The 55,477-nt window shown below is 71.6% G+C and carries 52 protein-coding genes, 1 tRNA gene and 1 pseudogene (2 of these 54 running past the window's edge); 23 read left to right on the top strand and 31 right to left on the bottom strand.

Annotated features, from left to right (window positions below; translation table 11 throughout):
• Positions 1–579, top strand: the 3' portion of a protein-coding gene (locus tag MOTC310_RS12335) for a DsbE family thiol:disulfide interchange protein (protein WP_331301969.1). The gene continues 36 nt to the left of window position 1, outside the view; the window shows 579 of its 615 coding nt (coding positions 37–615); the start codon falls outside the window, past its left edge; it ends in the stop codon at positions 577–579.
• 24 nt (positions 580–603) lie between these two features.
• On the opposite strand, the gene MOTC310_RS12330 is transcribed toward MOTC310_RS12335, so the two are convergent.
• Entirely contained in the window at positions 604–1,218 is a 615-nt protein-coding gene (locus MOTC310_RS12330) for a septation protein A (protein ID WP_331294124.1), read from the bottom strand.
• 131 nt (positions 1,219–1,349) lie between these two features.
• The gene (gene ftsY / locus MOTC310_RS12325) at positions 1,350–2,714 is read right to left on the bottom strand and encodes a signal recognition particle-docking protein FtsY (RefSeq protein WP_331301968.1); all 1,365 of its coding nucleotides are present in this window, start codon (positions 2,712–2,714) and stop codon (positions 1,350–1,352) included.
• Between the two features lie 56 nt (positions 2,715–2,770).
• Between ftsY and MOTC310_RS12320 the strand changes: the two genes are divergently transcribed.
• Complete coding sequence (locus MOTC310_RS12320) at positions 2,771–3,445, top strand: RluA family pseudouridine synthase (RefSeq protein ID WP_331301967.1); 675 nt, start codon at positions 2,771–2,773, stop codon at positions 3,443–3,445.
• A 188-nt stretch (positions 3,446–3,633) separates the two neighbouring features.
• On the opposite strand, the pseudogene mtaB reads toward MOTC310_RS12320, so the two are convergent.
• Positions 3,634–4,826 (bottom strand): annotated as a pseudogene (gene mtaB, locus MOTC310_RS12315) (tRNA (N(6)-L-threonylcarbamoyladenosine(37)-C(2))-methylthiotransferase MtaB).
• Positions 4,826–5,713: a diaminopimelate epimerase gene (dapF, locus tag MOTC310_RS12310; RefSeq protein ID WP_331294127.1), complete on the bottom strand. Its 888-nt coding sequence runs from the start codon at positions 5,711–5,713 to the stop codon at positions 4,826–4,828. The pseudogene mtaB and the gene dapF overlap by 1 nt, the downstream one beginning before the upstream one ends.
• 196 nt (positions 5,714–5,909) lie before the next feature.
• Between dapF and MOTC310_RS12305 the strand changes: the two genes are divergently transcribed.
• From MOTC310_RS12305 to tam, 5 genes are all read left to right on the top strand, one after another.
• On the top strand, positions 5,910–6,665 hold the full coding sequence (locus MOTC310_RS12305) for a GyrI-like domain-containing protein (protein ID WP_331301966.1): 756 nt from the start codon (positions 5,910–5,912) through the stop codon (positions 6,663–6,665).
• Between the two features lie 209 nt (positions 6,666–6,874).
• On the top strand, positions 6,875–7,636 hold the full coding sequence (locus MOTC310_RS12300; RefSeq protein ID WP_331301965.1) for an endonuclease III domain-containing protein: 762 nt from the start codon (positions 6,875–6,877) through the stop codon (positions 7,634–7,636).
• A gap of 93 nt (positions 7,637–7,729) precedes the next feature.
• The gene (trpS, locus tag MOTC310_RS12295; protein ID WP_331301964.1) at positions 7,730–8,794 is read left to right on the top strand and encodes a tryptophan--tRNA ligase; all 1,065 of its coding nucleotides are present in this window, start codon (positions 7,730–7,732) and stop codon (positions 8,792–8,794) included.
• Entirely contained in the window at positions 8,791–9,492 is a 702-nt protein-coding gene (locus MOTC310_RS12290; protein ID WP_331301963.1) for a haloacid dehalogenase type II, read from the top strand. Before trpS ends, MOTC310_RS12290 begins: the two co-directional genes overlap by 4 nt.
• A gap of 21 nt (positions 9,493–9,513) precedes the next feature.
• On the top strand, positions 9,514–10,296 hold the full coding sequence (gene tam / locus MOTC310_RS12285) for a trans-aconitate 2-methyltransferase (RefSeq protein WP_331301962.1): 783 nt from the start codon (positions 9,514–9,516) through the stop codon (positions 10,294–10,296).
• Between the two features lie 23 nt (positions 10,297–10,319).
• Here the strand turns inward: tam and MOTC310_RS12280 are convergent, their stop codons facing one another.
• The 11 genes from MOTC310_RS12280 to aroQ form a co-directional block, all read right to left on the bottom strand.
• Positions 10,320–12,395 (bottom strand): methyl-accepting chemotaxis protein, encoded by a 2,076-nt coding sequence (locus tag MOTC310_RS12280; RefSeq protein ID WP_331301961.1) that lies wholly within the window; start codon positions 12,393–12,395, stop codon positions 10,320–10,322.
• A gap of 232 nt (positions 12,396–12,627) precedes the next feature.
• On the bottom strand, positions 12,628–13,281 hold the full coding sequence (locus tag MOTC310_RS12275; protein WP_331301960.1) for a pyridoxamine 5'-phosphate oxidase family protein: 654 nt from the start codon (positions 13,279–13,281) through the stop codon (positions 12,628–12,630).
• A 166-nt stretch (positions 13,282–13,447) separates the two neighbouring features.
• Entirely contained in the window at positions 13,448–14,467 is a 1,020-nt protein-coding gene (ilvC, locus tag MOTC310_RS12270) for a ketol-acid reductoisomerase (RefSeq protein WP_091679273.1), read from the bottom strand.
• Between the two features lie 12 nt (positions 14,468–14,479).
• Positions 14,480–15,133: a TetR/AcrR family transcriptional regulator C-terminal domain-containing protein gene (locus tag MOTC310_RS12265; RefSeq protein ID WP_331294134.1), complete on the bottom strand. Its 654-nt coding sequence runs from the start codon at positions 15,131–15,133 to the stop codon at positions 14,480–14,482.
• Between the two features lie 87 nt (positions 15,134–15,220).
• Positions 15,221–15,865, bottom strand: coding sequence for a glutathione S-transferase family protein (locus tag MOTC310_RS12260; protein ID WP_331301959.1), 645 nt, complete (start codon positions 15,863–15,865; stop codon positions 15,221–15,223).
• Positions 15,866–15,985: 120 nt separating this feature from the next.
• A complete protein-coding gene (gene ilvN / locus MOTC310_RS12255) occupies positions 15,986–16,528 on the bottom strand; it encodes an acetolactate synthase small subunit (RefSeq protein ID WP_020090724.1) in 543 nt (180 codons plus the stop codon).
• Positions 16,529–16,609: 81 nt separating this feature from the next.
• A complete protein-coding gene (locus MOTC310_RS12250; protein WP_331301958.1) occupies positions 16,610–18,385 on the bottom strand; it encodes an acetolactate synthase 3 large subunit in 1,776 nt (591 codons plus the stop codon).
• 436 nt (positions 18,386–18,821) lie between these two features.
• Positions 18,822–20,267 carry an amidase gene (locus tag MOTC310_RS12245; RefSeq protein WP_331301957.1) on the bottom strand — a complete coding sequence of 482 codons (1,446 nt, stop codon included), beginning with the start codon at positions 20,265–20,267 and terminating at the stop codon, positions 18,822–18,824.
• A gap of 204 nt (positions 20,268–20,471) precedes the next feature.
• A complete protein-coding gene (gene pyrC / locus MOTC310_RS12240; RefSeq protein ID WP_331301956.1) occupies positions 20,472–21,551 on the bottom strand; it encodes a dihydroorotase in 1,080 nt (359 codons plus the stop codon).
• A gap of 13 nt (positions 21,552–21,564) precedes the next feature.
• The gene (locus MOTC310_RS12235; protein WP_331294141.1) at positions 21,565–22,266 is read right to left on the bottom strand and encodes an orotate phosphoribosyltransferase; all 702 of its coding nucleotides are present in this window, start codon (positions 22,264–22,266) and stop codon (positions 21,565–21,567) included.
• A gap of 143 nt (positions 22,267–22,409) precedes the next feature.
• Positions 22,410–22,859, bottom strand: coding sequence for a type II 3-dehydroquinate dehydratase (gene aroQ / locus MOTC310_RS12230; protein ID WP_091977797.1), 450 nt, complete (start codon positions 22,857–22,859; stop codon positions 22,410–22,412).
• A gap of 175 nt (positions 22,860–23,034) precedes the next feature.
• Between aroQ and MOTC310_RS12225 the strand changes: the two genes are divergently transcribed.
• Positions 23,035–23,877 (top strand): 3-oxoadipate:acetyl-CoA acetyltransferase, encoded by an 843-nt coding sequence (locus tag MOTC310_RS12225; RefSeq protein ID WP_331301955.1) that lies wholly within the window; start codon positions 23,035–23,037, stop codon positions 23,875–23,877.
• A 45-nt stretch (positions 23,878–23,922) separates the two neighbouring features.
• Positions 23,923–23,996, top strand: a tRNA-Gly gene (locus MOTC310_RS12220).
• Positions 23,997–24,051: 55 nt separating this feature from the next.
• Here the strand turns inward: MOTC310_RS12220 and MOTC310_RS12215 are convergent.
• The 3 genes from MOTC310_RS12215 to MOTC310_RS12205 form a co-directional block, all read right to left on the bottom strand.
• Positions 24,052–24,804 (bottom strand): helix-turn-helix domain-containing protein, encoded by a 753-nt coding sequence (locus MOTC310_RS12215; protein WP_331301954.1) that lies wholly within the window; start codon positions 24,802–24,804, stop codon positions 24,052–24,054.
• Positions 24,805–24,896: 92 nt separating this feature from the next.
• A complete protein-coding gene (locus MOTC310_RS12210) occupies positions 24,897–25,487 on the bottom strand; it encodes a class GN sortase (RefSeq protein ID WP_331301953.1) in 591 nt (196 codons plus the stop codon).
• On the bottom strand, positions 25,484–27,673 hold the full coding sequence (locus MOTC310_RS12205) for a marine proteobacterial sortase target protein (RefSeq protein WP_331301952.1): 2,190 nt from the start codon (positions 27,671–27,673) through the stop codon (positions 25,484–25,486). Before MOTC310_RS12205 ends, MOTC310_RS12210 begins: the two co-directional genes overlap by 4 nt.
• 249 nt (positions 27,674–27,922) lie before the next feature.
• Here MOTC310_RS12205 and MOTC310_RS12200 point away from each other — a divergent pair, with 249 nt between their 5' ends.
• From MOTC310_RS12200 to MOTC310_RS12170, 7 genes are all read left to right on the top strand, one after another.
• Positions 27,923–28,654 carry an NUDIX hydrolase gene (locus MOTC310_RS12200; protein WP_331301951.1) on the top strand — a complete coding sequence of 244 codons (732 nt, stop codon included), beginning with the start codon at positions 27,923–27,925 and terminating at the stop codon, positions 28,652–28,654.
• A 73-nt stretch (positions 28,655–28,727) separates the two neighbouring features.
• Entirely contained in the window at positions 28,728–29,714 is a 987-nt protein-coding gene (locus MOTC310_RS12195; RefSeq protein ID WP_331301950.1) for an SPFH domain-containing protein, read from the top strand.
• An 11-nt stretch (positions 29,715–29,725) separates the two neighbouring features.
• Positions 29,726–30,619 carry an NAD(+)/NADH kinase gene (locus MOTC310_RS12190; protein WP_331301949.1) on the top strand — a complete coding sequence of 298 codons (894 nt, stop codon included), beginning with the start codon at positions 29,726–29,728 and terminating at the stop codon, positions 30,617–30,619.
• 568 nt (positions 30,620–31,187) lie between these two features.
• Positions 31,188–32,240, top strand: a complete 1,053-nt coding sequence (locus tag MOTC310_RS12185) for an ABC transporter substrate-binding protein (RefSeq protein ID WP_331301948.1) — start codon at positions 31,188–31,190, stop codon at positions 32,238–32,240.
• Between the two features lie 4 nt (positions 32,241–32,244).
• The gene (locus MOTC310_RS12180; protein WP_331301947.1) at positions 32,245–33,174 is read left to right on the top strand and encodes an ABC transporter permease; all 930 of its coding nucleotides are present in this window, start codon (positions 32,245–32,247) and stop codon (positions 33,172–33,174) included.
• The gene (locus MOTC310_RS12175) at positions 33,164–33,970 is read left to right on the top strand and encodes an ABC transporter ATP-binding protein (RefSeq protein ID WP_331301946.1); all 807 of its coding nucleotides are present in this window, start codon (positions 33,164–33,166) and stop codon (positions 33,968–33,970) included. Before MOTC310_RS12180 ends, MOTC310_RS12175 begins: the two co-directional genes overlap by 11 nt.
• A gap of 27 nt (positions 33,971–33,997) precedes the next feature.
• Complete coding sequence (locus MOTC310_RS12170; protein WP_331301945.1) at positions 33,998–35,539, top strand: amidohydrolase family protein; 1,542 nt, start codon at positions 33,998–34,000, stop codon at positions 35,537–35,539.
• 22 nt (positions 35,540–35,561) lie between these two features.
• On the opposite strand, the gene gudD is transcribed toward MOTC310_RS12170, so the two are convergent.
• From gudD to kdgD, 3 genes are all read right to left on the bottom strand, one after another.
• Positions 35,562–36,911 carry a glucarate dehydratase gene (gene gudD / locus MOTC310_RS12165; protein ID WP_331301944.1) on the bottom strand — a complete coding sequence of 450 codons (1,350 nt, stop codon included), beginning with the start codon at positions 36,909–36,911 and terminating at the stop codon, positions 35,562–35,564.
• 94 nt (positions 36,912–37,005) lie between these two features.
• Entirely contained in the window at positions 37,006–38,361 is a 1,356-nt protein-coding gene (locus MOTC310_RS12160; RefSeq protein ID WP_331301943.1) for an MFS transporter, read from the bottom strand.
• Positions 38,362–38,459: 98 nt separating this feature from the next.
• On the bottom strand, positions 38,460–39,374 hold the full coding sequence (gene kdgD, locus MOTC310_RS12155) for a 5-dehydro-4-deoxyglucarate dehydratase (protein ID WP_331301942.1): 915 nt from the start codon (positions 39,372–39,374) through the stop codon (positions 38,460–38,462).
• 107 nt (positions 39,375–39,481) lie between these two features.
• Here kdgD and MOTC310_RS12150 point away from each other — a divergent pair, with 107 nt between their 5' ends.
• Positions 39,482–40,384, top strand: coding sequence for a LysR family transcriptional regulator (locus MOTC310_RS12150; protein ID WP_331301941.1), 903 nt, complete (start codon positions 39,482–39,484; stop codon positions 40,382–40,384).
• A 110-nt stretch (positions 40,385–40,494) separates the two neighbouring features.
• On the top strand, positions 40,495–40,782 hold the full coding sequence (locus MOTC310_RS12145; protein ID WP_331301940.1) for an MTH1187 family thiamine-binding protein: 288 nt from the start codon (positions 40,495–40,497) through the stop codon (positions 40,780–40,782).
• Positions 40,783–40,935: 153 nt separating this feature from the next.
• On the opposite strand, the gene MOTC310_RS12140 is transcribed toward MOTC310_RS12145, so the two are convergent.
• Positions 40,936–41,109, bottom strand: coding sequence for a metallothionein (locus MOTC310_RS12140; protein WP_012322048.1), 174 nt, complete (start codon positions 41,107–41,109; stop codon positions 40,936–40,938).
• Between the two features lie 156 nt (positions 41,110–41,265).
• Here MOTC310_RS12140 and MOTC310_RS12135 point away from each other — a divergent pair, with 156 nt between their 5' ends.
• Together MOTC310_RS12135 and MOTC310_RS12130 are read left to right on the top strand one after the other, a co-directional pair.
• On the top strand, positions 41,266–43,584 hold the full coding sequence (locus MOTC310_RS12135; RefSeq protein WP_331301939.1) for an FdhF/YdeP family oxidoreductase: 2,319 nt from the start codon (positions 41,266–41,268) through the stop codon (positions 43,582–43,584).
• 45 nt (positions 43,585–43,629) lie between these two features.
• Positions 43,630–45,000: a pentapeptide repeat-containing protein gene (locus MOTC310_RS12130; protein WP_331301938.1), complete on the top strand. Its 1,371-nt coding sequence runs from the start codon at positions 43,630–43,632 to the stop codon at positions 44,998–45,000.
• Positions 45,001–45,041: 41 nt separating this feature from the next.
• Here MOTC310_RS12130 and MOTC310_RS12125 read toward each other — a convergent pair whose 3' ends face one another.
• Both MOTC310_RS12125 and selA read right to left on the bottom strand, forming a co-directional pair.
• On the bottom strand, positions 45,042–45,512 hold the full coding sequence (locus tag MOTC310_RS12125; RefSeq protein WP_331294157.1) for a MarR family winged helix-turn-helix transcriptional regulator: 471 nt from the start codon (positions 45,510–45,512) through the stop codon (positions 45,042–45,044).
• 114 nt (positions 45,513–45,626) lie between these two features.
• Positions 45,627–47,078, bottom strand: coding sequence for an L-seryl-tRNA(Sec) selenium transferase (gene selA, locus MOTC310_RS12120; RefSeq protein WP_331302225.1), 1,452 nt, complete (start codon positions 47,076–47,078; stop codon positions 45,627–45,629).
• Between the two features lie 190 nt (positions 47,079–47,268).
• Here selA and MOTC310_RS12115 point away from each other — a divergent pair, with 190 nt between their 5' ends.
• The 3 genes from MOTC310_RS12115 (at position 47,269) to MOTC310_RS12105 (ending at position 50,753) form a co-directional block, all read left to right on the top strand.
• Positions 47,269–48,699: a mannose-1-phosphate guanylyltransferase/mannose-6-phosphate isomerase gene (locus tag MOTC310_RS12115; RefSeq protein WP_331293274.1), complete on the top strand. Its 1,431-nt coding sequence runs from the start codon at positions 47,269–47,271 to the stop codon at positions 48,697–48,699.
• Between the two features lie 128 nt (positions 48,700–48,827).
• Complete coding sequence (locus tag MOTC310_RS12110; protein WP_331293273.1) at positions 48,828–49,841, top strand: SDR family oxidoreductase; 1,014 nt, start codon at positions 48,828–48,830, stop codon at positions 49,839–49,841.
• Complete coding sequence (locus MOTC310_RS12105) at positions 49,842–50,753, top strand: alpha/beta fold hydrolase (RefSeq protein ID WP_331301937.1); 912 nt, start codon at positions 49,842–49,844, stop codon at positions 50,751–50,753.
• A gap of 292 nt (positions 50,754–51,045) precedes the next feature.
• On the opposite strand, the gene MOTC310_RS12100 is transcribed toward MOTC310_RS12105, so the two are convergent.
• From MOTC310_RS12100 to MOTC310_RS12070, 7 genes are all read right to left on the bottom strand, one after another.
• Entirely contained in the window at positions 51,046–52,254 is a 1,209-nt protein-coding gene (locus MOTC310_RS12100) for a site-specific integrase (RefSeq protein ID WP_331301936.1), read from the bottom strand.
• 217 nt (positions 52,255–52,471) lie between these two features.
• The gene (locus MOTC310_RS12095; protein ID WP_331301935.1) at positions 52,472–52,858 is read right to left on the bottom strand and encodes a DUF4031 domain-containing protein; all 387 of its coding nucleotides are present in this window, start codon (positions 52,856–52,858) and stop codon (positions 52,472–52,474) included.
• Positions 52,855–53,622, bottom strand: a complete 768-nt coding sequence (locus tag MOTC310_RS12090) for a hypothetical protein (RefSeq protein ID WP_331301934.1) — start codon at positions 53,620–53,622, stop codon at positions 52,855–52,857. Before MOTC310_RS12090 ends, MOTC310_RS12095 begins: the two co-directional genes overlap by 4 nt.
• The gene (locus MOTC310_RS12085; protein ID WP_331301933.1) at positions 53,615–53,953 is read right to left on the bottom strand and encodes a hypothetical protein; all 339 of its coding nucleotides are present in this window, start codon (positions 53,951–53,953) and stop codon (positions 53,615–53,617) included. The genes MOTC310_RS12090 and MOTC310_RS12085 overlap by 8 nt, the downstream gene beginning before the upstream one ends.
• Positions 53,946–54,536, bottom strand: a complete 591-nt coding sequence (locus MOTC310_RS12080; protein WP_331301932.1) for a hypothetical protein — start codon at positions 54,534–54,536, stop codon at positions 53,946–53,948. The genes MOTC310_RS12085 and MOTC310_RS12080 overlap by 8 nt, the downstream gene beginning before the upstream one ends.
• Positions 54,529–54,960 (bottom strand): SPFH domain-containing protein, encoded by a 432-nt coding sequence (locus MOTC310_RS12075; RefSeq protein ID WP_331301931.1) that lies wholly within the window; start codon positions 54,958–54,960, stop codon positions 54,529–54,531. Before MOTC310_RS12075 ends, MOTC310_RS12080 begins: the two co-directional genes overlap by 8 nt.
• Before the next feature lie 4 nt (positions 54,961–54,964).
• Positions 54,965–55,477: the 3' portion of a hypothetical protein gene (locus MOTC310_RS12070; protein ID WP_331301930.1), read on the bottom strand. The gene runs 168 nt beyond the window's last position; only the last 513 of its 681 coding nucleotides appear in the window; the start codon falls outside the window, past its right edge — the gene reads right to left on this strand; it ends in the stop codon at positions 54,965–54,967.

Genomic DNA, 55,477 nt, shown 5'->3' with positions numbered 1-55,477 from the left:
CCGCCGGTCCGCCGCTCGCTGCTGCTGATCCTCCCGGCGCTCGCCTTCGCGGTTCTCGCCGCCGCGCTGTTCCTGCGTCTGCGCTCCGGCGTCGATCCGGCGGCCCTGCCGTCCGCGATGATCGGCAAGCCGGTCCCGAGCTTCGACCTGCCCGCCGTGCCGGGGCTGACCGCCGACGGCGCGCCGGTGCCCGGCCTGTCGAGCGCGGACCTCAAGGGCCAGATCACGGTGCTCAACGTCTTCGCGTCGTGGTGCGCGCCCTGCCAGGTCGAGCACCCGATGCTGATGCGGCTGGCGAAGGAGCCCGGAATCCGGCTCGTCGGCATCGACTACAAGGAGCCGAGCCCCGAGGCCGGCCAGCGCTTCCTGACCCGGCACGGCGTGCCGTTCAGCGCCGTGGGGGCCGATGCCGGCGGCCGGGCGGCGATCGATTTCGGCGTCTACGGCGTGCCCGAGACCTTCATCATCGGGCCCGACGGCGTGATCCGCGACAAGCTGGTCGGCATCCTCACGCCGGAGAATTTCGCGAGCGTGCTCGCCCGCATCCGCGCCGCCGGCAAGGTCGCGGCGGCGCAGTAGCCGCCACGCCTCCGGCCGCGGCGGCTACGCCTCCGGCTGCGGGCTCTTGCGCTCGTAGCGGGTCAGCAGCGGCGTCTGCGCGAGGGCGAACAGGACGGTGATCGGCATGATACCGAACACCTTGAAGTTCACCCAGAAATCCTCCGTCTGGGTCCGCCACACAATCTCGTTCAGGGCCGCCAGCACGAAGAAGAACACGCCCCAGCGGAAGGTGAGCTTGCGCCAGCCCTCCTCGGTGAGGCTGAACATCGAGTCGAGCACCACCGACAGCAGCGAGCGTCCGAAGAGGAGGCCGCCGAGCAGCACGGTGCCGAACAGGGCGTTCACGATGGTCGGCTTGACCATGATGAAGGTCTTGTCCTGCAGCGCCAGGGTCAGGCCGCCGAAAACCACCACCACCACGCCGGACACGAGCGGCATGATCGGCAGGCGCCGCACCATCACGTAGTGGACCGCCAGGGCCGCCACGGTCGCCGCGATGAACAGGCCCGTGGCCACGAACAGCTTCTGGTCCGGCGCGACCCCGAATTTCTCCGAATACGCGTTGCCGAGGAAGAACAGCACCAGCGGCCCGAGTTCCAGCGCCAGCTTGACGAGCGGCGGCAGGTGGCGGTGCGGGGGGACGGATTCGATCTGCATACGCTCGGTCGGCTCGGCTGCGGCGCTCACGGTCGGGTGGAAGCGTCGGACGGGATTCGCCGGGGTGTGTGGAACGCCGAGCGCGCGATGTCCATGACATCGCGCACCGAGGATCGGCGGGCGCCCGCGTCCTAATCCTTCTCCAGCCCGGCGATCGCCCGGGCGAAGTCGCGGGCCGCGAAGGGCTCCAGATCCTCCACGCCCTCGCCGACGCCGATGAAGTGGACCGGCAGGCCGAACTTCGCCGCCAGCGCAACCAGGATGCCGCCCCGGGCGGTGCCGTCGAGCTTGGTCATCACCAGCCCCGAGACCGGCGCGGCCTGCGAGAACAGCTCCACTTGGCTGAGCGCGTTCTGGCCCACGGTGGCGTCGAGGACGAGGAGCGTGGCGTGCGGCGCCTCCGGATCCTGCTTGCGCAGCACGCGGACGATCTTCTCCAGCTCGGCCATCAGGCCGGCCTTGTTCTGGAGACGGCCGGCGGTGTCGATCAGCAGCACGTCGGTGCCGGCGGCGGCCGCCTGCTTGAGGGCGTCGAAGGCGAGGCCCGCCGCGTCCGCCCCCTGCGCGCCGCTCACCACCGGCGTGCCGGTGCGCGCCCCCCAGACCTTGAGCTGGTCGATCGCCGCCGCCCGGAAGGTGTCGCCGGCCGCCAGCATCACGGTGCGGCCCTCCGCGCGCAGCTTCGAGGCGAGCTTGCCGAGCGTCGTGGTCTTGCCGGCGCCGTTCACCCCGACGGTGAGGATCACGTACGGCTTCCTGGCGGCATCGATCGTCAGCGGCACCGCCACGGGCTCCAGCGCCCGCTCGACCTCCGCGGCCAGGATCGCCCGAACCTCGTCGGGCGAGATGCCCTTCTCGTAGCGGCCCTTGCCGACGGCTTCCGAGACCCGCACCGCGGTCTCCAGGCCGAAATCGGCCTGGATCAGCGCGTCCTCGAGGTCCTCCAGGGTGGTGGCGTCGAGCTTGCGCTTGGTGAACAGGCCGGTGACGCGGTCGGACAGGGCCGACGAGGTCCGCTTCATCCCGGAGGTCAGGCGGCTCCACCAGCCCTTGGCCTCCGGCTCGCGATCGGGCCCGGCGCCCGCGTCGTGGGCGAGGGCCGCGGCGCTGTCGAGGGGCTGGATGTCGGGCATCGGCTCGACAACCGGCTCGCGGTTCGCGTCACCCGTATCGACCGGGTCGGCGCCGTGCGCGGGATCGTCGCCGGCGGTGCCGGAAGGCGGACGCTCCGGCTCGCCCTCCACGGGCAGCAGATCAGCCCCCTCGACCACGTCCGGGACCGGCTCGCCGGTCTCCTCCGGCGGCAGCGGGACGTGCGCCACGTCCTCCGCGGCGGTGGCGAAGTCGGGCTCCCCCTCGGAGGGCGAGGCCGCCTCCGGCGGCAGTTCGGCCTCGGGCTTGTCCTCGGGCTGATCCTCGACTCTGTCCTCGGGCGCGGGCTGGCCTTTGCGCCCGAACAGGCGTCCGAACCAGCCGGGCTTCTCCTCGCTCGCCATGAAATCGCGTCCTCGCCCACCTTGCCCCGCCGACACCGACCCTCTAGCCGATCCGGATGTCCAACGCCTTCGACATAGGCGCGCGCCTCCTCTACCGCGATGCCCTGCTGCTCGTCATCGACAAGCCGGCCGGTTTGCCGGTCCATCCGGGGCCCCGCGGCGGCGAGACGCTCACCGACCACCTCGACGCCCTGCGGTTCGGCCTGCCCCGCCGCCCCGAGGCCGCGCACCGGCTCGACCGCGACACCTCCGGCTGCCTCGCGCTCGGTCGCCACGCCAAGGCGCTGGTGCGTCTCGGCAAGCTGTTCTCCGGCAGCGCCGTCGACAAGACCTACTGGGCCATCGTGGCGGGCGGACCCGCCGAGGAGGACGGCCGCATCGACCTGCCGCTGGCCCGCCGCTCGGACGACCCGCGCTCCTGGTGGATGAAGGCCGACCCAGCGGGCGACCCGTCGCTCACGCACTGGCGAGTGCTGGGCCGCGCCGGGGGCCGGACCTGGCTGGAGCTGAAGCCGGTCACCGGCCGGACCCACCAGCTCCGGGTCCACTGCGCCGCCTCCGGCTGGCCGATCCTGGGCGACGCGGTCTACGGTGGGGCGCCCCGCGGGAGCGCCCTGCACCTCCACGCCCGGACCTTGTCGATCCCGCTCTACCCGAAGCGGGAGGCGATCACCGTGACGGCACCGCCGCCGCCGCACATCGCCGAGGCCGTCGCCGCGATGCCAGCGTGAGCCGCGGCGCCATCCAGCGCGGAGCGACGGCGCCCGCCTCGATGCCGCGGACAGGCGACGAGGTTCGCACACGTCCGGTGGAGAAGACCGGCAGCGGCAGAGCGCGCCGCGCCCCCGCTCCCGTGCGGGAGCGGGGACCCGCGTCACGGTCGGCCACGCGGGCTCTGTCTCGACGGGATCCGGTAGCGCTAAACCCCGATCAGCCGCGCACCGTCGTGGCCCGCGATGGCGACGTCGTGGAACGTCCCCGCCTCGGCCGCGCCCGGCAGGCGCACCGCGGTGAAATCCGCGCTCCGCCCGACGCCGCCGCGCTCCGCCAGCACCGTGAGCCGGCGCCCGACCTGGGCGTCGAGATGCCGGCGCAGGGCGTCGGGATCGCCTCGGGCGCCACCGGCGGCATGCGCGCGGCGGGCGTCCCGGGGCGCGGCGAATAGGGGAAGACGTGGAGATGCGTCAGGCCGCACGCCGCCACGAGATCGAGGGAGCGGGCGAACTGCGCCTCCGTCTCCGTCGGGAAGCCCGCGATCAGGTCGGCGCCGAACACGATGTCGGGCCGCAGCCGCCGCACGGTCTCGCAGAAGCGGATCGCGTCCGCGCGCAGGTGCCGCCGCTTCATGCGCTTGAGGATCAGGTCGTCGCCGGCTTGCAGCGACAGGTGCAGGTGCGGCATGAGCCGCGCCTCCTCGGCGATCGCCGCGAGCAGGGCGTCGTCGGCCTCGACGGAGTCGATGGAGGACAGGCGCAGGCGCGCGAGGTCGGGCACCGCCCGGAGGATCGCCCGCGCGAGGCCGCCCAGGGACAGGGATGGTCCCGCGAGATCCCGGCCATACGCCGTGAGGTCGACACCGGTGAGGACCACCTCGCGCCCGCCATGCGCCACGATGGTCTCGATCTGCGCGATCACGTCGGAGGGCGGCACCGAGCGCGAGACGCCCCGCCCGAACGGGATCACGCAGAAGGTGCAGCGGTGGTCGCAGCCGTTCTGCACGGGCACGAAGGCGCGGGTGTGCCCGGCGACCGCCTCGACCCGCGTCGGCTCGGCCGCGCGCGCCGCCATGACGGCGCCCGGCCCCGTCGCGGCCGCCGACCAGCCCTCCGGCCGCAGCTTCTCGGCGTTGCCGACGAGGCGCGCGACCTCCGGCATGGCCGCGTAGGCCTCGGTCTCGACCTCGGCGCCGCAGCCGGTGACGACGATCTCGGCGCCGGGCCGCTCGCGGGCGATGCGCCGGATCGCCTTGCGGGCCTGCCGCCCGGCCTCGGCGGTCACCGCGCAGGTGTTCACCACCACCCGGTCGCGCCCGTCCGCCGCCGCGTGGGCCCGCAGCGCCTCGGACTCGACGGTGTTGAGGCGGCAGCCGAAGGTGAGGGTCTCGACCGCCATCAGGCCGCGCTGTCGAACAGCTCCGGCGCCAGCGTCCCCTCGGCGACGAGCGCGACCGGGCCGGTCATCAGAACGTGGTCGTCGGCGCGCCACTCGACGAACAGTTCCCCGCCGGGCAGCGCGACGCTGGCCTGCCGGCCGATCATCCGCAGGCGCGAGGCGGCCACCACGGTGGCGCAGGCCGCGGTGCCGCAGGCGAGCGTCAGCCCGGCCCCCCGCTCCCAGACGCGGAGCTTGATCGTCTCGCGGCCCGTCACCTGCGCCACCGAGATGTTGGCGCGCTCCGGGAAGAGCGGGTGGTTCTCCAGCATCGGGCCGATCCGGGCGAGGTCGAAGCCGTCGGGATCCTGCTCCACGAAGAACACCGCGTGCGGGTTGCCCATGTTCACGGCGCCCGGCGAGTGCAGGATCGGATCGTCGATCGGGCCGATCTGCAGCTCGATCCGGCGGGTGTCGGGGAACGGCTCCGAAAGGGGAATCTCGTCCCAGGCGAGCCGGGGCCGGCCCATATCGACCGTGAAGGCGCGCTCGGAGACGCGGCGCACGCCGAGAAGACCGGCCGCCGTCTCCAGGGTCAGCCGGCCGCCCTCGGCCGGACGGGCCATGGCCGGATCGTCGAACATCGCGTAGGCGACGCAGCGCGTGCCGTTGCCGCAGGCGCCCGATTCCGAGCCGTCGGTGTTGTAGATCCGCATGAACGCGTCGGTGCCCCGGCTCACGGGATCGTGCAGCACCATCAGCTGGTCGAAGCTCGAGCCCGGATCCCGCGCGATCGCCCGCGCCTCCTCGGGCTTCACCGTCAGGGAGGAACCGCGCAGGTCAAGCACCACGATCGCGTTGCCGGCGCCGTGCATCTTCAGGAAGCGTCTGTGGGCGAGTGCGCTCATGCGGTCCCGCAGGGTGAGGGAAGTGGCGGGCTATATGGCAAAAGCGGCCCCCGAGCGCGAGAGGAACGCGCAGCGTGGCAGATGCGCCGCACCCGCAGCTCTCGTCCGCGGCGGTCTCGCGGGCCGTCGCGTTCGCCATTAGGTTATGCTCCGGGAGCCCGCGCGATCATCCGCTGGCCTCGACCGGAGCGCCCCCGTGATCCGCCTTCGTCCGCTCGTCGCCCTCTCGGCTGCCCTCTCGGCTGCCCTCGTGCTCGCGTCCGGCGGGCCGATCGCCGCGCAGCAGCAGCCCGCCCCCCCGCCATCCACGGCGCCCGCGCCGGCCCAGACCAATCCCCTGCCGACGACGACGGCGCCGAACCCGGTGCCCGACCCGGGCAAGAGCCCGGCCCCGGCGCCCGAGCAATCGGTGGCGCCACCGCCCGCGGGCCAGTCGGCGGTGGGAACGCCGGCGCGGCCGACACTCCTCGAGAAGGCCGGAGAGCCCGGCGACGTCGACGAGGTCACGCTGCCCGCCAAGCCCGCCGCGATCCTGTCCGGCAAGACCAAGTGGGAGGAGGCGGTGCCGAACCTGAAGCAGGCCTTCGCGCGGATCGAGGCCGACCTCGCCAAGCTCGGCGTCGCGCCGGCCGGCCGGCCGCTGGCGGTCTTCACCCGGACCGACGATGACGGCTTCGAGTTCGAGGCGATGATACCGGTCGCGGCGGCGCCGAGCCCGGCACCGGCCGAGACCGACGGCCTGCGCTTCGGCACGACGCCCTCCGGCAAGGCGCTGCGCTTCGCCCACAAGGGCTCCTACGAGTCGATCGACAGCACCTACGAGACGCTGACCGCCTACCTCGACGCCAAGGACATCGTCGTGCAGGACCGGTTCGTCGAGGAGTACGCCACCGACCTCAAGGACAGCACCGACGACAACCTCGACGTGAACATCTACGCGCTGGTGAAGTAGCCGGCCGGCGCGGGCCCGCGGCGTCCCACTCCACCGCTACGACCGCGCCGGGATCGAGCGCGGGTCCCCTCTCCCGCACGGGAGAGAGGCCAGGCCGCGCGTCGCCAGCCGTGCCGTCCGCCAGAAGCGCGGGAACCCGACGCGGCGGACAGATCGCCGCTGCCCCGCCCCGGCAGGAACAGGGGCGCCGGCTCGCGGATTCGCCCGACATGCCCGCCGCCGACCTCAGAACCGAGACCGTCCCGCACCCCCGCCGCAAGGCGGCCCCCGCCGTCACGGATCCGACCCTCGCCGAGAAGGCGCTCGCCGTCCATGCCCGGCTCTGCCCGGTCTACGGCTGCCCGATCCCGTACTTCCACAGCCTCGATCCGGTCAGCGAGCTCGTCTCCTCGCTCCTGTCGCACCGGACCCGCAACGCCGAATCCGGCCGGGCCTTCAAGGCCCTGCGAGCGCGCTTTCCGGACTGGGAGGCGGTGATCGACGCGGACGTGCCGGAGATCGAGGCCGCCATCGCGGGCGTGACCTGGCCGGAGCTGAAGGCGCCGCGCATCCGCGACGTGCTCCGCGCCCTGCGCGACCGGTGCGGCACCCTCGACCTCGCCTTCCTGGCCGACATGGAGGTCGAGGCGGCGCGGGCGTGGCTGCAGGCGATCCCGGGCATCGGGCCGAAGACCAGCGCGGCGGTCCTGTCCTTCTCCACCCTGCGGATGCCGGCCCTGCCGGTCGACAGCCACCATCACCGGGTCGCCCAGCGCCTCGGGCTGATCGGCAAGCGGGTCGATGTCGGCCCGTCGCACCCGATCCTGCGGGCGCAGCTCCCCGCCGACTGGAGCGCGCAGGATCTCTACGACAATCACGAGATCCTGATGCTGCACGGTCAGAAGGTCTGCCACCATCACCGTCCGGCCTGCGGGCGCTGCGTTCTGGTCGACCTCTGCCCGAGCGCGAAGCTGCCGACGCGGGAGCCGTGAGCGCGTCCTTGACCGTTCCGGCCTACGGGTGCGAGTAACCGCGCGCCCGGACGGCGCGGAGCCCCGGTCTTATCTTGCTCAGGATCGGCGCCGATGGCCGCGTTCACCGAATTGGTCTTCTCGGGCGTCCAGCCCACCGGCAACCTGCACCTCGGCAACTATCTCGGGGCCGTGAAGCGCTTCGTGGAGATGCAGGACCGCGACGCGCAGTGCCTGTACTGCGTGGTCGACCTGCACGCGATCACCGTCTGGCAGGACCCGGAGGCCCTGCGCGGCCAGATCCGCGAGGTCACGGCCGCGTTCCTCGCCGCCGGCATCGATCCCAAGCGCTCGATCGTGTTCAACCAGAGCCAGGTGCCGCAGCACGCCGAGCTCGCCTGGGTGTTCAACTGCGTCGCCCGCCTCGGCTGGCTGAACCGCATGACCCAGTTCAAGGAGAAGGCCGGCAAGGACCGGGAGAACGCCTCGATCGGCCTCTACGACTATCCCGTGCTGATGGCGGCCGACATCCTGGCCTACCGGGCCACGCACGTGCCGGTCGGCGAGGACCAGAAGCAGCACCTGGAGCTGACCCGGGACATCGCCCAGAAGTTCAACACTGACTTCGCCGGCTCCATCGCGGCGCACGGCCACGGCGACGCGTTCTTCCCGATCACCGAGCCGCTGATCGGCGGCCCCGCCGCCCGGGTCATGTCGCTGCGCGACGGTACCAAGAAGATGTCGAAGTCGGACCCGTCCGACAACGCCCGCATCAACCTCACCGACGACGCGGACGCCATCGCCCAGAAGATCCGCCGGGCGAAGACCGATCCGGAGCCCCTCCCCTCCGAGGTGGCGGGCCTGAAGGAGCGGCCCGAGGCCGACAACCTCGTGGGGATCTACGCGGCGCTCGCCGGGATCACCCGCGAGGACGTGCTGCGCGACTTCGGCGGGGCGCAGTTCTCGACCTTCAAGCCGGCGCTCGCCGATCTCGCGGTGACGAGCCTCGCGCCGATCGCCGGCGAGATGCGCCGCCTCACCGCCGATCCGGGCCACATCGACGCCGTGCTGGCCGACGGCGGCGCCCGGGCCGAGACGATCGCGGCGCAGACGCTGGACGCGGTCAAGGACATCGTCGGCTTCGTCCGGCGCGGTCCGAGCCTGCAGGCGGTGCGGTGACCGTCCGGGCGCTGGTCTTCGACGTCTTCGGGACGCTGGTCGACTGGCGCTCCGGCGTCGCGCGCGAGGCGGCGCGGCTGCTCGCGCGCGTCGCGCCGAACCTCGATGCCGGCGCCTTCGCGGATGCGTGGCGCGCCCGCTACAACCCGTCGATGGAGACGGTGCGCTCCGGCGCCAGGCCCTACGTCGACCTCGACACGCTCCAGGCCGAGTCGTTGCCCGACGTGCTGGCGCAGTTCGGCATCTCGAACGTGACCGCGGACGTCCAGAAGGAGCTGGTCCAGGCCTGGCACCGGCTCGACGCGTGGCCCGAGGTGCCGGACGCCCTGCGGCGGCTGCGCCAGAAGCACCTCCTGGCGCCGAACTCCAACGGGCATGTCCGGCTGATGGTCGACCTCGCCCGCCGCAACGGCCTGATCTTCGACGCCGTCCTCGGTGGCGGCTACTCCCGCGACTACAAGCCGAAGCCGGCGCTCTACCGCGACGCCGTCGCGGCCTTCGGCTTCGCGGCCGAAGAGACCATGATGGTCGCCGCCCACTCGAACGACCTCGCGGCGGCCGCGAGCCACGGGCTCGCCACCGCCCACATCGCCCGGCCGCACGAGCACGGCCCGGCCGGCGGCGAGACCGCGCCGACGGTCCCAGTCACCTACGCGGCGCGCGACCTGACGGATCTCGCCGACCGGCTCGGCTGCTGAGGACTGTCCACGGAGGGTGACATGGCCGACTGGAACCCCGCCCTGTACACCCGCTTCGAGGACGAGCGGACGCGGCCGGCGGCCGAACTCCTCGCCCGCGTGCCCCTCGACGCGCCGCTTCTGGCCGTCGATCTCGGCTGCGGGCCGGGCAATTCCACCGCGCTGATCGCGGCGCGCTTCCCCGAAGCCGAGGTGATCGGGCTCGACACCTCGCCGGCCATGCTGGAGAGCGCCCGCGCCCGGCTGCCGGACCTGTCCTTCGCGCTGGCCGACGCAGCGACCTGGGCGCCGGAGCGCGCGCCGGACCTGATCTACGCCAACGCCGTGCTGCAATGGCTGCCGGACCACGCGACCCTGCTGCCGCGGCTTTTCGGTCTCCTCGCCCCGGGCGGGGTGCTCGCCGTGCAGATGCCCGACAATCTCGCCGAGCCCACGCACCGCCTGATGCGCGAGGTGGCGGCCTCCGGCCCCTGGGCGGCGGCGATCGGCGACCCGGCCGTGGCCGGCCGCCTCGGGCGAATGCTGGAGCCCGCGGCCTACTACGACCTGCTGGCGCCGTCGGCCGCCGCGGTCGATGTCTGGCGCACCGCCTATCACCACCGGATGGCGGATGCCGCCGCCATCGTGGAGTGGGTGCGCGCCACCGGACTGCGGCCGTTCCTCGACCCGCTCGACGCCGACCGGGAGGCCGGCTTCCTGGCCGCCTACGCGCGCGCCATCGACGCGGCCTACCCGCCACGGCGCGACGGGCAGCGCCTGCTCGCCTTCCCGCGCGTGTTCATCGTCGCCCGAAAGGCCGCGTAGCGCGCAGGCCGGCGCGGTGGCCCTCAGGCCGCGCGCACCGTTCCGAGGAAGCGGCTCACCTCCGCGCGGAGATGCTCGGACTGACGCGACAGGTTCGCGGACGAGTCCAGCACCTGCCCCGCGGCCGCGCCGGTCATGTCGGCGGCGTCGGCCACGCGGGCGATGTTCGTCGTCACCTCGCCCGTGCCGGCAGCGGCCTGGGTCACGTTGCGGACGATCTCCTGGGTCGCCGTGCCCTGCTGCTCGACCGCGGCCGCGATCGTCGTGGCCACGCCGCTGATCTCGTCGACGCGCGTCGTGATGCTGCCGATCGCCGAGGCGGCCTGCGCGGTCGAGGCCTGGACGCGGGCGATCTGGCCCGCGATCTCCTCGGTCGCCCGCGCGGTCTGCTCGGCCAGCGCCTTCACCTCGGCGGCCACGACCGCGAAGCCCCGGCCGGCCTCGCCGGCGCGGGCCGCCTCGATCGTGGCGTTGAGGGCCAGCAGATTGGTCTGACCGGCGATGCCGCTGATCAGCGAAACCACGTCCCCGATCTTCATCACGGCCGCGCGCAGATCCTCCACCAGCCGCACCGTGCGCCCGGCCTCGTCGGCCGCGGCCCGCGCGAGCTGCGCGGATCCCTGCACCTGACGCCCGATCTCCTGCACGGAGCTGCCGAGCTCCTCGGCCGCCGAGGCCGCGGCCCGGACGTTGGAGGCCGCCTCCTCGGCACCGGCCGCGACGGTGGTCGACTGGCCGGCGGTCTCCGAGGCCGTGGCGGCCAGCGCCTTGGCCGTGGCCTGCAGCTCGGTGGCCGCATTCGTGACCGTCTCGACGATGCCGCCGACCGCCTGCTCGAAGGTGTTCGCCAGATCAGCGGTGACCCGCTTGCGCTCCCGGTCGGCAGCGGCCTGGGCCTCCGCCCGCGCCCGCGCGTCAGCCGCCGCCTGCGCCCGCAGGCCGTCGCGCAGCGTCAGCACGGCCCGCCCGACCAGCCCGACCTCGTCGCGGCGCCGCGCCTCGGGCACGTCCGCCCCGTAATTGCCCGCCGCCATGTCTCCGATGGTGCTGCCGAGCGCGCGGATCGGCTTGCCGACGAGGCGGTGCAGCGCACCGAAGACGACCGCACACCCGATCAGCACGCAGAGGACCGAGATGCCGATCAGCATCGCGCGCGCCTGATCGGCGGCGGCCGTGAGCGTCGCCACGGGCACCGCGACGACGATGGCCCAGCGGTCAAGGGTCTCGCCCGCCTGGATATGCTGCGCCATGTAGCGCCACGGCGCACCGTCCGGACCCGGCGCGTCGGTCACCACATTGGCCCCCGCCGCGATCGCCTGCTTGGCCGCGGCGGCCGCCGACGCGTCGAAGCCCTGCAGCGGCTTCCCGGCCGCCGCGCCGGTCGGATGCGCGACGGTCGTCCCGCTCGCCGAGACCACGGCCAGGTAGCCGGTCCCGAAAGGCTTCACCGCGCCGAAAGCGGCATTCAGGGCGCCGAGGTCGATGTCGACGCCGGCAGTGCCGCGATACGTGCCGTCCACGCGGATCGGCGCGCCGAAGGACATCATGACGACGTCCTTCCCGGCCACCGGGTAGATGTAGGGTTCGATGGCCACCAAGCGGTTCAGCCTCTTCGGCTGGAGATAGTAGGCGCCGTCCGGCTCGGCCTCGTAGCCCGTGAGAACCTCGCGCTTGATCGTGCCGCTGCCGCGATTCCAGTAGGGCATGAAGCGGCCGCTCGCGTCCGAGGAGGCCGTGCCGGCGAAGGCGCGGACGCGCCCGTCCAGAGCGTCCGGCTCCCAGCCGGTCCAGGTCGCGATCAGGTCGGGGTTGGCGCGCAGAAGCTCGCGCAGCATCGCGTCGTAGACCGTGCGGTCCTGAATGCCGCCGGCGCGCAGCGCCGACGCGGACGCCGCGATGCCCTCGGCGGTCTTGGCCGCCACGGCGAGGCGAAACCGGACCTCGCGCGCCTCGTTCGACAGCGTCTCCGACTGTATCTTGGCGGCCTGCGCCTCGAAGGAAGCGTCGATTCGGCGGGCAAGAAAAGTTGTCCCACCCGCGAAAGCCGCAGCGATCAGTATGCTGCAGATCAATGCGACGCGCAGCGGGAGCGAAACCATGGTCTCAACGATCCGTGCAAAGATTCGACCAGCGGAATTTGCACGAAATTTATGGCTCGACCCTCATGCCGTCAAGAAATTTTAGGCAGTGACGCGATCAGGCACAGATCGATTGCTGCACTAGTATGGGAATCCCAAAGTATAAATTCAGTGCTATCTTTGATGACGAAAATCGGATTCCGCCCCGTCACGCACCGGCCGCCCGGCACTGCGGGGCGGCCGGGACGGAGCCTCAGGCCTCGCCGCGGGCGACCAGGGCCACGTACTCGGAGACCTCGAGCTTTCCCTCCTGGGCGACGCGGGCCTTATCGGCGTCGCTGATCACGTCGCCCGCGAGGTCGAGGCGCTTCCAGGCGGCGAGCGGGGTCTCGCGGCCGGGCCGCGGCACGTACTTGTTCTGCTCGAGCTTCTTGTACTTGTGGATGTAGCGCGGACAGTTGACCCAGATCTTCGTGACCGCGACCTTCACGAGGTACTTGGCCTCGGTGTACTCGGCCATGAGGGCGTCGTCGCGCAGCAGCGACGCGTGGCCCTGCACGCGGATGCGGTGGGGCGTCTCGAAGTCGATGAACAGCAGGCCGACCTTGGCCTGACCCTCGATGTTGCCCATCGAGTAGAACATGCCGTTGCCGTCGAAGCCTGGGAACACGAGCGTGTTGGCGTCGAGCACCTTCACGAAGCCGGTGGGGCCGCCCTTGTAGGAGACGGTCGGCATGCCGTCGGGGTCGACGGTCGAGAGGAAGAACATGTCGCGGGAGCCGATGAAGGCGGCCTCGTCTGGCTGGACGCTCTCGTGGACCCAGTCCTCGTCGAGGCGCACGGCGAGCTTGGTGGTGCCGAACTCCTCCTGCAGCGCCCGGTGCGCGTCGGAATAGAGCGATGCCATGGGTGTCCTCTCCGCTTGCCGGTCCTCGTGCAGGCGAGACCGCTGCCGGGCTTATGGCCGGGATTTCCGGTGCCGGACAACCCGGAACGCGAAGGGCCGGCCACGCCTTCGCGCGACCGGCCCTCAAGCGCGGCCGAGCAGAGCCCGGCCGCGCGATCCGAAGCGATCAGTTGCGGGTCTTGTCGACCAGCGCCTTCTCGGAGATCCACGGCATCATGCCGCGGAGCTTGGCGCCGACCTCCTCGATCGGGTGGGCGGCGAGCTTGGCGCGGGTCGCCTTGAACGAGGTCTGGTTGACCCGGTTCTCCAGCATCCAGTTGCGGGTGAAGATGCCCGACTGGATGTCGTTCAGCACGCGCTTCATCTCGGCCTTGGTCTCGGGCGTGACGATGCGCGGGCCGGTGACGTACTCGCCGTACTCGGCCGTGTTGGAGATCGAGTAGTTCATGTTGGCGATGCCGCCCTCGTAGATGAGGTCGACGATCAGCTTCACCTCGTGGAGGCACTCGAAATAGGCCATCTCGGGGGCGTAGCCCGCCTCGACCAGGGTCTCGAAGCCGGCCTTGATCAGCTCGACGAGGCCGCCGCACAGCACGGCCTGCTCGCCGAACAGGTCGGTCTCGCACTCCTCCTTGAAGGTCGTCTCGATGATGCCGGCGCGGCCGCCGCCATTCGCCGAGGCGTAGGACAGGCCGAGGTCGTGGGCGTTTCCGCTCGCGTCCTGCGCGATGGCGATCAGGGTCGGCACGCCGCCGCCGCGGAGGTACTCGGAGCGCACGGTGTGGCCGGGGCCCTTCGGGGCGACCATCAGGACGTCGAGGTCCTTGCGCGGCTCGATCAGGTTGAAGTGGACGTTGAGCCCGTGGGCGAACAGGAGCGCGGCCCCCTGCTTCATGTTGCCCTCGAGGGACTCGCGGTAGATGTCGCCCTGCAGCTCGTCGGGGGTGAGCATCATCACCACGTCGGCCCACTTGGCGGCCTCGGCGACCGACAGGACCTTGAAGCCCTCGTGCTCAGCCTTCTTGGCGGTGGCGGAGCCCTCGCGCAGCGCGATGACGATGTCCTTCACGCCGGAATCGCGCAGGTTGAGCGCGTGGGCGTGGCCCTGGCTGCCGTAGCCGACGATGGCGACCTTCTTGCCCTTGATCAGGTTCAGGTCGGCGTCGCGATCGTAATAAACCCGCATGTCTGTCTCCTCTTAAGATCTGTGGTTCGGGTCGGGTTTGGCCCGGCCGTAGAGGGCCAGGAACTGCTCGACGGCGCGGCCCGCATCGCGCCGGATCTCGGCCCCGTCGAGGTCGAGGGTCTCGCCGAGCAGAAGTCGGATCTGGATATCCCGGCCGACGAGGCCGAAGAAGGTGCGGAACGCGGCCTCGCTGTCGGCGAAGGTGAGCAGGCCGGCTGCGCGCCCCGCCTCCAGCACGGGCTTCACCCGCTCGCCGATGGCGAAGCGCCCGTTCGCCAGGACGATGCCGCCGAGATTGCTCTTGCGCGAGCCCGCATGCGCGATGGCGATGCGGTTCAGCGCCACCGAGGTCGGGCCGGTGATGACCTCCAGCCACGTCACGGCGAAGTCCTGCAGGCGCTCCCGCAGGGTCGCGCCGTCGAGCACCTGCGCGGCGTCGTGCCCAGCATGGACCCGGGAGGCCTGCCAGCGCACGGTCGCGGTCAGCAACCCGTCGCGGTCGCCGAACCACTTGTAGAGCGTCTCCTTCGAGCAGCTCGCCCGTCGCGCGACGGCGTCCATGGTGACTTGCTCGCCGTCCTCGACCATGAGGCCGAGCACGGCGTCCAGCACCGCCTGCTGGCGGGCCGACGGGGCTTCCTGCTCTGCTGTAGCGCTGGCCTGCATCGTCTCGAAATGGCGTACCGTACCGTACGGTACGCCCTCTAGGCCGATTCGGCGGCCGCGGCAAGGGGGTGCCGCGGCCGAACCGCGTCAGCGCGGCAGCGGCAAGCCCTCGCGGGCGAAGACGGCCTGCACGGCCGGGCGCTCGGCGACGCGGCGGGCGTGGGCGGTCCAGGCCGGGAAGCGGCCGGCCATGTCGAACCGCAGCACCGGACCGTTGGCCCAGAACCAGAAGACCATCAGGTAGGCGTCGACGACACTGAAGCGGTCGCCCAGCGCCCAGCCGCCGTGCGAGAGGCGCACCTCGGTCATGGTGGCGAGGTCGGCGTAGGTGTTGGCCGCCTTCGCCTTGATGCCCGGAAAGGCGCTCTCGTCGTCGGAGTAGCGCTCGGGACGGCGGACATGGGCGTAGGTCACGTGGTGGTTGCAGGCGAGCCAGCCCAGCCACTCGTCCGCGGCCGCCTGCTCGCGCAGGTCCGCGGGCCACAGCCCCGTCTCGGGCACCTGACGGGCAACGTGGCGCATGATGGCCGCGCACTCGGTGAGGACCCAGCCGCCCTCGGTCAGGGCCGGCACGCGGCCGCGATCGTTGATCGCGAGGTATTCCGGCCGGCGCTGGTCGCCCGCGGCGAGGTCGAGCTTGATGCCCTCGTAGGGCAGCCCGGACTCCTCCAGGATGATGTGGGCGGCGAGCGAGCAGGCGCCGGGGGCGTAGTAGAGGGTGCGGGCGGTCATGAGAGATCCTTGATCGACGAAGTCGGGCGCCGCGTGTCCGCCACGGCGAGGCGACCGCAATCGGCTCGCCTCATCGATACAGCCGGCTCCCCGCAACAATGTTCGGCCTAGTGGCCAGATTTAAAGCGGCTCCGCCCCGCGTCCCATCGCGGAGATGCCGGTCCGGCAGATCTCCACCAGACCGATCACGCTCATCAGGCGCACGAACCGGTCGACATCCTCGGTGGCGCCGGTCAGCTCGAACACGAAGGAGTTGAGCGTGGCGTCCAGCGTCTTGGCGCCGAAGGCGGCGGCCAGTCGCAGGGCCTCGCTGCGGTGCTCGCCCTCGCCCTTCACCTTCACGAGGCAGATCTCGCGCTCGATGGCGTTGCCCTGGAGCGTGAGGTCCACGACCCGGTGCACCGGCACCAGCCGGTCGAGCTGCGCCTTGATCTGCTCGATCACGGCGTTCGTTCCGGTGGTCACGATGGTGATGCGCGAGATGTGGCGCGCCTCCTCGGTCTCGGAGACGGTCAGGCTCTCGATGTTGTAGCCGCGGCCGGAGAACAGACCCGAGATGCGGGCGAGCACGCCGGGCTCGTTGTCGACGATCACCGCGAGCGTGTGCCGGTTCACCGGCTCGACGCGGACGGCATCGGGGTAGTGGGTGTTCATCGCGTTCATCGCCGGCCTCGTCCTCGTCGTTCGACCCATCGCCGCCGCAGCGGCGGATCGCGGCCCGGCTTCGAGCCGGGCCGCCCTCCCTCACACCAGCATCTTGCCTTCCTCGGAGATCACGTCGCCGAGCTCGACGCCGGTCTCACCGAGGTAATCGGACAGGAGCATCTCGTTGTGCGCCTTGCCCGACGGGATCATCGGGAAGCAGTTCTCGGTCTTGTCGACGATGCAGTCGAAGATCACCGGGCCGTCGTAGGCGAGCATCTCCGCGATGGCGCCGTCGAGGTCGCCCGGCTTCTCGCAGCGCATGCCCTTGGCGCCGTAGGCCTCCGCGAGCTTCACGAAGTCCGGCAGGCTCTCCGAGTAGCTCTGCGAGTAGCGCGAGCCGTGCAGCAGCTCCTGCCACTGCCGGACCATGCCCATGTACTCGTTGTTCAGGATGAACACCTTGATCGGCAGGCGGTACTGCACCGCCGTCGATATCTCCTGCATGTTCATCAGGATCGAGGCCTCGCCGGCGATGTCGATCACGAGCCCGTCCGGGTGCGCGAGCTGCGTGCCGATCGCGGCCGGCAGGCCGTAGCCCATCGTGCCGAGGCCGCCCGACGTCATCCAGCGGTTCGGCTCGTCGTACTTGAAGTACTGGGCGGCCCACATCTGGTGCTGACCGACCTCGGTGGTGATGTAGGTCTCGCGGTCCTTGCAAGCCTCGTAGAGGCGCTGCACGGCGTACTGCGGCTTGATGATCGTGCCCGACGGCCAGTAGGCGAGGCAGTCCCGCGCCTTCCAGGCGTTGATCTTCTGGAACCACGGATCGAGGTTCGACTTGTCGGGCCGCGACGGCAGGGCGCGCCACGCCTCCAGCATGTCGGCGAGCACCGAGGCGCAGTCGCCGACGATCCCGACATCGACCTTCACGACCTTGTTGATCGAGGAGGCGTCGACGTCGATGTGGATCTTCTTGGAGAAGGGCGAGAACGCGTCGAGCCGGCCGGTGATCCGGTCGTCGAACCGGGCGCCGACGCAGATCATCACGTCGCACTCGTGCATCGCGAGGTTGGCCTCGTAGGTCCCGTGCATGCCGAGCATGCCCAGGAACTTCTCGTGGGTGCCCGGATAGGCGCCGAGGCCCATCAGGGTCGAGGTGATCGGGAAGCCGGTCTCGCGGACGAGCTCGCGCAGCAGGCGCGAGGCCTCGGGACCCGAGTTGATCACGCCGCCGCCGGTGTAGAAGACCGGCCGGCGCGCACCCGCCATCAGCTCGACGGCCGCGCGGATCCGGTCGGAATCGCCCTTCACGGCCGGGCGGTAGGTCTTGTGGCTCGCGATCTCGGGGCGCTCGTAGAGGCCGGAGGCGAACTGGATGTCCTTGGGCAGATCGACCACGACGGGGCCCGGCCGGCCGTTCGCCGCCACGTAGAACGCCTCGTGCAGGATGCGCGGCAGGTCGTCGATCGATTTGACGAGGTAATTGTGCTTCGTGCAGTGGCGCGTGATGCCGACCGTGTCGCATTCCTGGAACGCGTCGGTGCCGATCAGGTGCGTCGGGACCTGGCCGGTGATGCAGACCAGCGGGATCGAGTCCAGCATCGCGTCGGTCAGCCCGGTGACGATGTTGGTCGCGCCGGGGCCCGAGGTGACGAGGACGCAGCCGACCTTGCCGGAGGAGCGGGCATAGCCCTCCGCCGCGTGGACGGCGCCCTGCTCGTGGCGGACGAGGATGTGCTTGACGGCGTTCTGGTGGAAGAGCGCGTCGTAGATCGGAAGTACGGCGCCGCCCGGGTACCCGAACAGCGTGTCGACACCCTGATCCTGGAAGGCCCGGATGACCATCTCGGCCCCGGTCATGACCTCGCCGCCCATGCTCGTCTCCTCGCGCTCTCCGGAGCCACCGCGATCCCGTGATCGCCGCCCTGCCCCGTCCTCTCTCCCGGCACCCCCGTCACGCGGGGCGGTCTCCGCCTCGCCCGAAGGTGCCTCTCGCCCCGGATCTCCGTCCGTCCCAGTCCTGTCCCGCCCGGACGCGGGCAACAAAAAAGGGCCCCGAGGGACCCTGCATGCGCCACCGCCCGGATCGCGGCCCTAGCTCAGGGCCGCCCCGTCGGTGACGCTACCGCTACAATAAGGACCGTCGTCATCGGAAACCCGAACCTGCCCCGCGGCGGCCCCATGATCCGGAACTGGCTCATGGTCGGCGCGCGGAGCGTCGGGCCTCTTAGCGGAGTGCGCGGGGCCGGTCAACGCGTCCGCGCATGCAATCGGGCCGGATCCGCGCCGGTTCAGTGCCGGAGCCGCGCGCTCAGTGCAGCGGCGGCGGGAAGCGGCGGCCCCAGCTGCTCGCCGCGTCGTAGGCGGCGCCGAGCTGCAGGCAGGCGAGCTCGCCGTGGTTCGGGCCGACGATCTGGATGCCGGTGGGCAGCCCGGCCTCGCCGAACCCGGCCGGCACGGCGAGGGCCGGCAGGCCCGACATCGTCGCCGGGATCGTGATCTGCATCCAGCGGTGATAGGTGTCCATCGCGTGGCCGCCCACCGTCTCGGGCCAGCGCAGGGCCTTGTCGAACGGGAAGACCTGGGCGCTCGGCATGACCACGTAGTCGTAGGCCTCCATGAAGCGGCGCAGGGTCTCGTACCAGCGGGTGCGCCCCTCCAGCGCCGCGATGATCCGGTCGGCGCCGAGCGCCAGCCCCCGCTCAACCTCCCAGGCCGCCTCCGGCTTGAGCAGGGCCCGGTGACGGGGCTCGTCGTAGAACGGGCGGAGGTTCGCCGCGACGGTCAGCGCCCGCAGCACCAGCCAGTCCTCCCAGAGCCGCTCCATGTCGTAGCGCGGCGTCGCCTCCTCGACGATGCAGCCGATCTCCGCGAAGGTCGCCAGGGCGGCGCGCCCGACGTCGAGCACGCCGCGATCGAACGGGATCTGGCCGCCGCAATCGCCGAGCCACGCGATCCGCGTCCCGCGGAAGTCGCGGGCGAGCGGGCTCGCGAAGGCCGACGGGTCCTGCCGGATGGCGTTCGGGCAGCGCGGATCGTAGCCCGCCAGCACCGAGAGCATGAGGCCGATATCGCCGGGCGTGCGCCCGATCGCCCCGAGCACACCGAGGTTCGGGCTGAACACGTCCTTCGCCTCGGCGGGGATCCGGCCCCAGCTCGGGCGCAGGCCGTAGCAATTGTTGAAGGCCGGCGGGTTGCGCAGGGAGCCGGCATGGTCGCTGCCGTCGGCGACCGGCTGCATCCGCAGGGCCACCGCGACGGCGGCGCCGCCGCTCGACCCGCCTCCCGTCTTGTCCGGATCGTAGGCGTTGCCGGTGGCGCCGTAGACCGGGTTGAAGCTGTGCGAGCCGAGGCCGAACTCGGGGATGTTGGTCTTGCCGATGAAGATCGCCCCGGCGGCGCGCAGGCGCGTGACCATGATCGAGTCGGTGTCGGCGACCCGGTCGGCGAAGATCGGCGAGCCTTGCGTGAACCGCAGGCCGCGGACCGGGTCGAGGTCCTTCACGGCCAGCGGGAAGCCGTGCAGCGGCCCGACGTCGTCCCCGCGCGCGAGGGCGGCGTCGGCCGCCTCGGCCTCGCGCAGGAGCGCGGCGTCGTCGGCGAGGCCCACGAGGGCGTTCACCCGCGGGTTGATCCGGTGGATCCGCTCCAGATAGGCGCGCATCACCTCGGCGCAGGAGACGATCCGGCCGCGGATGGCGGCGGCGAGGTCCACCGCGCCCATGGCGGTGATGCCGTCCTGTCGCGCGTCCTGCATCTTGCCCTCCCCCGGATCAACGGAAGATCGGTAACCGGAGGTTGGATCCAGGCAAAGATGGCTCGGCCGATTGAATGGATCGCCGATCATCGTCTTTGCGAGCGCAGCGAAGCAATCCAGCAGCGATACGTCTTGCGAAGTCGCGCTGCCCTAGGTCGCTTCGCTGCGCTCGCGATGACGTGGCGCAGCCTTCGCCTCGCGCCGTCACGCCACCGACCAGGGCAGGGTCTCCTCGCCCCGGAACACCACCACCGCCGTGTCGTCGACCGCGACGGCCTCGGCGACGCGGCTCTCCCGGCGCTCCAGGGTGACGGTCCCGGCATTCGGCTCCAGCCCGTGGAAGCGGGCGCCGTTGAGCGACGCGAAGGCCTCGAACTTGTCCAGCGCCCCCTCCTCGTCGAAGACCTGCACGTAGGTCTGGAGCGCGGAAGGCCCGCAGAACACGCCGGCGCAGCCGCAGGACGCCTCCTTGGCGCCGCGGATATGCGGGGCGGTGTCGGTGCCGAGGTAGAAGCAGGCCTCGCCGGAGGTCGCGGCCTCGCGCAGGGCGAGCCGGTGCCGCTCGCGCTTGGCCACCGGCAGGCAGTACAGGTGCGGGCGCAGCCCCCCCTGGAAGATGTGCGTCCTGTTGATCACGAGGTGGTGCGGCGTGATCGTCGCCGCGCACCGGCTCCGCTGCTCCCGGACCACGTCGAGGATCTCCGCCGTGGTGGCGTGCTCGACGGTGACCTTCAGCCCCTGATGGCGAGCAAGCAGCGGGATCAAGCTGCCCTCCATGAAGGCGGCCTCGCGGTCGAAGATGTCGATCTCCGGGTCGGTCGCCTCGCCGTGGATCAGGAGCGGCATGCCGATCCGCTCCATGCGCTCCAGGACGGGGGTAATGCCGACGAGGTCCGTGACGCCCGCGTGCGAGTTCGTGGTCGCCCCGGCCGGGTAGAGCTTGGCGGCGACCCAGACCTTCTCGGCGAAGCCCCGCTCGATCTCGTCCGGGTCGGTGTCGTCCCGCAGGTAGCAGGTCATCAGCGGGGTGAAGTCCATGCCGGCGGGCAGGGCCGCCAGGATGCGCTCCCGGTAGGCCTGCGCCGCGGCGACCGTTGTCACCGGCGGCACGAGGTTCGGCATGATGATGCCCCGGGCGAACTGCGCCGCCGTGTAGGGCAGCACCGCCTTCAGCATCGCGCCGTCGCGCAGGTGGATGTGCCAGTCGTCCGGCCGCCGGATCGTGATCCGGTCGACGGTCTTCGCGTCCTGGCGCTCGGCGGGGAACAGGTCGGCGACGCTCATCGCGCGATGCCCCTCAGGCCTGGCCGAAGGCGGAGATGCCGCCATGGGCGGCGGACCACGCGGCCGGCGCGTTGAGGAAGCTCTCGACCTCGGCCAGCGTCTTCGGGTCGAAGGTGCCCATCTCCTTGGCCACCGCCAGCACGTCCCACCACGTGGTGAGATAGTGGAGCTTGATGCCGATCTCCTCCATCAGCGCGGCGCTGTCGGGGAAGATGTCGTAGTAGAACAGCACGAAGCAGTGATCGACCTGGGCGCCCGAATCGCGCAGGGCCTTGCAGAAATTGACCTTGCTGCGCCCGTCGGTGGCGAGGTCCTCGACCAGCAGGGTCCGGGCGCCCTCGACGATCTCACCCTCGATCTGGGCGTTGCGGCCGAAGCCCTTGGGCTTCTTCCGGATGTACTGCATCGGCAGCATCATCCGGTCGGCGATCCAGGCCGCGAAGGGGATGCCGGCGGTCTCGCCGCCGGCGATGTGGGTCAGCTTCTCGTAGCCGATCTCGCGGACGATGGTGGCGGTGGCGAAATCCATCAGCGTCGAGCGCAGGCGCGGGAACGAGATGATCTTCCGGCTATCGGTGTAGACCGGGCTCGCCCAGCCCGAGGTGAACTTGAACGGCTCGTCCTTGTAGAAGAGCACCGCCTCGATCTCCAGGAACATCTTGGCCGCCTCGCGGGCGATCACTTTCCGGTCGAGGGGCAGGAAGGGGCTGGTCATGCGGCGTGCGCGCTCCGCTTGGGGCGCTCTCCGGGGCCTTGAGAACCGGTCCGGCCAGAGAGATCGCGTGGGAATAGGGCCTGACCGCCCTCCTCCGCCCTGTCTCCGCCAGCGTCAACCCTGATCGCCGCGCTATCCGCGCCTCAAGCAGGTCTGCCGGCCCGCAGATGCGCGAGATGCCGGATCGCCAGCGCGTAGCCGTGCGTGCCGAATCCCGCCAGCACGGCCGTGGCCGCGAGCGAGATGTAGGAATGGTGGCGGAAGGCCTCGCGGCGGTGGACGTTCGAGATGTGGCACTCGATCACCGGCACCTCGCAGGTGTTCAGCGCGTCGAGGATGGCGACCGAGGTGTGGGTGTAGGCACCCGCGTTGATGACGATGCCGGCCGAGCCGACGCGGTACTCGTGGATCGCGTCGATCAGCACGTGTTCGGCGTTGCTCTGGCGGAAATCGACCGCGAGGCCGAGACCCGCGGCGGTCTCGCGGCACAGGGCCTCGACGTCGGCCAGCGTCTCGCGGCCGTAGATCTCCGGCTGGCGCTTGCCGAGCAGGTTCAGGTTCGGCCCGTTCAGGACCAGGACGGTGTCGTTCATCGTGTGCCTCGCGGGCCGAGAGGTGCGGCAAGCGCCGGCGAGACTCAAGTCCCGGCTGTCATCCGGCCGGAGATGTCCCGCACACGGAGCTGCCGCCCGCGCCGGGCGGTTCAGATCCCGGTCCCGGGGCGCTATCCCGGTCGCGGTAGCCCGATGAGGCAGGGAGGACAGGCGAATGGCAGGATCCCGGAGCGAGGCGCCCGTGGTCATCGCGGTGGCGATCACCGGCTCCGTGCCGCGCAAGGCCGACAATCCGGCCGTTCCGGTCACCGTGCCCGAGCAGATCGAGTCGACGCAGCGGGCCTTCGAGGCGGGCGCCACGCTCTGCCACATCCACGTGCGCAACGACGACGAGTCGCCCTCCTCCGACCCGGACAAGTTCGCGGCCGTGCAGGAAGGGCTGCGCAAGCACTGCCCGGGGATGATCGTCCAGTTCTCGACGGGCGGGCGCGGGCGCGACCCGGCCGCCCGCGGCCTCTCGCTCAAGCACCGGCCCGACATGGCCTCGCTGTCCACCGGCTCGGTGAACTTCCCGACGATCGTCTACGAGAATTCCGCGAGCCTCGTGACCGACCTCGCCGGCCAGATGAAGCAGTACGGCGTCCGGCCCGAGATCGAGATCTTCGACCTCTCGCACCTGCACGGCGCCAAGCGACTCGTGGAGGCGGGCCTGATCGACGCGCGCCCGCACGTGCAGTTCGTGATGGGCGTCCAGAACGCCATGCCGGCCGAGGAGCACCTCCTCGACATCCTGCTCGCCGAGACGCGCCGGATCCTGCCGGAGGCGACCTGGACGGCGGCCGGGATCGGCCGCAACCAGGCGATCGTGATGGAGTGGGCGCTCGCCCGCGGCGCCGACGCGGTGCGGACCGGCCTGGAGGACAACATTCGCGTGACGAAGGACCGTCTGGCGGCCAGCAACGCCGAACTCGTGGGCCTCGCAGCCGAGGCGGTGGCCCGCCACGGCCGCCGCGTCGCCACGCCCGAGGAGGCCCGCGCCGCGCTGGGTCTTGCCTGAGCCCACCTTCTCACGAGCCGGGCGGCGTGCTAACGATCCGCCCGCGCGGGTGTAGCTCAATGGTAGAGCAGCAGCCTTCCAAGCTGAATACGAGGGTTCGATTCCCTTCACCCGCTCCAAGCCTGCCCGCCGCGCCGGGCGGCGTACGGCCTTTCCGGCCCCTCTCCCATCCCGTCAGGCGACGCCCGTGAAGAAGGCGGCGTAGCCGTCCTCGTGCACCCGGGCGAGATAGGCCCGGTACGGGGCGTAGCCCGGCTCCTCCGGCCCGATCCGCCCGTACCCGTGCGCGCCCGCCTTCTCGGGCAGCAGCGCCAGGGGGGCCGCGGCCGGGGTCAGCTGGGTGCCGCGCCCCGCGTGGAGCGTGGTCAGGACCCCGTACATCTCGCCCTGGATGTTCGGCCGGCACAGCACCGCGAGACGGTGCTGCCCGTGCCAGTTGGTCACCAGGTAGATCATGCCCGACTGGCTCGGCACGGCGACGCTCCCGGATTGCGCGAAGGGGGCGTCGAGCCGCTCGGCCTCGCGGAACACGAGGCGGGCCGCGTCCGCGTCCCAGGCGATCTCGGTGCGGTAGGCGAAGATCGCGCCCGCCGACCCGAACGAGGGCCGCAGGGTGAGGTAGCGCCCCTCGATCCAGGCCACGCTCTCCCGCGAGTAGGAGCCGAGCTCGTCGGGCGCGTGCCGGACCGCCTCCGGGGCCGGCCGTCCCGTCTCCTGGCGGAGGGACTGGCCCAGGGCCTCCTCCAGCCGGATCGTCGTCGCCAGGGTGAAAGGCCGGCGGCCGGCGAGCGCCTTCTCCAGGGTCGAGATGCTGATCCGGGCCTCCTCGGCCAGCGTCTGCCGGGAGATGCGCCGGCGGGCCAGCGCCTCGCGCACGGTCTGGGCAATGGCGCGGCTCTGCGCCTCGGACAGTTCGATCTCGCTCACAGGCACGGCTCGCACGGGCTTGACCCGCACAGATCCGCACGAATCCGCACATTCGCGCAAGCGCGGCCAAGCTGGCCGTCCACGCCGACCGGTCAGGAACGCCCCGCCTCCGAGGCCAGCTCGGTCTCGACGATCAGCCGGAGCGGGCCGGCCCGCATCGCGTCCAGGGGCCAGCAGGTGACGAGGTCGAGGTGCCGGCCGGGGGCCTGGGGGTCAATGCCCGAGGCGTCCCAGCGCGCCACCCGCGTGCCGGTGACGCGGAAATGCAGGGTCCGGCCGTCGCGGCCGGTCACCGCGACGGGATCGCCGGGACCGAGCTGCCCCAGCACCGCGAACTGCGTGTCGCGGTGGGCGGCGATGACCGCGGTGCCGGGCGCGCCGGCCTCGGGGGTGCCGTCCAGGTGGCCGGGGCCGAAGGCCAGGGCCTGGCCGCTCCCGCCCCGCAACACCACGAAGCTGCGGCCGGCGACGGTGAGCCGGGCGACTGGCTCGGTGTCGGCCCAGGGCCAGGGCCGGGCGGGCCGGCCCTCGGCCAGGGCGCGGGCGAAGGCGCGCTCCAGCAGCAGCTGGGCCAGGGCGGCCTTGGCGGGGATCCAGGCGGCCTGCGCCGCCAGCCCGATCCCCGCGAGGGTGAGGAGAGCGGCCAGCGCCCTCCTCATTCCGGTTACCCGACGGTAGCTCATCGCGGGTCCCCGATCCGCCGGCCGCCGATCGTCGGGCCGGCGCCCAGCAGGAAACCCAGCAGGGCGAGGATCAGGCCCAGGCCGAGCTGCGCCAGGATCCCGGCGCCGGTCTGCGGCAGGTCGATGGCCGCGCCGCCGGCGCGGATCGGCACGATCCGGGCCGCCCCGTCGTCGGCGGGCGCGGCCCCGGGCCGGTCCGTGCCGAACACCTTGGCGAAGTCCCAGCCCGCCGGCAGGTTCAGCGGCAGGTCGGCGGCCACGAGGGGCGTGCCGGGCGCGCGGCGCGGCGTGGCATCGATGGCCACGAGGCTGGTCAGCCGCGTCGTCAGGCCGTGCTCCAGGGCCAGCGCCAGGATGGTCGCGTCGGCCGCCTCGGCGCCGAGGCGCCCGGTGATGCGCGCCGTCTCGGTCTCGCCGATCCGGGAGCGCGCCCAGACCTTGGAGATGCCGGCACCCGCGCCCGCCCCGGCGAGGGGGAGCGTCCGGGTCCAGGTCCGGCCGCCCACCCGGCCCGAGACGGTCACGGTCCCGTGGAGCCCTCCCTCGGCCGCCCCCGGCAGAAGCGCCGCGAAGACCAGCGGCTCGCCGCGGTACAGGTCGGGCAGCGCGCCCGGCGTGACCGCGACGCCCGGGACCGAGGAGGTCGCGGTCAGGTCGGTGACGGCGGGGGATTCCAGCTTCTCGTAGAGCGCGCGGGTCCGCTCGTCGACCTGCGCGAGGTCGCGGATCTCCGTGAAGCTGCCGCGGCCGATCTCGGCGGCGTTGCGCATCAGGTGGCCGTTCGGCGCCGAGCCGATGCCGACCATGAACAGGCGCGAGCGCCCGAGATCGGCGTGGATCGTCGCGAAGATCCGCTCCTCGTCGCCGACGGCGCCGTCGGTGAGGAACACGACCTGGCGCACGCGCCCGTCCTCCGGATGGGGATCGGCGAGCGCCGCCTTGAGCGGCGCCAGCATCTCGGTGCCGCCGCGGGCCTCCAGGGCGGCCACGAAGGCTTCCGCCTCCGCCAGGGCTGCCGGCGTCGCCGGGACCGGCTCGGGATGCAGCGCGTCCCAGGTGTCGTCGAAGCGGATGACGTTGAAGCGGTCCCGCGGGGTCAGGCGACCGAGGCCCGCGAGCAGCCCGGCCTTGGCCTGCCGCATCGAGGCGCCCGACATCGAGCCGGAATTGTCGATGACGAAGGTGACGTCGCGCGCCGGCCGGGCGGCCGCGTCGGCCTCGATCGCCGGCGGGTTCACGGTGGCCAGCAGGTAGGTCCGGCCCGCCACGGTCTCGCGGAACAGGCCGAGGCCGGGCACCCGGCTCGGGACCGGCGCCCAGGTCAGCTCGAGGTCGCGATCGGCGGGGACAACGCCCTCGGCGAGCGTGACGGTGCGCACCTCCGGGCCGGTCTCGGTTACGCGGATCGCGTGGGTGGCGCTCTGAACGGCGCCGACGGCGAAGCCCGCCTGCAGCCGCACGGTGACGGCGACCGGGTTGGTCGGCGGCGACAGGGCGGGGTCGAGCACCGGCGGGCTGATCCGGGCGCGATCCGGAACCGGGTCGCGGGCCGCCCCGGCCGCGCCGTCGAGGGAGACCGCGTCCACGGAGGCGGGGGCGGGATTGTAGCGGGGCGCGACCACCAGGGGCAGGCGCAGCGTCCGCGTCTCGCCGGAGACGGGGATCGTCTGCTGGTAGGTGATCTGGACCACCACCGTCTCGCCGGGGCCGATATTTGCGACCGCGTTGGTGAAGACGTTGGGCCGCTCCTGCGCGGTCAGCGCCGCCGACTGCCCGGCCGCCTTCGCGGCCTCGTAGGCGCGCTTGGCCGCCGCCCGCTCGCGGATGTCGGCGACGATCACGCGGGCGCCGACGACGAGCTTCATCCCGTCGACGGCCGCGTCCTCCGGAAGCGGGTACAGGTAGGTGCCCTCGACCCAGTCCGCCGTGACGTTGCGGAAGGCCTGGGTGACGGTGGCCCGGGCCGTCGGGCCGCTGACGTCGACGCTGATGTCGGTCGCGAGCTGAACGGCCTCGACCGGCGCGGTGCCGGCCGGCCCGCGCAGCGTGAGGCCGCCCCGGTCTCGGCCCGGCGCCGCGTGGGCCGAGGCCAGCATGATGAGCAGCGCCAGCAGCGCGAGGAAGAGCGGTGACAGCGCGGCGTTGCGGGGGGGCTCGACCGCGGATCGTGGAGCGAAGAACGGCATCGGGGAAACCTCCTGCGCCGGCGGATCGATGCCGGCTCGCCGCTGAAGCTCCCGCGCCAGCCCCTCCGTCGCCACGAGAAGCTTCGCCCTTTTCCAGGCTCGGTCCGCACCGGCCGGCCGCGCCCGGGCGGATCTGTGAGGAGCCGGTGCGGAGCTGTGCGTCCCGCGGCTCTTCCCGGCGGATCCGCAACCGGCTTGACATATGCGCAATCTGCGTCTTAGTTATGCTCAACTTGAGTAGAAAGACCGATGACCGAGTCCGAGTTCCTGGCAGGCTATGATCCTGCGGCCTACGAGCGGCCCGCCCTGGCGGTCGATCTCGTCCTGCTGGGGATCCGGGCGGGCCGGCTCGCCGCCCTCCTGCTGCGGCGGGGCCAGCAGCCGCAGGCGGGCCTCTGGGCCCTGCCGGGCGGGTTCGTGGGCATCGCCGAGACCCTCGACGCCGCCGCGGAGCGCGTCCTGCGCGACAAGGCCGGGATCGGGCGGGCGCGGCTCGAGCAGCTCTACACCTTCGGTGCCGTGGACCGGGATCCGCGGATGCGGATCGTCTCGGTGGCCTACCTGGCGCTGCTGCCGGAGGCGGCCTTCGTCGAGGCCCTGGCGGGCGGTGCCGGGCTCGCGGCGGCGGCGCTGGTCGTGCCCTGGGCGGGCGAGTCCGGCGGCCCGGTCTCGGCCGAGGCGGATGACGGCGCGCCCCTCGCCCTCGCCTTCGACCACGCCGACATCCTGGCGCTCGCCGTGAAGCGGCTGCGCGGTAAGCTCGACTACACGGATGTCGGCTTCGCGCTGCTCCCGGAGCACTTCACCCTCCGCCAGCTCCAGGACGTGCACGCGGCGATCCGCGGCGCGCCCCTCAACAAATCCGCCTTCCGCCGCCGCATGCGCGACCGGGGCTGGATCGCGCCGACGGGCGCCCGCGAGGCCGGGACGGCGTTCCGCCCCGCCGAACTCTACCGCTTCGACAGATCGGGTCAGTTCTAAACCTTTGTTCAAACGCGCTCTCTTGAGCCGAACCGGTATCCACTTCGGCAGAGAGCGCTTCGAGGAGACCATCATGGCCACGGTCCGCAACATCGGTGTGATCGCTCAGCTCCGGAGCGAGGCGAGCAGCCACATCATCCGCTTCCGCAACGGCCGGGTCCGGCAGAGCGGGCGGGGTCTGGTCTTCTGGTTCCGGCCCGAGACCGCCAGCATCAGCGAGGTGCCGGTCGACGACCGCGAGATGACCCTGTTCGTCCGCGGCCGCAGCCGGGACTTCCAGACCGTCGTGGTCCAGGGGACGATCGGCTGGCACGTCGTCGATCCGGAGCTGCTGGCGAGCCGGGTCGACTTCTCGATCGACCTCCGCACCGGGCGCCTGCAGGGCGAGCCGATCGAGCGGATCGAGGCCCGCCTCGGCGGCATCGCCAGCCAGGCGGCGCTCCAGTATCTCGGGGCGAGCCCGATTGGCGCCCTCCTCGACGCGGGTCCGGAGCCGCTGCGCGCCGTGCTGCAACGGGTGCTGTCCGACGCCCCGGCGCTGGCCGAGATCGGCGTCGCGGCGGTGTCGGTGCGGCTCACCAACCTCGCGCCGACCAGCGAGCTGGAGCGCGCCCTGCAGACGCCGACCTTCGAGGCCCTGCAGCAGAAGGCCGACGAGGCGACCTTCGCGCGGCGCGCCCTGGCGGTCGAGAAGGAGCGCGCCATCGCGGAGAACGAGCTCGCCACGAAGGCCGAGCTGGCCCGGCGCGAGACCGTGCTGATCGCCCAGGAGGCCGAGAACGCCCGCGACCGCGCCGCCGGCGTCGCGGAGGCGCGGGGCCTGGAGGCGGCCGCGGAGGCCGAGCGGATCCGCCTCGTCGAGGGCGCCCGGGCCGACGCGGAGCAGCGCCGCGCCGCCGTCTACCGGGACATGCCGCCGGCGGTCCTGCTCGGGCTGGCGGCCCGGGAACTCGCCGGCAAGCTGGAGACGATCGAACACGTCAACGTCACGCCCGACCTGCTGGCGGCCGTCCTCGGCGAGTTCCGGGGCGCGCTTCCCGCGCGGCTCGCGCCGCGCTGAGGAGACCCGTCATGCCGACCGTCACCCCCCGCGTGGTCTTCGTGATCCGCGACACGGATTACGAGCTGCTCATCGCCCGCCACGCGACCCGCGGCCAGGTCCGGTTTTTCCTGGAGAGCCGGGGCCAGACGCTCGCCGAGGTCGAGGCGCGCCACGCGCAGTTCCAGGCCGTGCTCGCCGAGGCCCGGTCCGCCGTGCCGCTGGACTGGCGGCAGGCCCTGGTGAAGCGCCCCGACCTCGACCGCTTCCTCTTCGCTCCCGAGGACGTGGTCGTGGCGGTGGGTCAGGACGGGCTCGTGGCCAACGTCGCCAAGTACCTCGACGGGCAGCCGGTGGTCGGCGTCAACCCGGCGCCCGACCTCTACGACGGCGTGCTGGCCCGGGCGCGGGTCGAGGCCCTGCGCGCCCTGCTGCCCGCCAGCGCGGCCGGCGCCGCGCCTCTCCAGCGCCGTACCATGGTGCAGGCGACCTTCGACGGCGGCGAGCGGCTGCTCGCCCTCAACGAGATCTTCGTCGGCCACCGGAGCCACCAATCGGCGCGCTACCGCATCGACGACGGGGCGCGGGCGGAGGACCACTCGTCGAGCGGGCTGATCGTGGCCTCGGGCACCGGCCTGACCGGCTGGGCGCGCTCGATCAGCGAGGCGACGCACCTCACCGTGGAGGTTGGCATCGAGGAGGCGGCCTTCGGCTACTGGGTGCGCGAGCCGTTCCCGAGCGTCGCCACCGGCACCGACCTGCGCGGCGGCAAGTTCGCCGGGTCGCCGCTCACGGTGGTGTCGCGGATGAACGAGGGCGGCGTGGTGTTCTCCGACGGGATCGAGCAGGATTTCGTCGCCTTCGACTGGGGGCGGCGGGTGAGCCTCGCGCCGGCCGACCGCACCTTCAACCTTGTGGCCGCGTAGCGCGGCCCCGACCGGGAGCCCGATGAGCGCCCGATCCCGCGCCGGGAATGGGCGGCGCGATCGCCGCGCGGCTGAGTGCAGTCCGGCATTGTGTCCGACGAGCCCGGCTGAATACTGCGGCGGCATTCAGCCGCTTTCGCGGGCGTCGGACCGGTCGAGCCCCTGCGCGGACACGATGTCCGTCCGAGTACCCCGGTCGGCACGACACCTCCGTCATCGCGAGCGCAGCGAAGCGACCCAGGGCAGCGCGACGTCCGGAGGCCTGGCGCTGCTGGATTGCTTCGCTCCGCTCGCAATGACGGCGGTGCAGTTCTTCGACAGCGCCGACGGGCAGGCGTGCCGCCAATCCGGTCGGTCCCTGCATCTGGCACGCTTCTTGGTTCGTATTCGCCAGCGCAGCGTCGCCCCGGCGGCGGCTAGAGGTTGGCGTGCCGTCGATGTGGTGAGGTGCCGGGCGACCGGATCTCCGCGACTGCCTTGAGCCTGTCCCGAGCTCCGATCCCTCCGTTTCAGCACCGGCACGCGCCGTCCGGCGGATCGCGCGATCCGCCCTCTGAGGAGAGTCGATATGTGCGACCGTCACGGCGATTATCGCGTCCCGGATTTCACGCGGTTCAAGCCCAGCCGCAGGCGCTTCCTCGGCGGGACCGCCGCCGCGCTGACCCTGGCGGTGGGTCCGGGCCTGACGAGCCCGGCCGCGGCGGCCACCGGCATCCGCGCGACCCACGGCACCGGCTTCTGCAATCTGAACTTCTTCCTGGCCGAGGCGATGCAGCTCGCCAAGGATGACGGGCTCACCATCGACTTCGTCAACACGCCGACCTTCTCGGACCAGGTCACCTTCCTGGGCATGGGCCAGGTCGACGCCGGCGTGATGCCCTACACCAGCTTCATGGCCCTCTATGACGCGGGCGCCCCGGTGAAGATCGTGGCCGGCGGCGGCATCGAGGGCTGCGTGCTGGTCGCCCAGCCCGGCCTCGACAGCCCGGAGAAGCTCAAAGGCAAGACGCTCGGCACCTTCCAGCTCGATACGCTGGAGGTGCTGCCCTACGACTGGCTGAAGAAGAACGGCGTCGCCTTCAAGGACCTCACCGTCCGCTACATGGGCTCGACCCCGGAGGCCGTGGAGGCGTTCCGCGCCGGGGCGCTGGACATCATCTCGACGATCGAGCCCTACGGCACGGCGCTGCTCACCGACGTGAAGGGCGCGGTGAAGCTCTCCGACGGCACCGACATCTACGGCAAGGGCTACACAGACTGCGTGCTGGCGGTCCGCAACGAGCTGATCGCCAAGAACCCGGCCGCCGTGAAGGCCCTGATCAAGGGCATGATGAAGGCCCAGGCGCTGGCGGAGGGCGACCCCCAGGCCGCCCTGAACAAGCTCGTCGGCTCCTACTACAAGACCTCGATGAGCAACGCCCAGCTTGCCATGGGCCGGCAGCCCTCGGTGGTGGACGCCCGCAACCAGACGCAGTTCATCCTCGACCGGACCGATTCCGTCGCCGAGATGGGCTACATCAAGAAGAAGCCCGGCCGCGACGCGATCGACTGGACCCTGCTGGAACAGGTCATCGCCGAGAACCCGGACCTCTACGGCAAGCTCAAGCTGAAGTCGGCCTGAGCGGATGGCCACCTTCCTCGCCCGCGCCGCCGCCGTCCCGCAGGACCGGCCGCGCCTCCCGCTCGGTCAGCGCCTCGCGCTGCCCGAAGGGCTCGTCCCCCTGCTCCGCCGGATCGGCTGGATGCTGGTCTCGGTCGGCTGCTTCGCCGGCCTCTGGGAGCTGCTCTGGGCGCTCGGCATCGCCGACGCCAAGCTCCTGCCGCCGCCGCACATCTTCCTCGGCAACCTCGCCGAGCAGGCGCGCTTCTTCAACACCGCGCAGCGCTGGCAGATCGGCACCGGGATGAATACCGGCCCCAGCCCCGCCATGGCGGTGCTGATCACCGTGCTCGCCTCGACCGGCCGGGTGCTGGCGGGCCTCGCCCTGGCGGCCTCCCTGTCGATCCTCGTCGGGGTGGCGATCCGCTACGTCGTGCTGTTCGAGCGGCTGACCCTGCCGACGATCACGCTCCTGGCGCCGGTCTCGCCGATCGCGTGGCTGCCGGTCGCGATCTTCATGTTCGGAATCGGCAACGCCCCGGCGATCTTCATGGTGTTCATTGCCCTGTTCTTCACGATGGTGCTCTCGACCATCCAGCAGATCGACGGGGTCAACCGGAACTACATCAACGTCGCCCGGACCATGGGGGCGACGAAGCGCCAGATCTACGCCCGGGTGATCGTGCCGGCGATCCTGCCGGGGCTGCTCGCGGTGCTGCGCCTCAACCTGTTCGGCGCCTGGATGGTGGTGCTCGTCGCCGAGGCGACCGGCGTCGGCTACGGGCTCGGCCAGGTGATCATGCTGGCGCGCAACACCTTCAACCCGTCGCTCGTCTTCTTCACCATCACGCTGATCGGCCTGCTCGGCTTCGCCTTCGACCTGCTGTTCCGGCTGGTCCAGCGGCGGCTGCTGTACTGGCTGCCGCGCGACGCGGGGTCCTCCCTTGGCCTCTGATCCCGCATCCGACGCCGCCGTCTCGTGCCGCGGCGTCGTCAAGGTCTGGGCGGCCGGCACCGCCCGCGCCCACGAGGCCCTGCGCGACATCGACCTCACCGTGCGGCCGGGCGAGTTCGTGGTGTTCCTCGGCCCCTCGGGCTGCGGGAAGAGCACGCTGCTCTACCTGATCGCCGGGCTCGAACCCGCCTCCGGGGGCGAACTCCTGGCCTTCGGCGAGGCCGTCACCGGCCCGTCGCCGGAGCGCAGCCTGATCTTCCAGGAGACCTCGCTGCTGCCCTGGCTCAGCGTCTGGCAGAACGTCAGCTTCGGCCTGTCGCTGAAGGGCGTGTCGGAGGCCGAGCGCCGGAGCGTCGCCCGGGCGGCGCTCCAGCGCGTCGGCCTCGCCGAGGCCTTCGACAAGCGGCCGGACGAGCTGTCCGGCGGCATGCGCCAGCGCGTGGCGGTGGCGCGGGCGCTGGCCATGCGCCCGAAGGTCCTTCTGATGGACGAGCCCTTCGCGGCGCTCGACGTCCAGACCCGCCAGAAGATGCAGGACTTCCTGCTCGACGTCTGGCGCGACAGCGGCGCCTCGGTGCTGTTCGTGACCCACCACATCGACGAGGCGGTGGCGCTCGCCGACCGGGTGGTGGTGTTCACCGCCCGCCCCGGGCGGATCAAGACGATCGTCCGCAACGACCTCGACCGCCCGCGCGACCCGTTCTCGCCCGAGGCCGAGGCGCTGCGGCGGCACCTCACCGAGCTGCTGCGCGACGAGGTCGACCGGGCCTTCGCCGAGCAGGAAGCGCTCGTCTGAACCCCCTCCCCCAACACGGACACGACCATGGCCACATCGCTGATCCGCAGCCGGCGGATGATCACCCGCACCCTCGATCACGACCGCTGGGAGGAGATCGCCGACGGCGCGGTCCTCCAGAAGGACGGGGTCATCGCGGCGGTCGGCACCTACGCGGACCTGCACGCCCGCTACCCCGACGCCCCCGTGATCGGCTCGGGCCGCGAGATCCTGCTGCCGGGCTTCGTCAACGGCCACCACCATGTCGGCCTGACGCCGGTGCAGCTCGGCTCGCCCGACATGCCCCTGGAGCTGTGGTTCGTCACCCGGATGGTGGCGCGCAACCTGAACCTCTACCTCGACACCCTGTACTCGGCCTTCGAGATGGTCGGCTCCGGGATCACCACGGTCCAGCACATCCACGGCTGGATGCCCGGCAGCCTGGAGGAGGTCGAGGCGCGCTCCAACGAGGTGCTGCGCGCCTATCGCGACATCGGCATGCGGGTCTCGTACTGCTTCGCGGTCCGCGACCAGAACCGCCTCGTCTACCAGGCCGATAGGGACTTCGTGGCGAGCCTGCCGGCGCCGCTGCAGGACCCGATGAAGCGCTGGTTCGAGCGCTTCCAGATGTCCCTGGAGGACAATTTCTCCCTGTTCCGCAGCCTGCATAGCGGCCACGCCGGTGCCTCGCGGGCCAAGATCCAGCTCGCGCCCGCCAACCTGCACTGGTGCTCGGACGCAGCCCTCGAAGGGCTGGCCGGCCTGTCCGAATCCTACGACGTGCCGATGCACATGCACCTCGTCGAGACCGCCTACCAGAAGGCCTACGCGGAGAGGCGCGGCGGCGGCACCGCCCTGGAATACCTCGACCGGTTCGGCATGCTCGGGCCCCGCCTGACCCTCGGCCACGGCGTCTGGCTCAACGAATCCGACATCGAGCGGGTCGCGGCGACCGGCACCTGCATCTGCCACAATTGCTCGTCGAACTTCCGGCTGCGCTCCGGCGTGGCGGCGCTCAACCGCTTCGAGGCCAAGGGGATCAACACGGCGATCGGCCTCGATGAGGCCGGCATCAACGACGACCGCGACATGCTGCAGGAAATGCGCCTCGTGCTGCGCGCCCACCGGGTTCCCGGCATGGACGAGGCCGACGTGCCGAGCATGGCGCAGGTGCTGCGCATGGCCACCGTCGGCGGCGCCCGCACCACGCCCTACGGCGACAGTCTCGGCACGATCGAGGTCGGCAAGGGCGCCGACATGGTCCTGATCGACTGGGACCAGATCGCCTATCCCTACCTCGACCCGGAGACGCCGCTCCTCGACGCGGTGATCCAGCGGGCCAAGACCGGCGGCGTCACCGCGGTTCTGTGCGAGGGCGAGGTGCTCTACGCGGACGGGCGCTTCACCCGGGTCGACCGCGACGCCGCCCTGAAGGCGCTGCACGACGACCTGTCGCGGGCGCTCTCGGACGACGAGGTCGAGCGGCGCCAGCTCTCGAAGGCGCTGCTGCCCCACGCGCGGCGCTTCTACGCCGATTACATCGACCCGTCGCGGCACGAGCCGTTCTATCGCCCGAGCTCGCGCGTCTGAGGGCGCGGGCCCGGGCCGGGCTTCAGCGGACCAGGCAGGGCTTCTTGTTGTCGAAGGTCCAGCCGGGGATCAGGAACTGCATGGCGGCCGCGTCGTCGCGGGCGCCGTGGCCGTGGTCGCGGTAGAGGGCGTGGGCCTCCTCAACCGCCGTCATGTCGAGCTCGATCCCGAGGCCCGGCCGCTCCGGCACCCGCACGAGGCCGCCCCGGATCGCCAGCGGCTCCTTGGTCAGGCGCTCGCCGTCCTGCCAGATCCAGTGCGTGTCGATCGCCGTGACGGTGCCGGGCGCCGCCGCGGCCACGTGGGTGAACATGGCGAGCGACACGTCGAAGTGGTTGTTCGAGTGCGAGCCCCAGGTCAGGCCGTGGTCACGGCACAGCTGGGCCACCCGGACCGAGCCGGCGAGCGTCCAGAAATGCGGGTCGGCCAGCGGGATGTCGACGGCGCCGAGCTGGATCGCGTGGTTCATCTGGCGCCAGTCGGTGGCGATCATGTTGGTGGCGGTGGGCAGGCCGGTGGCGCGGCGGAACTCGGCCATGATCTCGCGGCCCGAGAACCCGCCCTCGGCGCCGCAGGGATCCTCCGCGTAGGCCAGGACGTGGCCCTGGCCCTTGCAGAGGCGGATCGCCTCCGCGAGGGACCACGCGCCGTTCGGGTCGAGCGTCACGCGGGCCTTGGGGAAGCGCGCGTGGATCGCGGTGACGGCGGCGATCTCGTCCTCGCCGCGCAGGACGCCGCCCTTCAGCTTGAAGTCGTTGAAGCCGTACTGGTCGTAGGCGGCCTCGGCGAGCCGGGCCACGGCCTCCGGCGTCAGCGCCTCCTCATCGCGCAGGCGGAACCAGCCGTCGCGGGCCGTGGGCGCGCGGTACTCGAGATCGGTGCGGGTGCGGTCGCCGACGTAGAACAGGTAGCCCAGCATCTCGACGGCGTCGCGCTGCTGGCCCTCGCCCAGAAGGGCGGCCACCGGCACGTCGAGGTACTGGCCGAGCAGGTCGAGGAAGGCGGATTCGACCGCCGTCACCGCGTGGATGGTGATGCGCAGGTCGAAGGTCTGGAGGCCGCGCCCGCCGGCGTCGCGGTCGGCGAAGCGGGTCCGCATGGCGTTGAGCACCGCGTTCCAGGCGCCGAGCGGCTGCCCGACGACGAGGTCCCGGGCATCCTCCAGGGTCTTGCGGATGCCCTCGCCGCCGGGAACCTCGCCGAGGCCGGTCGCGCCGGTGGAATCGGTCAGGATCACGAGGTTGCGGGTGAAGTACGGCCCGTGCGCGCCCGAGAGGTTGAGCAGCATGCTGTCGTGGCCGGCCACCGGCACGACCTTCATGGCGGTCACGGTCGGCGTGTGGCGGGCGGCGTGGCGGCTGTCGTTCAGCATGGCGTCCTCCTCGGGGGCCCCCGGCCGGTCTGCGCCGGGCGCGAGGCGGGATCGTTGCGGGGCCGGACCGGCCGGGGCCGGTCCGGCGTGCGGGTCAGTGGGCCTTGAGTTCGACGCGGCGGATCTCGCCGACCACCACGAGGTAGCAGAAGCAGGCGACGAGGGCGTTCAGGCCGACGAAGACCAGGGCGCCGTTGAACGAGCCCGTGCTCTGGACGATGTAGCCGATCGCGATCGGCGTGGTGATGCCGGCGGTGTTGCCGAAGGTGTTGAACAGGCCGCCCGAGAGGCCGCCGCTCTCCCGCGGGGAGGTGTCGGCGACGACCGCCCAGCCGAGCGCGCCGATGCCCTTGCCGAAGAAGGCGAGCGCCATCAGGCCGACCACGAGGGCGTCCGCCTGGACGTAGTTGCAGCCGATGATGCTCATCGACAGCAGCATGCCGCCGACGATCGGGATCTTGCGGGCCGCCGTCAGCGAGAAGCCGCGGCGCAGGAGCAGGTCGGAGATCACGCCCCCGAGGATGCCACCGATGAAGCCGCAGAGCGCCGGCAGCACCGCCGCGAAGCCGGCCTGCAGGATCGACAGGCCGCGCTCCTTGACGAGGTAGACCGGGAACCACGTCAGGAAGAAGTAGGTCAGCACGGTGATGCAGTACTGGCCGATATAGATGCCGAGCAGCATCCGGTTGGCGAGCAGCTGGCGCAGCGTCCGGCCGGCATCGCCCTGCTTGCTCCGGCTCTGGCCGTCCATGTCGAGCAGGGCGCCGCCGGCCTCGATGTAGTCCCGCTCCGCCTGGTTCATCGACGGGTGGTTCTTCGGGCTGTCGACCACGCGCAGCCAGAGGACCGCGAAAGCGATGTCGAGCAGGCCCATGCTGGTGAAGACGTGGTGCCAGCCGAAATTGTGGACGATCCACGCCATCAGCGGCGTGAACAGCACCGTGGCGAAGTACTGCGCCGAGTTGAAGAACGCCGAGGCCATGCCGCGCTCCCGGGTCGGGAACCACGCGGCGACGATCCGGGCATTGGCGGGGAAGACCGGCGCCTCGGTGAGGCCGACGGCGAGCCGCAGGGCGAAGAGCATCACCACGGCGGTCAGGCCGGTGAAGAAGCCGACGGCGCCCTGGACCAGCGTGAAGGCCGACCAGAGGGCGACGGCGGCGGCGTAGACCCACTTGACGCTGTAGCGGTCGAGGAGCCAGCCGCCCGGGATCTGGGCGAGGACGTAGGACCACGCGAAGGCCGAGAAGACGTAGCCCATCTGAACCGGCGAGAGGCCGAGTTCCTTGGCCATGTCGGGGCCGGCGATCGAGATGGTCGCGCGGTCGGCGTAGTTGATGGTGGTCGCGGCGAACAGCATCGCGACGATCAGCAGGCGGACGCGGGTGCGGCGACCCGCGTCGGCGGCGGCGAGCAGGGTGCTCGGCGCGCCGGTCGAACTGGCACTCATGGACGTTCTCCCTGGCTCTCTGCCGCCCGGTTGATCCAGGAAGCGGGTCGTGGCCGCCGTTGGCTCGGCGGGTCTATCTTGGGTGTCGAGGCGGGGGTTCAGCGGCGGTCGCCGATCAGGGCCGTCAGCTCGGCGCGCTCGGCCGCGTCGAGCTCGGTCAGCGGCGGCCGGACCGGGCCGGCGTGGCGGCCGACGGCGCTCATGCCCGCCTTGACGATCGAGACCGCGTAGCCGCGCTTGCGGTTGCGGATCGCGATGTAGGGGAGGACGAAGTCGCGCAGCTCCCGGTAGACCGCGTCGCGGTCCCGGCGGCGGACGCTGTCGTAGAAGGACAGCGCCCATTCGGGCAGGAAGTTGAAGATCGCCGAGGAGTAGGTGGTGACGCCCATCTCCAGGTACGGCAGCGCGAAGGTCTCGGCGGTGGGCAGGCCGCCGACATAGGTCAGGCGGTCGCCCAGAGCGGCGTAGACCCGGGTCATCAGCTCGACGTCGCCGACGCCGTCCTTGAAGCCGACGAGGTTCGGGCAGCGCTCGCACAGACCGGCGAGCGTCTGCTCGTTGAGCTGGGCGTTGGCGCGGTTGTAGACGATGACGCCGAGCGAGGTCGCGCGGCAGACCGCCTCGATATGGGTGGCGAGACCGGCCTGCTCGGAGCCGACGAGGTAGGGCGGCAGCAGCAGGATCCCGTCCGCGCCGGCGGCCTCGGCGGCCCGGGCCATCTCGACCGCCAGGGCGGTACCCTGGCCGGCGGGTGCGATGACCGGGGTCCGGCCGCGGGTCTCCTCGACGGCGGCGCGCAGGACGCGGTCGATCTCGACGGGCGTCAGCGAGAAGAACTCGCCGGTGCCGCCGGCGGCGAACAGGCCCGAAACCCTGTAGTCGGCCAGCCGCCCGAGATTGTCCCGGTAGGCGGTCTCGTCGAAGCTGAGATCGTCGCGGAAATGCGTGACCGGGAAGGACAGCAGGCCGGAGCCCAGCACGCGCGCCATCTCGGCCGGGGTCATGCTCGCCATCGATTCTCTCCCTGGAACGCACCGTTCGGTGTCGCGTCCGGGGTTAGGCGCCGGCGTTAAATGCGTCCAACGTTGATTTTGGCTGGATTATCCCGGATCCTGCATCAATGTTCGACCTCGGCCATGCTCGCAGCTTCGTCGCCGTCGCCGAGGAGATGCATTTCGGCCGGGCCGCGGCCCGGCTGCACCTGACCCAGTCGCCCCTGTCGCGGCAGATCCAGATGCTGGAGCAGACCCTCGGCGTGACGCTGCTGGAGCGGACCACGCGCGCGGTGCGCCTGACCCCGGCGGGCCGGACCTTCCTGGCGGAGGCGTACCGGGTGCTGGCGGCCGCCGAGAATGCCGCGCGCATCACGCGGCGCGCCGCCCGCGGCGAGAGCGGGGTGCTCCGCCTCAGCTTCACCGCCGCCTCGGCCTACCGGACGCTGCCGCAGGTCGTGGCCCATGTCCGCCGGACGCTGCCTGAGGTCGACCTCGTGCTGGAGGAGATGGTCTCGGACGAGCAGATCCTGGCGCTCGGCGAGAATCGCATCGATCTGGCGATCCTGCGGCCGGCGTCGGTCCTTCAGGATCCGAAATCCGCGATCGCCACCGCGCCGCTGGCGCGCGAGCGGCTCCTGCTCGCGGTCCCGCGCGGGCACCGCCTCGCGACGGCGCGCGCGCCGACCCTGCGGGACCTCGACGGCGAGGCCTTCGTGACGTGGTCGCCCCGGGGCGGTCGCTACTTCATCGACCTCCTCGACCGGCTGTTCGAGGCCGGCGGCGTGCAGCCGCGGATCATGCAACGGGTGAATCAGGTCCACGCGATGCTGGCCCTCGTCGGCGCCGGCATCGGCGTCGCGCTTGTGCCGGGCAGCGCCCGGGGCAACAGCATGGCCGACATCCGGCTCCGACCGATCGCCCTGCCGGCCACGACCGGGCCGGAGCTGTGGCTCGCGTGGCGCGGCGACAACGCCAATCCGTGCCTTCCCTCGGTGCGGGCGGCGGCGCTGGAAACCGGCGAGGCGTGACCGCCGGCGCCGGCCTGGAAAGTCGGTGCGGCCGGCGATAGGCTGCGCGCTCGCCCCGCTTCCGGTCGCGCAGCCGGCCGGGGCCGCCCCTCCCGGATCAGGCAGGCACCATGAGAGTTTCGGCCGACCTCTGCATCGTGCCGATGGGCGTCGGCCCGTCGGTCTCGCCCTACGTCCGGGAGATCAAGGCGATCATCGAGTCGAGCGGGCTCACCGCCACGATGCATCCCAACGGCACGAACATCGAGGGCGAGCTGTCGGAGATCTGCGCGCTGGCGGAGCGGTGCGAGGCGAAGCTCGCCGAGCTCGGCGTCCAGCGGACCTTCTTCACGCTGATCTTCTCGACGCGCCGCGACAAGGACCAGTCGATGGCCGACAAGCTCGCCGCGGTCTCCTGACCGCGACCGCCGCGGCGCGTCATCCCGGGGTCGTTCTCCGAACCCGCGCCGAATGAGGTGCGGGTCCCCGCTCGTGCGGGAGAGGGGGCGCGTCGCTGCTGGCTCGACCGATGACGCGTCCTCCGGACCGTCGCGACGCGAACGAGAAAAGCCCTAGCCGTGGCAGGCGCAGCCGGCATGCTCGCAGCCGGCGTGATCCTTGTGTCCGTCCGCGCAATCGTCGCAGCAATAGGCCTTGCCATCCCGCGACACGGCCTTGGCGACCGGGATCACGCAGACGCAGTCCTGGCAGGCGCACTTCACCATCTCGACGTCGACGCTGGCCATTGCTTCCTCCTCCGGCGGGGCAGTCCGCTTGTCGACGTTAGAGCCGCGGCACCGCCGAGGAAACCCGTGCGCGGGCGCGGTGACGCGCCCGTGATCCCATTCGCCCGCTCGCGCGTTCCTCCGGTCCGGTGATCGCTTCGCCGGGTGGAGGGCGCCATGACCGATCAGAACACAGACGACGTCCGGATTGAGCCCTACGACGGGCCGGCGGGCGGCTGGGGCTCCGCCCGCTCCCTCGTCGAGATCCTGACCCGCGAGGGCGTGCCGGTCACCGGCTCGGCGATGCTGCTGAAGCAGAACAAGCCGGACGGCTACATGTGCACGTCCTGCGCCTGGGCGAAGCCCGCCAAGCCGCTTGCCTTCGAGTATTGCGAGAACGGCGCCAAGGCGACCGCCTGGGAGCAGACGCGCCGCCGCGCGACGCCCGACTTCTTCGCCGAACACACGGTGACCGAACTCCTCGGCTGGAGCGACTACGCCCTGGAGGAGCAGGGCCGCCTGACCCACCCGATGCGCTACGACCCGGAGACGGACCGCTACCGCCCCGTCGCCTGGGCGGAGGCCCTCGCGGAGATTGGCCGGGAGCTGAAGGACCTGCGCGCGCAGGACCCGCGATCGGTGGTGTTCTACGCCTCCGGCCGGGCCTCCCTCGAGACGAGCTACATGTACGCGCTGCTCGCGCGGCTCTACGGCAACAACAACCTGCCCGACTCCTCCAACATGTGCCACGAGCCGACCTCAGTGGCGCTGCCGCAATCGATCGGCGCGCCGGTCGGCACGGTCCTGCTGGACGATTTCGAGACCACCGACCTGATCTTCTTCTTCGGCCAGAATGTCGGGTCGAACGCGCCGCGGATGCTGCACCCGCTCCAGGAGGCGCGGCGCCGGGGGGCGCAGATCATCACCTTCAACCCGCTGCGCGAGCGCGGGCTGGAGCGCTTCACCGACCCGCAATCGCCGGTCGAGATGCTCACGCGCTCCTCCACGAAGATCTCGACGCAGTATCATCAGGTGAAGGCGGGCGGCGACCTCGCGGCCCTCACCGGCCTGTGCAAGGCCCTGCTCGCCCTCGACCGGGCCGCGGAGGCCGCCGGCCGGCCCCGGGTGCTCGACCACGCCTTCATCGCCGAGCACACCCACGGCTTCGAGGCGTTCGTCACCTTCTGCGACGGGCAGGACTGGGCCGCGCTGGAGCGGCGCTCCGGCCTGACCCGGACCGCGCTGGAGGCCGCCGCCGGGGTCTACGCCCGGGCGAAGGCGGTGATCGGCATCTACGGGATGGGCCTGACCCAGCACCGCAAGGGCACCGAGACCGTCCGGATGCTGGTGAACCTGCTGCTCCTGCGCGGCAATATCGGGAAGCCCGGCGCCGGAATCTGCCCGGTGCGGGGCCACTCGAACGTCCAGGGCCAGCGCACCGTCGGCATCACCGAGAAGCCGGAACTCGCGCCGCTCGACAAGCTGCGGGAGCTCTACGGCTTCGAGCCGCCGCGGGAGAAGGGCCTCAACACCGTCGAGACCTGCGAGGGCCTCCTCGACGGGCGCGTGAGGGCCTTCATCGGGCTCGGCGGCAACTTCCTCCGCGCGGTCCCCGACACCGCGCGGATGGAGCCGGCCTGGCGGCGGCAGCGCCTCACCGTGCAGATCTCGACCAAGCTCAACCGCTCCCACCTCGTGAACGGCGCCGTCGCCTACATCCTGCCGTGCCTCGGACGGATCGAGATCGACCGGCAGGCGAGCGGCCGGCAGGCGGTGTCGATGGAGGATTCCACCGCGCGCTTCCACGGGTCCCGGGGCGTGGCCGACCCGGTCGGGCCGCATCTGCGCTCCGAGCCCTGGATCGTGGCGGAGATCGCCAAGGCGACCCTGCCGCCCAATCCCCGCATCGACTGGGATGCCTGGGTCGCCGATTACGCGCGGGTGCGCGACGCGATCGAGGCCACCTACCCGAGCGTGTTCCACGACCTGAACGGCCGGATGTTCCAGCCCGGCGGCCTGACGAAGCCGCTCGGCGCCCGCGACCGCAAGTGGGAGACCGAGACCGGGAAGGCGAATTTCGCGGTCCCCGAGGGGCTCGAGGCCGACCCGGACCTGCCCGCCCGCGGCCCGGACGTGCTCGACCTGATCACGCTGCGCTCGAACGACCAGTTCAACACGACGGTCTACGGCTACGACGACCGTTTCCGCGGGGTGAAGGGTACCCGGGACGTGCTGTTCATGAACCGGCGCGACATCGCCCGGCTGGGCCTCAGGGACGGGCTCAGCGTCGACGTGGCGACCGAGGCGGACGACCAAGTGATGCGGCGGGTGGGCGGCCTGCGGGTGATCGCCTACGACATTCCGGAGGGCAACTGCGCCGGGTACTACCCGGAGCTGAACGTCCTGCTGCCGCTCTGGCACCACGACGAGCAGTCCAAGACCCCGGCCGCCAAGGCGATCGCCGTGCGGGTGACGGCCGCGACCGGCGCGCGCTGAGCGGAGCGTCTGGCATCCGGTCGCGCCTTCCGGCAAGGAACGACCATGGACCAGGCCACTCCCCCCGACGCGCGACCGGACGCTCAGGCGGAGGCGCGGCTGCGGGCGCTCCTCGGCCGGATCGCCGCCGGGGCGCCCCTGCGCGAGCCGGGCGCGGACCTGTCGCAGCTGAGCGCCGGGCCGGGCGCGCTCGCGGCCGTGGCGGATGCCGGTCTCGGCACCGACGCCGAGACCGGCGGCCTGGCGCTCTCCGGCGCCGACCTGTCCCGCGCCCGCATGGAGGAGGCCGACCTCTCCGGCGCCAACCTGCGCCGGGCCACGCTCGCGGGTGCGGTCGGGCGCTCGACCCGCTTCACCGGCGCGATCCTGGAGGAGGCCGACCTGTCCGAGGCCGACCTCTCGGGGGCGGACTTCACCGACATCGTCGCCGGACAGGTGAAGTTCGCCGGGGCGATGCTGGAGGATGCCCGGTTCGGCCGCGCCGCGATGCGCTTCGCCGACCTGTCGGGCGCCCTCCTCGACGGGACCGACTTCGCCGGCGCCGACCTCTGGGGCGCGGATTTCTCCGGGGCGGATGCCGACGACACGAACTTTCGCGGGGCGCGGCTCGACGAGGCCAAGCTCGCGGATGCCAACCTGACCCACGCGGATTTCGCCGAGGCGAGCCTGACCAAGGCGAGCCTCGCCGGCTCGCGCCTGCGCGGGGCGCATTTCACCGGCGCGAAGCTCGACGGCGCCGATCTCTCGGGGGCGGATCTCTCGGATACCGACCTCGTGCGGCTCAACCTCGCCACCTGCCGGTTGCGTCACGCCCGCTTCGCCGGCGCGTGGCTCAACGGCACGCGCATGAGCGTGGAGCAGCTCGGCGGCGCGGTGGGCGAGGAGGTGGCCGGCGCCTACGACGCTGCCCAGGCGAGCTACCTCGCCCTGGAGCAGAACTGGAAGAGCATCGGCAGCCACGACGCGGCGAGCTGGGCGTACAAGCGCGGCCGCCGGATGGGCCGCTTCCATGCCGGGCAGCAGGCCCGCACCGCCTGGTCCGACCGGGACTGGTCCGGATTCCTGCGGCACGGCTATCGCTGGACGGCCGACCGCTTCGTCGAGTGGCTGTGCGATTACGGCGAGAGCCTGTCGCGCATCGCCCGCGCCTTCGCGCTGCTGATCGTGCTGTTCGGCGGGCTCTTCGGCCTGACCGGCGGCCTGTTCATCAGCGAGGGGCCGGAGGCCGGGCCGACCTACAATCCCCTCGATCTCCTGAGCTACAGCGCGCTCAACATGATGACCGCGAACCCGCCGGAGATCGGCCTCAAGCCGACCGGCCGCGTCACCAACCTGCTGGTCGGGATCGAGGGCGGCGTCGGGATCATCCTGATGGGGCTCTACGGCTTCGTCCTGGGCAACCGCCTGCGCCGTTAACGCGGATCGTCCCGGATCCGCGTCCGCGGATCCGACAGTCCTCAGTCGTTCACGCTGAGCCGCTCGATGACGAGGCTGAGATCCTTGCGCAGGGCGCGGATCTCCGGCTCGCTGAGTTCGAGCTGGCACATCACGGTCTCGCGGACCGAGACCGCGTCGGCCCGCAGGGCGGCGCCCTCCGGCGTCAGGGCGATCTCGACCTCGCGCTCGTCGGACTGGCGCCGGGTGCGCAGCAGGAAACCCGCGCTCTCCAGCCGCTTCAGCACCGGGGTGAGCGTACCGGAATCAAGACGCAGTCGCCGGCCGATCTCCGACACGGTGACGCCGTCCTGCTCCCACAGCACCAGCAGGACCAAGTATTGCGGATAGGTCAGTCCGAGCCGCTCCAGCAGCGGCCTGTACGACTTGGTCATCCGATGCGCGGCCGCGTAGAGCGCGTAGCAGAGCTGGTTGTCGAGAAGCAGCGGATCCGTCTCCGGCTGCGCCTCAGCCGTATCGGCAATATACGCCATATCGTTCGCCCATCGCGGTCCACGCACCGCCACTCTCGACCGCGACCGCGGGTCCGTCATCATACCATAACACGGGATCCCGGGGCGCAAGCTCCAGGCGTCGGGCCCGTTCTCTTAACAACCGTGCGGGGTTCGTCTCCCATCCGCGCCCGGCGGGAGCGCCGCCAGCGTGTCGAGGAAGCCCGCCTCGTCCTCGAGGGTCCTGAGGTCCAGGCGGACGGCGTCGTCGCTGATGCGGCCGATCACCGGCATCGGCAACCGGCGCAGATCCTCGGCGAGCCGGCGGCAGCGACCGCCCGCGCCCCGGCCGCCCGCGGAGCCAGGGGACAGGACCAGGGCGGCGCTGGGCAGCGTCTCCACCGGGAGGGCGCCGGATCCGATCTGGCTGATGCAGTCGGCGACCGAGACCGCGGCCCGGCCGGCGAGCCGCTCCGCCACCGCGGGGGCGAGGCGCTCGGCCTGCGCGGTGATCGCCTCGCGCGCGCGGGTGAGGAGCCTCAGGGTCGGCAGCTCCGCGCGCAGCCGCTCGGGATGCAGGTAGAGCCGCAGCACGGCCTCGAGCGCCGCGTAGGTCATCTTGTCGACGCGCAGGGCCCGCTTCAGCGGGTTCCTGCGCACGCGGGCGATCAAATCCTTCCGGCCGGCGACGATGCCGCACTGGACCGCGCCGAGCAGCTTGTCGCCGCTGAATGTGACGACGTCGGCCCGCTCCAGGGCCGCCCGGACCGTGGGTTCGGGCGGCAGCCCGTAGGCGGCGAGGTCGACGAGGCTGCCGCTGCCGAGATCGTCCGCCAGCGGCACGCCGCGCTCCCGGCAGAGAGCGTGAAGGGCGGCGGGATCCGCCGCCGCGGTGAAGCCCGCGATGGCGTAGTTGCTCGGATGCACCTTCATCACGAGGCCGGTGCGGGGCCCGAGCGCCTCGGCGTAGTCGCGCAGATGGGTGCGGTTGGTGGTGCCGACCTCGCGCAGGCGGCAGCCGGCCCGCACCATCACGTCCGGCACACGGAACGAGCCGCCGATCTCCACGAGCTCGCCGCGGGAGACCACGACCTCCTTGCGCATGGCGAGGGCGTTCAGGACCAGCAGGACCGCGGCCGCGTTGTTGTTGACGACGACCGCGGCCTCGGCGCCGGTCAGGCGGCAGATCAGGGCCTCGACGTGGTCGTCACGCTCGCCCCGGGCGCCGGTTACGAGATCGAATTCGAGGTTGCTCGCCTGCACCAGCACGGCGGCCACCGCCTCCGCGGCCGAGCGGGGCAGCAGGGCGCGGCCGAGATTGGTGTGCAGCACCGTCCCGGTCAGGTTGAAGACCGGCCGCAGGGACGGCCGGCGCTCGGCGGCGAGCCGCGCCGCCGACTCGGCCCGGATCGCCGCCGCGTCCGGAACCGGGCCGCCCCCGGCCCGGATCTCGGCGAGCACCGCCCGGACGGCGTCCGTGTAGGCCGTCCGCCCGTAGGTCGCGAGATCCGCCGGCGGCGCGGCGCCGACGACGCGCTCCACCGAGGGGATCCGGCGCGGGGACGGCGCAGAGTCGTCGGCCGGGCGGGTGGGGATGGACGCGTTCATGTCGGCCCAGACATAACCACCCCTCTGCACGGAGCCAGCCCGTCGCCGCGCGGAGAATCCGCGCAGGTTGTTCCGGTCCCGGCCCGACGGTAAGGGCAGATCCTGAAATCGGCGACCGAGAGTCCATCGCACCCGCGCGGGGCGGGCTCGGCCACGCCAACCCCGCCGAGCCTTCTCGGGAGACGTCGCCATGTCCCGGCCTTCGATCCAGATCCACCCGATGATCCTGTGCGGGGGAACGGGGACGCGGCTGTGGCCGGCCTCGCGGGAGAGCATGCCCAAGCAGTTCGCCCGTCTGGTCGACGCCGAGCGCTCGACCTTCCAGGCGACGCTCGCGCGGGTGTCGGACGCCGCCGTCTTCGCCACGCCGACCGTCATCGCCTCGGCCGAGGCCCGCTTCATCGTCGCCGAGCAGCGCGACCAGCTGGGCCTGTCCGCCGACATCCTGCTCGAGCCGCAGGGCCGCGACTCCGCCGCCGCCGTGGCGGTCGCGGCGCTGCACGCCGCCGCCGCCGACCCGCAGGCCGTGGTGCTGATCATGGCGGCCGACCATGTCGTGCCCGACACGGCGGCCTTCGTCGACGCCGTGCGGCGCGCGGCCGCCGGCGCCCAGGCCGGCTACACGATGACGCTCGGCATCGAGCCCGACCGGCCCGCCACCGATTACGGCTACATCCGCCGCGGCGAGCCGATCGCCGAGGCCCCGGGCGCGGCCCGCGTCGCCCGCTTCGTCGAGAAGCCCGACCGGGCCGGCGCCGAGGCGCTGATCACCGACGGCGCCCTGTGGAACTCGGGCTACTTCCTGTTCCGGGCCGACCTGATGCTGGCCGAGCTGGAGGCGTTCGTCCCGGAGGTTCTGGCGGCCGCGCGCGAGGCCCTGGAGGCGGCGGTGACCGATCTCGACTTCGTGCGCCTCGACGCGGCGGCCTTCGCCCGGGCGCCCAAGATCTCGATCGACTACGCGGTCATGGAGCGGACCGCCCGGGCCGGCGTGCTGCCGGTGTCGTTCGCGTGGTCGGATGTCGGCACCTGGGACGCGGTCTGGCAGGTGCTGGACCACGACGAGGCCGGCAACGCCGTGCGGGGCCGGGTGTCGCTGATCGGCACGAAGAACAGCCTCGTGCACAGCCAGGGCGAGGGCCTGACCGCGGTGGTGGGACTCGAGGACGTGGTGGTGGTCTCCACCCCGGACGCGGTGCTGGTGGCCTCCAAGGCGCATTCGGGCCAGGTGAAGGAGCTGGTCGGCGCGCTGCGGGCCCGCGGCGAGCCGGAGGCGGACGCGCATCTGCGGATGTACAGGCCCTGGGGCTGGTACCAGCGGATCGACATCGGCGAGCGCTTCCAGGTGAAGCGGATCCAGGTCGTGCCGGGCGGGCGGCTGTCGCTGCAGAAGCACTACCACCGGGCGGAGCACTGGGTCGTGGTGCGCGGCACCGCCGAGGTCACGATCGACGAGCGGGTGGTGCTGGTCCACGAGAACGAGGCGGTCTACCTGCCGATCGGCTCGATGCACCGGCTGGCCAACCCGGGCAAGATCCCGCTGGAGCTGATCGAGGTCCAGGTCGGCTCCTACACCGGCGAGGACGACATCATCCGCGTCGAGGACATCTACGGGCGCTGAGCGCCCCGGCCGGCCCCCCCCTGCGACCCGATCACCCGCATGCGCCTCAGGAACATGCGGCCGCCCGGATCGATAGCACAGCGTGTAGCCGCTCCCGTGCGGCCGCGCCGCAGCGTCGGGGATACCGCATGAAGCACAAGCCGCTCCGCGAACAGGTCATCGTGATCACCGGCGCCTCGTCGGGCATCGGCCTGGCTACGGCCCGGATGGCGGCCCAGCGCGGCGCCCGGGTGGTGCTGGCGGCACGCAGCGGCGACGCCCTGGCGCGGATCCGCGCCGAGATCGAGGGCGTCGGCGGCAAGGCGATCGACGTCGTCGCCGACGTCGGCCGGCGGGCCGACGTGCAGGCGGTCGCCGACCGGGCCGAGGCGACCTTCGGCGGCTTCGACACCTGGGTGAACGTCGCGGGCGGCTCGATCTACGGCCGGCTGCGCGAGATCAGCGACGCCGACCACGAGCGCCTGATCCAGACGAACTTCTGGGGGACCGTCTACGGCTCCCTCGTGGCGACCGAGCATCTGCGCCAGCACGGAGGCGCCCTCATCAACGTCGGCAGCATCGCCTCGGACCTCGCCTTCCCGTTCCAGGGCATGTACGCGGCCTCGAAACACGCCGTGAAGGGCTTCACCGACGCCCTGCGCATGGAGCTGATGGACGAGAACGCGCCGATCTCGGTGACGCTGATCAAGCCTGCCTCGATCGACACGCCCCTGCCCCAGCGGGCGCGCAACTACATGGACCGCGAGCCGAGCCTGCCGCCGCCGATCTACCCGCCGGAGGAGGTCGCGAACGCCATCCTGCACGCGGCCGTGCACCCGCAGCGCGACATCTTCGTGGGCGGCGCCGGCAAGGCCTTCGTGGCCGGCAAGGAATTTGCCCCCGGCGCTTACGACTACCTCGGGCCGGCGATCATCGCCCTGCAGAAGCGCGGGAGCGCGCCGCGCAATCCGGACGGCGCCCTTCACGCGCCGGTCGCGGCGGGGGAGACGCGGGGCGACCCGCCGGTCCCGGTCATGCGGACGAGCGCCTACACCCGCGCCACCCTGCACCCCCTCGCGGCGGCGGCCGGCCTCCTCGGTGTGGGTGCGGCCACGGCCTTCGCGGTGCTCGGCACCTCGTCCGGACGCCGGCGACGCCTGTAAGTGTCCGTCGTGGTGGAGACCCTGCCCGGCCCCACCCGGCCGGCGCAGGAGCCGGCGGCCGAAGCCCGGATCGTGCCGCGCCGGATCGTATCCCTGGCCGATGACCGGATGATCGCCTACGCCGAGACCGGTACGGGACCGGATCTCGTGGCGATCCACGGCACGCTGATGTGCCTGGAGGACGTCTGGCTCGGCCCCGTTCCGGCACTGGCCGAGCATTTCCGTGTGATCGCCGTCGACCGCCCCGGCCACGGCTTCAGCCGGCGGCCACGCGGAGGTGCAGCCGACATCTGGGATCAGGCCGCGAGCATCCGGCAGGCGGTGCGGAACCTCGGTCTTCAGCGCCCGGTCATCGTGGGGCACTCATTCGGCGCGGCCGTCGCCCTCGCCTACGGCATGCTCCATCCCGAGGAGATCGCCGGCATCGTCGCTCTGGCGCCGATCTGCTTCCCCGAGCTGCGGCTGGAGCATGTTCTGTTCGGGCCGCGGGCGCTGCCATTCGGCGGCGATGCCCTGTCCGCCCTGCTGGGCGCGAGCAGCGACCGGGCGCTCCTGCCGCTCCTGTGGAACGCGATGTTTCTCCCTGAGGCGATGCCGCCCCGCTTCGCCCGGGACTTTCCCTTCGATCTGGCCGGTCGCCCGGCGCAGATCACCGCGGAGGGTGAGGATGCGGGCTGGCTCTGGCCGGGACTCACGCGAAGCGCCCTCGGCTATCCCTCGCTACGCCGGCCCACCCGTATCCTGGGCGGCAGCGCCGATCTGGTGGTCAACACCGCGCTGCACGGCCAGCGTGCGGCGAGCCTGATCCCCGGGGCGCGGTTCGAGCGCCTTCCGGGCGCCGGCCACATGCTCCACCACCTCCAGCCCGATGCAGTCGTGCGCGCGGCCCTCGCGGTGCGATCGGAGGCCTGACAGGCCGATGGCTCAGGCAGGGCCCGGCGGATAAGCTTCCAGATTCGTGGCATCTACATGCCGTATCAGGAGACCTCAGCCGCATGGTGGTCGTCGAGCGGGCCAGCCTCGGGCGGTGGGCGATGCCGGTGCGCTGGTGGGCGGTGAGGGACTCGAACCCCCGACCCTCTCCGTGTAAAGGATTGGCGTTCCCAAGCCTTAGAGCGCCGGCAGAGGGGGAAAGAGCCTTAGAGGGCCTTCCGAGACCCTTTCGAGCCCTCGTTTCCGGAGAATAACCGGAGACCTGTTCGGCTCACGTTCTCCCGCCGCGCGACACGGTCTCCACGACGCCGCGCAGATGCTCCGGCAGGTGGTGGCCGTAGACCTGCTCCACGACCTGCTCGGTGGTGCCGAGCGCCCGGGCGACCTTGCCGAACGGCACGCCGGCCATCACGGCCCAGGTCGCGAAGGTGTGGCGCAGGACGTGCGGCGTGATCTCTTCGCCGAGGGCCGCCCCCTTCCTGGCCGTCGTCCAGGCGCGGCGCAGGCGCAGGATCGGCTTGCCCTCGAACTCGATCACGTAGGCGCCGTTCTTCCGCCAACGCCGCATGTGCGCGGCGAGCCGCTTCGACATCGGGATCGGGGTCCGCCGCTTCGAGGATTCGCCCTCGGCGGTACCGCGCCGGTAGATGATGCCGGAGCGCAGGTCGACGAAGCCGCCGTCGGTGCTCTCGATCCACTTCAGGCGCAAGATCGCCTCGTGCCGGGTGCCGGTGTAGAGGCCGGCCAGGATGAACCGGGCGACGTGGCGCTGGACGAACAGCGCGCGGCCACGCTCCTCGCCCGGCCGCACCTTCTCGCGCGGCCGCCGCCAGATCTCCTTCCCCTTCGCATCGTGCCGCCCGGTCGGCCGGAAGCCCAGCGCAGCGAGCAGCAGCGCGGCCGCCTGCGAGCGGCTGAGCCACCGATCGCGCGCCGGCGCCCGGTCCGGCATCGTCACCGGGACCGGGTAGAGCAGCTTGTGCTCGCTGTGCGCGTAGCCGAAGGCGGCCGAGAGCACGCCCAGCTCGCGGCGCGCGGTCTGATCGCCGACCCGGGGCACCTCGGCCTCGGTCGCGTACCGGTAGCCCGGTCCGAACTTGAACCGCGCCTGCGGCTGCGAGGTCCGCCACTTCGCGTAGGCGCGGCACAGGTTGGGCGTGGCGTGGGCGACCTTCTTTCCGTCGAAGAAGGTGATCAGGTGCGGGAGCGCCGACCAAGCGACATCGGGCCGCTTCGTGCCGGCGGCATGCTCGTCGGCGTAGAGCTTCAGGACGTCCGCGATCTCGACTGTAGCGGGATCACCGCGGCCGAAATCGGGGGTGTGCTTCTCGGAGAGGTAGGCTTGCAGCGCTCTTTCAGCCGCCTCACGCTCTCCATAGCTGCAGCCCGTGCCGCGTTCGATGCCACCGGTGTCTCGGATGACCCAACGGTCGTCGGCGGCCTTGTAGTAGAGGCGGGCACCCTTGGCTGGACGCGGCATCGCTTCACCATCTTCTTGATGTCGCCGAGGGTCGTGTGCAGGCGCCCGAATACCTCGTAGGTCGTTAGCCGATCATGCTCGGCCTCGCGCCGCAAGGCCTTCGCCGACGCGCTCGTGACGACGCCATGCGCGACCGCGACCTCGGCCGCCACGCTGAGCGGCATCATGGTCTCGTCCGTGACCTCGTTCGGGGCGGGAATCCTGGCGCTTCGGGGCATCAGCGCGGGCCCTCCAGCTTCAGCTCCTCGGTCGACCGGATGATGCCGTCGACAGGCTTCCCAGCCTTGGCCCGGATCGCCTCAATGTCCGCAACCATCTTGGTGCGCCCGCGCTGCTGCGCGTCGAAGTAGCTGGCCCCGTAGCGGTCGGTCTCCAGCGCGCCGGCCTGGATCGCCAGGGCGCGCTTGCCCTTCGCGATGTCGAAGTGGACCCACGAGGCGTTGCGGTGCTTCCCGAACGAGAGATGCGGGTGGCCCTGGATCCACTTCCGGTCGACGCCGATGCGGTCCACCATCGCCAGCAGCTCGTCGAGGCTGTCGGCCCAGAGGTGGCACATCATCATGCGCCCGAACGGGAAGATGGGCTGGTCGACGAAGCAGGTCATTCTGCGGCCTCGGCGATCGGCGCGAGCTGGTCGATGTTGCACGCGTGGACGGAGAAGCTCACCGCGCACGTCCATGGGTTCTCACCCCAGAGACCGTCGCCCTTCATGTTCCAGCGCGGGTCGTGCAGTACATTGATGAAGCTGCCGAACGCAGTCCGCGGGTCAGAGAAGCAGATGTCCTCTTCGGAGAGCGCCTTGCCGTCAGCGGCCCACCGGCTCGGTCTGCCGACCGGTGACCAGTCTATGCACCAGCCATCGCCACCGCGGTACGCGTGCGGCCTCATGGTAGCGCCTTCGGCAATCGCGTCATCGCGGCTGATGTCCTGCAGGCGCTCGACCCGGACGTCCGTCACCAGAAGCGTGAGGCGCGAGGCCCAGCGCGGCATGTGAATGGACGGGCGCCAGCGGGGCTTCGATCGCTCCCAACCCGCGGCGTAGATGGCAGCGAGGTCGCGATCGTTCGGATTGATGGTCTGCGGGACGCCCTCGCTCATCCGGTACGCGGATGACGGGACCACTGCGTGGTTCTCGCGGACATAGAGGCGATCTCCGACGGCGAAGCGGCTGAAGTCCGGCCCGTGCTCCCGAACCTCCCCCTCGGTCGCATTTACGATCCCGCCGTGAGCATTGCTGAGGTGAAAGCGATCAGACACCCCGGGCATCAGCTCGGGTTGTGGCTTCAGGATCCGCCGTGTCTGCGTCTTCCGGCCGGCGAGCAGCGCCGCGATCATCGGCGCCGAGAAGATGATAGGACGGTCAGCCACGGGGCGCCTCCGTAGAGAAGAGATCGGCGGTCCGGCCGCAGCGTGCGACCCGGGCCCGCACGGTGGCGTCGCGGAAGCCCGTGCATCCGGGCTGACCGTCGGCGCCGTACTGCCACTCCTCCGGGTAGCCGGGCTCGTTGATGCCGTGCGCCATGGAGGCGACGAAGATCATGCAGCCCTGGCCAGCGAAGCCGTTGCGACGCGAGCAGCCGGCGCACCAGACCGCCGCGAAGTACTCACCCTCGGAGCCGTTGCTCGGCCGGTAGGGCTGGCCCGCGTGCTTCTTCAGCCGCTCGGCCGCGTCGTCAGGGTAGATACGCCGGTCAGCCATGGAGGGCCTCCGCGTACCCTGCTGCCATCGCGTCTTGCTGTCCGGCCAGTTCGCTCATCTCGCGTTCCAGCGCCGCCATGCTCTCGGCGTGCGATGCCGGCGTCATGCCGACGAGCGCCAGGACTTCCATCCACTCGGCGTCCGTCATCGCGGGCGGCTTCTCCTCCCACCTCACGATGTCGGACAGCAGACCGTAGGCCGTGGTCTCGTCCCATTCCGGCTCGAAGTAGCCGGTGACGCCGCCGATCATGGGAGTGCCGGGCGAAGCGATGGCGCAGCGCGTGCAGCCCCAACGCTCCGAGACGTTCGGGCAATCGCACCGGATCCTCAGGCCGTGGTAGCCGTAGCCCTCGTCCGGCTCGGCGAGGAAGACTTCGCCCCAGATCTGCTCGGGGTAGTGCTTCTGCAGGACGACGAGCGCGCGCTCAGACCAGCCCTTCAGCTCGGCCAAGGTCGGAAGTGGGCGCGTCACGGCGGCAGCCGTCGGAGGCCCGACGGGCACGCTCGCTCCAGCCGGTAGGCCGGCGGCGACCGCCGCGGCGCTGGCGGCGGTGAGGAAGGCTCGGCGGCTCAGATCAGCCACGGGCACCTCCCGTCGCGAGGGCGGCGGTGGGACGCTTGCCGGCCTCTAGAAGCGGCAGGCCGGCCTCTGTCGGCACGTAGATGATCTGCTGCACGCCATCCTGCTGCTCCAGCATGTTGACGTACTGCCAGCGGAGGTAGCCTTCCGGGCCGCCGAGCGAGTTCTCGACTTCCTTGATGGCCCGAGCGACGCCCTTGGCTCGAATGACCTCGGCCTCGGCGTAGTGGTGGGCTGCCGCTTCCTCTCGTTCGGCCTGGAGGACGGCGATCTTCGTCTCGGCCTCGGCCTGCGCCAGATCGGCACGGCCTTTCAGCCGCTGCGCCCAGACGCCGTAGATCGGCCCGATGATGAAGAGGGTGGCGACTGCTGCGGCGAGCAGTCCGGCGATCGTGATGATCGTGATGATGGTGCTGGACTCGTCCATAGGGCTACTCCGCGGGCGTGAGGAGAGGAGCCGGAGCGGATCGGGCCGACCGCTTCCGAGGCGGGAACAGCGCCGGCATGGTCGCCCGGGTCGCCTCCCTGGTGATGCGCGCCACGTGGCAGCGCAGGTTGTGGACGGCCGGGAAGAAGCCCTTCGCCGGGAGGCGCAGGCCGCTGGGCGCGATCACCGCGAAGCCCTCGCCGTCCGGGCTGCTCTCAGCCCGGAAGCCGTCACCGAGGATCCGCTGCGTGATCTCGACGAGCTTTGCCGGATCGCCGGTCCCCCAGGCCTTGCCGACCTGGTCGTGTGCATAGATGGCCAAGATCAGGTCGACGTTGAGTGGGGACTCGGCGAGCTGCTCGAGAGCGACCATCGCGCCTTGAGCCGGCTGCGGCCGGTACTCGCCCGCGAACGGTTGGCGGTACACGGTGGCCGGGATCGGGAACGGCCCTTTCTTGTCCTTCCGCTGCTCCGCGATGACGGCGGCTAGGATGTCCTCGACCGGCCCGGGGCGATC

The organism is Methylobacterium oryzae (genome assembly GCF_036441375.1).
GTDB lineage: Bacteria > Pseudomonadota > Alphaproteobacteria > Rhizobiales > Beijerinckiaceae > Methylobacterium > Methylobacterium oryzae_A.
This window is presented reverse-complemented; position numbering and strand designations above follow the sequence as displayed.

Excerpts from the sequence above, each read along its gene's own strand:
- MOTC310_RS12330 (WP_331294124.1), bottom strand. The coding sequence starts at position 1,218 with ATGCAGATCGAATCCGTCCCCCCGCACCGCCACCTGCCGCCGCTCGTC.
- ftsY (WP_331301968.1), bottom strand. The coding sequence starts at position 2,714 with ATGGCGAGCGAGGAGAAGCCCGGCTGGTTCGGACGCCTGTTCGGGCGC.
- MOTC310_RS12320 (WP_331301967.1), top strand. The coding sequence starts at position 2,771 with ATGTCCAACGCCTTCGACATAGGCGCGCGCCTCCTCTACCGCGATGCC.
- dapF (WP_331294127.1), bottom strand. The coding sequence starts at position 5,713 with ATGAGCGCACTCGCCCACAGACGCTTCCTGAAGATGCACGGCGCCGGC.
- MOTC310_RS12300 (WP_331301965.1), top strand. The coding sequence starts at position 6,875 with ATGCCCGCCGCCGACCTCAGAACCGAGACCGTCCCGCACCCCCGCCGC.
- trpS (WP_331301964.1), top strand. The coding sequence starts at position 7,730 with ATGGCCGCGTTCACCGAATTGGTCTTCTCGGGCGTCCAGCCCACCGGC.
- tam (WP_331301962.1), top strand. The coding sequence starts at position 9,514 with ATGGCCGACTGGAACCCCGCCCTGTACACCCGCTTCGAGGACGAGCGG.
- MOTC310_RS12280 (WP_331301961.1), bottom strand. The coding sequence starts at position 12,395 with ATGGTTTCGCTCCCGCTGCGCGTCGCATTGATCTGCAGCATACTGATC.
- MOTC310_RS12275 (WP_331301960.1), bottom strand. The coding sequence starts at position 13,281 with ATGGCATCGCTCTATTCCGACGCGCACCGGGCGCTGCAGGAGGAGTTC.
- ilvC (WP_091679273.1), bottom strand. The coding sequence starts at position 14,467 with ATGCGGGTTTATTACGATCGCGACGCCGACCTGAACCTGATCAAGGGC.
- MOTC310_RS12265 (WP_331294134.1), bottom strand. The coding sequence starts at position 15,133 with ATGCAGGCCAGCGCTACAGCAGAGCAGGAAGCCCCGTCGGCCCGCCAG.
- MOTC310_RS12260 (WP_331301959.1), bottom strand. The coding sequence starts at position 15,865 with ATGACCGCCCGCACCCTCTACTACGCCCCCGGCGCCTGCTCGCTCGCC.
- ilvN (WP_020090724.1), bottom strand. The coding sequence starts at position 16,528 with ATGAACGCGATGAACACCCACTACCCCGATGCCGTCCGCGTCGAGCCG.
- MOTC310_RS12250 (WP_331301958.1), bottom strand. The coding sequence starts at position 18,385 with ATGGGCGGCGAGGTCATGACCGGGGCCGAGATGGTCATCCGGGCCTTC.
- MOTC310_RS12245 (WP_331301957.1), bottom strand. The coding sequence starts at position 20,267 with ATGCAGGACGCGCGACAGGACGGCATCACCGCCATGGGCGCGGTGGAC.
- pyrC (WP_331301956.1), bottom strand. The coding sequence starts at position 21,551 with ATGAGCGTCGCCGACCTGTTCCCCGCCGAGCGCCAGGACGCGAAGACC.
- MOTC310_RS12235 (WP_331294141.1), bottom strand. The coding sequence starts at position 22,266 with ATGACCAGCCCCTTCCTGCCCCTCGACCGGAAAGTGATCGCCCGCGAG.
- aroQ (WP_091977797.1), bottom strand. The coding sequence starts at position 22,859 with ATGAACGACACCGTCCTGGTCCTGAACGGGCCGAACCTGAACCTGCTC.
- MOTC310_RS12225 (WP_331301955.1), top strand. The coding sequence starts at position 23,035 with ATGGCAGGATCCCGGAGCGAGGCGCCCGTGGTCATCGCGGTGGCGATC.
- MOTC310_RS12210 (WP_331301953.1), bottom strand. The coding sequence starts at position 25,487 with ATGAGCTACCGTCGGGTAACCGGAATGAGGAGGGCGCTGGCCGCTCTC.
- MOTC310_RS12205 (WP_331301952.1), bottom strand. The coding sequence starts at position 27,673 with ATGCCGTTCTTCGCTCCACGATCCGCGGTCGAGCCCCCCCGCAACGCC.
- MOTC310_RS12200 (WP_331301951.1), top strand. The coding sequence starts at position 27,923 with ATGACCGAGTCCGAGTTCCTGGCAGGCTATGATCCTGCGGCCTACGAG.
- MOTC310_RS12195 (WP_331301950.1), top strand. The coding sequence starts at position 28,728 with ATGGCCACGGTCCGCAACATCGGTGTGATCGCTCAGCTCCGGAGCGAG.
- MOTC310_RS12190 (WP_331301949.1), top strand. The coding sequence starts at position 29,726 with ATGCCGACCGTCACCCCCCGCGTGGTCTTCGTGATCCGCGACACGGAT.
- MOTC310_RS12185 (WP_331301948.1), top strand. The coding sequence starts at position 31,188 with ATGTGCGACCGTCACGGCGATTATCGCGTCCCGGATTTCACGCGGTTC.
- MOTC310_RS12180 (WP_331301947.1), top strand. The coding sequence starts at position 32,245 with ATGGCCACCTTCCTCGCCCGCGCCGCCGCCGTCCCGCAGGACCGGCCG.
- MOTC310_RS12170 (WP_331301945.1), top strand. The coding sequence starts at position 33,998 with ATGGCCACATCGCTGATCCGCAGCCGGCGGATGATCACCCGCACCCTC.
- gudD (WP_331301944.1), bottom strand. The coding sequence starts at position 36,911 with ATGCTGAACGACAGCCGCCACGCCGCCCGCCACACGCCGACCGTGACC.
- MOTC310_RS12160 (WP_331301943.1), bottom strand. The coding sequence starts at position 38,361 with ATGAGTGCCAGTTCGACCGGCGCGCCGAGCACCCTGCTCGCCGCCGCC.
- kdgD (WP_331301942.1), bottom strand. The coding sequence starts at position 39,374 with ATGGCGAGCATGACCCCGGCCGAGATGGCGCGCGTGCTGGGCTCCGGC.
- MOTC310_RS12150 (WP_331301941.1), top strand. The coding sequence starts at position 39,482 with ATGTTCGACCTCGGCCATGCTCGCAGCTTCGTCGCCGTCGCCGAGGAG.
- MOTC310_RS12145 (WP_331301940.1), top strand. The coding sequence starts at position 40,495 with ATGAGAGTTTCGGCCGACCTCTGCATCGTGCCGATGGGCGTCGGCCCG.
- MOTC310_RS12140 (WP_012322048.1), bottom strand. The coding sequence starts at position 41,109 with ATGGCCAGCGTCGACGTCGAGATGGTGAAGTGCGCCTGCCAGGACTGC.
- MOTC310_RS12135 (WP_331301939.1), top strand. The coding sequence starts at position 41,266 with ATGACCGATCAGAACACAGACGACGTCCGGATTGAGCCCTACGACGGG.
- MOTC310_RS12130 (WP_331301938.1), top strand. The coding sequence starts at position 43,630 with ATGGACCAGGCCACTCCCCCCGACGCGCGACCGGACGCTCAGGCGGAG.
- MOTC310_RS12125 (WP_331294157.1), bottom strand. The coding sequence starts at position 45,512 with ATGGCGTATATTGCCGATACGGCTGAGGCGCAGCCGGAGACGGATCCG.
- selA (WP_331302225.1), bottom strand. The coding sequence starts at position 47,078 with ATGAACGCGTCCATCCCCACCCGCCCGGCCGACGACTCTGCGCCGTCC.
- MOTC310_RS12115 (WP_331293274.1), top strand. The coding sequence starts at position 47,269 with ATGTCCCGGCCTTCGATCCAGATCCACCCGATGATCCTGTGCGGGGGA.
- MOTC310_RS12110 (WP_331293273.1), top strand. The coding sequence starts at position 48,828 with ATGAAGCACAAGCCGCTCCGCGAACAGGTCATCGTGATCACCGGCGCC.
- MOTC310_RS12100 (WP_331301936.1), bottom strand. The coding sequence starts at position 52,254 with ATGCCGCGTCCAGCCAAGGGTGCCCGCCTCTACTACAAGGCCGCCGAC.
- MOTC310_RS12095 (WP_331301935.1), bottom strand. The coding sequence starts at position 52,858 with ATGACCTGCTTCGTCGACCAGCCCATCTTCCCGTTCGGGCGCATGATG.
- MOTC310_RS12085 (WP_331301933.1), bottom strand. The coding sequence starts at position 53,953 with ATGGCTGACCGGCGTATCTACCCTGACGACGCGGCCGAGCGGCTGAAG.
- MOTC310_RS12075 (WP_331301931.1), bottom strand. The coding sequence starts at position 54,960 with ATGGACGAGTCCAGCACCATCATCACGATCATCACGATCGCCGGACTG.